Annotated in this window: 43 protein-coding genes and 1 pseudogene (2 of these 44 only partly in view); 26 read left to right on the top strand and 18 right to left on the bottom strand. The window is 72.7% G+C overall.

Going from position 1 to position 57671, the window contains the following annotated elements; all coding sequences use genetic code 11:
- Positions 1-1802: the start of a S8 family peptidase gene (locus tag ACIQFX_RS27855; protein WP_402468730.1), read on the bottom strand. It extends 1972 nt beyond the left edge of the window; 1802 of the gene's 3774 nt are visible here — the first part of the coding sequence; it begins with the start codon at positions 1800-1802; its stop codon lies beyond the left edge, outside the window.
- A 232-nt stretch (positions 1803-2034) separates the two neighbouring features.
- Here ACIQFX_RS27855 and ACIQFX_RS27850 point away from each other — a divergent pair, with 232 nt between their 5' ends.
- Both ACIQFX_RS27850 and ACIQFX_RS27845 read left to right on the top strand, forming a co-directional pair.
- Complete coding sequence (locus tag ACIQFX_RS27850) at positions 2035-3018, top strand: helix-turn-helix domain-containing protein (protein ID WP_402468727.1); 984 nt, start codon at positions 2035-2037, stop codon at positions 3016-3018.
- 258 nt (positions 3019-3276) lie between these two features.
- Positions 3277-3759: a DUF456 domain-containing protein gene (locus ACIQFX_RS27845; RefSeq protein ID WP_402468724.1), complete on the top strand. Its 483-nt coding sequence runs from the start codon at positions 3277-3279 to the stop codon at positions 3757-3759.
- On the opposite strand, the gene ACIQFX_RS27840 is transcribed toward ACIQFX_RS27845, so the two are convergent.
- The 6 genes from ACIQFX_RS27840 to ACIQFX_RS27815 all read right to left on the bottom strand — a co-directional run bounded on the left by ACIQFX_RS27840 (position 3746) and on the right by ACIQFX_RS27815 (position 19573).
- Complete coding sequence (locus ACIQFX_RS27840; RefSeq protein WP_402468721.1) at positions 3746-5134, bottom strand: DNA-3-methyladenine glycosylase 2 family protein; 1389 nt, start codon at positions 5132-5134, stop codon at positions 3746-3748. The two genes, ACIQFX_RS27845 and ACIQFX_RS27840, sit on opposite strands and share 14 nt — an antisense overlap.
- A 216-nt stretch (positions 5135-5350) precedes the next feature.
- Positions 5351-6472, bottom strand: a complete 1122-nt coding sequence (gene rsgA, locus ACIQFX_RS27835; RefSeq protein WP_402468718.1) for a ribosome small subunit-dependent GTPase A — start codon at positions 6470-6472, stop codon at positions 5351-5353.
- A 406-nt stretch (positions 6473-6878) separates the two neighbouring features.
- On the bottom strand, positions 6879-7736 hold the full coding sequence (locus ACIQFX_RS27830) for a hypothetical protein (protein ID WP_402468716.1): 858 nt from the start codon (positions 7734-7736) through the stop codon (positions 6879-6881).
- Positions 7737-7872: 136 nt separating this feature from the next.
- The gene (locus tag ACIQFX_RS27825) at positions 7873-14898 is read right to left on the bottom strand and encodes a ricin-type beta-trefoil lectin domain protein (RefSeq protein WP_402468714.1); all 7026 of its coding nucleotides are present in this window, start codon (positions 14896-14898) and stop codon (positions 7873-7875) included.
- Positions 14899-15246: 348 nt separating this feature from the next.
- Complete coding sequence (locus ACIQFX_RS27820; RefSeq protein WP_402468711.1) at positions 15247-18123, bottom strand: LamG-like jellyroll fold domain-containing protein; 2877 nt, start codon at positions 18121-18123, stop codon at positions 15247-15249.
- A gap of 325 nt (positions 18124-18448) precedes the next feature.
- Entirely contained in the window at positions 18449-19573 is a 1125-nt protein-coding gene (locus ACIQFX_RS27815; protein ID WP_367821097.1) for a YihY/virulence factor BrkB family protein, read from the bottom strand.
- A gap of 17 nt (positions 19574-19590) precedes the next feature.
- On the opposite strand from ACIQFX_RS27815, the gene ACIQFX_RS27810 reads away from it, so the two are divergent.
- Entirely contained in the window at positions 19591-21249 is a 1659-nt protein-coding gene (locus ACIQFX_RS27810) for an acyl-CoA dehydrogenase family protein (protein WP_402468707.1), read from the top strand.
- Positions 21250-21565: 316 nt separating this feature from the next.
- Positions 21566-22867: a GAF domain-containing protein gene (locus tag ACIQFX_RS27805; protein WP_402468704.1), complete on the top strand. Its 1302-nt coding sequence runs from the start codon at positions 21566-21568 to the stop codon at positions 22865-22867.
- Positions 22868-22893: 26 nt separating this feature from the next.
- Here ACIQFX_RS27805 and ACIQFX_RS27800 read toward each other — a convergent pair whose 3' ends face one another.
- Entirely contained in the window at positions 22894-23961 is a 1068-nt protein-coding gene (locus tag ACIQFX_RS27800; RefSeq protein ID WP_402468702.1) for a hypothetical protein, read from the bottom strand.
- A 207-nt stretch (positions 23962-24168) separates the two neighbouring features.
- Here ACIQFX_RS27800 and ACIQFX_RS27795 point away from each other — a divergent pair, with 207 nt between their 5' ends.
- The 13 genes from ACIQFX_RS27795 to ACIQFX_RS27735 all read left to right on the top strand — a co-directional run bounded on the left by ACIQFX_RS27795 (position 24169) and on the right by ACIQFX_RS27735 (position 35468).
- Complete coding sequence (locus tag ACIQFX_RS27795; RefSeq protein ID WP_402468700.1) at positions 24169-24738, top strand: GNAT family N-acetyltransferase; 570 nt, start codon at positions 24169-24171, stop codon at positions 24736-24738.
- A gap of 155 nt (positions 24739-24893) precedes the next feature.
- A complete protein-coding gene (locus tag ACIQFX_RS27790; RefSeq protein WP_310591794.1) occupies positions 24894-24977 on the top strand; it encodes a putative leader peptide in 84 nt (27 codons plus the stop codon).
- 136 nt (positions 24978-25113) lie between these two features.
- Complete coding sequence (locus tag ACIQFX_RS27785) at positions 25114-26811, top strand: nitrite/sulfite reductase (RefSeq protein WP_402468697.1); 1698 nt, start codon at positions 25114-25116, stop codon at positions 26809-26811.
- On the top strand, positions 26808-26987 hold the full coding sequence (locus ACIQFX_RS27780; RefSeq protein ID WP_376481240.1) for a hypothetical protein: 180 nt from the start codon (positions 26808-26810) through the stop codon (positions 26985-26987). The genes ACIQFX_RS27785 and ACIQFX_RS27780 overlap by 4 nt, the downstream gene beginning before the upstream one ends.
- A complete protein-coding gene (locus tag ACIQFX_RS27775) occupies positions 26984-27706 on the top strand; it encodes a phosphoadenylyl-sulfate reductase (protein ID WP_402468694.1) in 723 nt (240 codons plus the stop codon). The genes ACIQFX_RS27780 and ACIQFX_RS27775 overlap by 4 nt, the downstream gene beginning before the upstream one ends.
- Complete coding sequence (cysC, locus tag ACIQFX_RS27770; protein WP_402468691.1) at positions 27706-28284, top strand: adenylyl-sulfate kinase; 579 nt, start codon at positions 27706-27708, stop codon at positions 28282-28284. Before ACIQFX_RS27775 ends, cysC begins: the two co-directional genes overlap by 1 nt.
- Complete coding sequence (gene cysD / locus ACIQFX_RS27765) at positions 28281-29216, top strand: sulfate adenylyltransferase subunit CysD (protein ID WP_033210002.1); 936 nt, start codon at positions 28281-28283, stop codon at positions 29214-29216. The genes cysC and cysD overlap by 4 nt, the downstream gene beginning before the upstream one ends.
- Positions 29216-30556: a sulfate adenylyltransferase subunit 1 gene (locus tag ACIQFX_RS27760; protein WP_376481236.1), complete on the top strand. Its 1341-nt coding sequence runs from the start codon at positions 29216-29218 to the stop codon at positions 30554-30556. Before cysD ends, ACIQFX_RS27760 begins: the two co-directional genes overlap by 1 nt.
- Before the next feature lie 206 nt (positions 30557-30762).
- Complete coding sequence (locus tag ACIQFX_RS27755; protein ID WP_402468687.1) at positions 30763-31872, top strand: aliphatic sulfonate ABC transporter substrate-binding protein; 1110 nt, start codon at positions 30763-30765, stop codon at positions 31870-31872.
- Between the two features lie 69 nt (positions 31873-31941).
- Positions 31942-32736: an ABC transporter ATP-binding protein gene (locus ACIQFX_RS27750; protein WP_402468685.1), complete on the top strand. Its 795-nt coding sequence runs from the start codon at positions 31942-31944 to the stop codon at positions 32734-32736.
- Entirely contained in the window at positions 32723-33616 is an 894-nt protein-coding gene (locus ACIQFX_RS27745; RefSeq protein ID WP_402468683.1) for an ABC transporter permease, read from the top strand. The genes ACIQFX_RS27750 and ACIQFX_RS27745 overlap by 14 nt, the downstream gene beginning before the upstream one ends.
- A gap of 7 nt (positions 33617-33623) precedes the next feature.
- On the top strand, positions 33624-34415 hold the full coding sequence (locus ACIQFX_RS27740; protein WP_402468680.1) for a sirohydrochlorin chelatase: 792 nt from the start codon (positions 33624-33626) through the stop codon (positions 34413-34415).
- 165 nt (positions 34416-34580) lie between these two features.
- Positions 34581-35468, top strand: a complete 888-nt coding sequence (locus ACIQFX_RS27735; RefSeq protein WP_402468678.1) for a D-alanyl-D-alanine carboxypeptidase family protein — start codon at positions 34581-34583, stop codon at positions 35466-35468.
- 23 nt (positions 35469-35491) lie between these two features.
- Here ACIQFX_RS27735 and ACIQFX_RS27730 read toward each other — a convergent pair whose 3' ends face one another.
- Entirely contained in the window at positions 35492-36130 is a 639-nt protein-coding gene (locus tag ACIQFX_RS27730; protein WP_402468676.1) for a DsbA family protein, read from the bottom strand.
- A gap of 79 nt (positions 36131-36209) precedes the next feature.
- Positions 36210-36764, bottom strand: coding sequence for a DUF1697 domain-containing protein (locus ACIQFX_RS27725; protein ID WP_402468673.1), 555 nt, complete (start codon positions 36762-36764; stop codon positions 36210-36212).
- A 287-nt stretch (positions 36765-37051) separates the two neighbouring features.
- On the opposite strand from ACIQFX_RS27725, the gene ACIQFX_RS27720 reads away from it, so the two are divergent.
- From ACIQFX_RS27720 to ACIQFX_RS27705, 4 genes and pseudogenes are all read left to right on the top strand, one after another.
- Positions 37052-37909 (top strand): phosphotransferase, encoded by an 858-nt coding sequence (locus tag ACIQFX_RS27720; RefSeq protein WP_402468670.1) that lies wholly within the window; start codon positions 37052-37054, stop codon positions 37907-37909.
- Positions 37910-38172: 263 nt separating this feature from the next.
- Positions 38173-38469 (top strand): annotated as a pseudogene (locus tag ACIQFX_RS27715) (hypothetical protein); the annotation flags it as partial.
- Positions 38364-38774 carry an alpha/beta fold hydrolase gene (locus ACIQFX_RS27710; protein ID WP_402468667.1) on the top strand — a complete coding sequence of 137 codons (411 nt, stop codon included), beginning with the start codon at positions 38364-38366 and terminating at the stop codon, positions 38772-38774. The pseudogene ACIQFX_RS27715 and the gene ACIQFX_RS27710, both read left to right, overlap by 106 nt.
- A 356-nt stretch (positions 38775-39130) precedes the next feature.
- Positions 39131-40978: an alpha/beta fold hydrolase gene (locus ACIQFX_RS27705; protein WP_402468665.1), complete on the top strand. Its 1848-nt coding sequence runs from the start codon at positions 39131-39133 to the stop codon at positions 40976-40978.
- Between the two features lie 24 nt (positions 40979-41002).
- Here ACIQFX_RS27705 and ACIQFX_RS27700 read toward each other — a convergent pair whose 3' ends face one another.
- The 4 genes from ACIQFX_RS27700 to ACIQFX_RS27685 all read right to left on the bottom strand — a co-directional run bounded on the left by ACIQFX_RS27700 (position 41003) and on the right by ACIQFX_RS27685 (position 45439).
- Positions 41003-41728, bottom strand: a complete 726-nt coding sequence (locus ACIQFX_RS27700; RefSeq protein ID WP_402468663.1) for a 3'-5' exonuclease — start codon at positions 41726-41728, stop codon at positions 41003-41005.
- 87 nt (positions 41729-41815) lie between these two features.
- Positions 41816-43084 (bottom strand): SAV2148 family HEPN domain-containing protein, encoded by a 1269-nt coding sequence (locus ACIQFX_RS27695; protein ID WP_402468660.1) that lies wholly within the window; start codon positions 43082-43084, stop codon positions 41816-41818.
- 110 nt (positions 43085-43194) lie between these two features.
- Positions 43195-44535, bottom strand: coding sequence for a copper amine oxidase (locus ACIQFX_RS27690; protein ID WP_402468657.1), 1341 nt, complete (start codon positions 44533-44535; stop codon positions 43195-43197).
- Between the two features lie 55 nt (positions 44536-44590).
- Positions 44591-45439, bottom strand: a complete 849-nt coding sequence (locus ACIQFX_RS27685) for a Tat pathway signal sequence domain protein (RefSeq protein WP_402468654.1) — start codon at positions 45437-45439, stop codon at positions 44591-44593.
- Positions 45440-45579: 140 nt separating this feature from the next.
- Between ACIQFX_RS27685 and glgX the strand changes: the two genes are divergently transcribed.
- A complete protein-coding gene (gene glgX, locus ACIQFX_RS27680) occupies positions 45580-47700 on the top strand; it encodes a glycogen debranching protein GlgX (protein WP_402468652.1) in 2121 nt (706 codons plus the stop codon).
- Here glgX and ACIQFX_RS27675 read toward each other — a convergent pair.
- On the bottom strand, positions 47669-48904 hold the full coding sequence (locus tag ACIQFX_RS27675; protein WP_402468812.1) for an MFS transporter: 1236 nt from the start codon (positions 48902-48904) through the stop codon (positions 47669-47671). The genes glgX and ACIQFX_RS27675 overlap by 32 nt on opposite strands.
- A 90-nt stretch (positions 48905-48994) precedes the next feature.
- Between ACIQFX_RS27675 and treY the strand changes: the two genes are divergently transcribed.
- Entirely contained in the window at positions 48995-51361 is a 2367-nt protein-coding gene (gene treY, locus ACIQFX_RS27670) for a malto-oligosyltrehalose synthase (protein ID WP_402468649.1), read from the top strand.
- 34 nt (positions 51362-51395) lie between these two features.
- Here treY and ACIQFX_RS27665 read toward each other — a convergent pair whose 3' ends face one another.
- The 3 genes from ACIQFX_RS27665 to ACIQFX_RS27655 all read right to left on the bottom strand — a co-directional run bounded on the left by ACIQFX_RS27665 (position 51396) and on the right by ACIQFX_RS27655 (position 53838).
- On the bottom strand, positions 51396-51872 hold the full coding sequence (locus tag ACIQFX_RS27665; protein ID WP_402468647.1) for a hypothetical protein: 477 nt from the start codon (positions 51870-51872) through the stop codon (positions 51396-51398).
- A gap of 106 nt (positions 51873-51978) precedes the next feature.
- The gene (locus ACIQFX_RS27660) at positions 51979-53145 is read right to left on the bottom strand and encodes a cytochrome P450 (RefSeq protein WP_402468644.1); all 1167 of its coding nucleotides are present in this window, start codon (positions 53143-53145) and stop codon (positions 51979-51981) included.
- A gap of 144 nt (positions 53146-53289) precedes the next feature.
- Positions 53290-53838, bottom strand: coding sequence for an FHA domain-containing protein (locus ACIQFX_RS27655; protein WP_402468641.1), 549 nt, complete (start codon positions 53836-53838; stop codon positions 53290-53292).
- Positions 53839-54132: 294 nt separating this feature from the next.
- On the opposite strand from ACIQFX_RS27655, the gene ACIQFX_RS27650 reads away from it, so the two are divergent.
- The 3 genes from ACIQFX_RS27650 to ACIQFX_RS27640 all read left to right on the top strand — a co-directional run.
- Positions 54133-55050, top strand: a complete 918-nt coding sequence (locus ACIQFX_RS27650) for a GNAT family N-acetyltransferase (protein WP_402468809.1) — start codon at positions 54133-54135, stop codon at positions 55048-55050.
- A 61-nt stretch (positions 55051-55111) separates the two neighbouring features.
- The gene (treZ, locus tag ACIQFX_RS27645; protein ID WP_402468806.1) at positions 55112-56863 is read left to right on the top strand and encodes a malto-oligosyltrehalose trehalohydrolase; all 1752 of its coding nucleotides are present in this window, start codon (positions 55112-55114) and stop codon (positions 56861-56863) included.
- A gap of 32 nt (positions 56864-56895) precedes the next feature.
- Positions 56896-57671 carry the 5' portion of an alpha/beta fold hydrolase gene (locus tag ACIQFX_RS27640; RefSeq protein WP_402468639.1) on the top strand. The gene runs 97 nt beyond the window's last position, so only the first 776 of its 873 coding nucleotides appear in the window; it begins with the start codon at positions 56896-56898; its stop codon lies off the right edge, out of view.

Genomic DNA, 57671 nt, shown 5'->3' with positions numbered 1-57671 from the left:
ACGCGGCCGGTGACGTCGCCGTACTGGGCGTGCTCCAGGCTGGCGGCGGGGTCGAGCGCGAGGGGGACCTGGACGGTGGTGCCGGCCGGGACGGTGACGGTGCCCGCGCCGAGCCGGGCGACGGCCGATCGGACGGCGGAGCCGTCGTTGCCGGTGACCTTCTCGACGGCCAGCCGCAGGGTGACGGGGGCGTCGGAGGTGTTGGTGTACGGCACGGAGACCGTGGTGCGGTCGCTCTTGTCCTGCGGCCAGCCGAAGGTGCCGCCCTGGACGGCGGGGGCGCCGAGGACCGTCTGGTCGATGGCGGCCTTGACGTCGAGGCGCCCGCCGCCGACCTCGCGGACGTCGCCGGGGAGGTCGCTGTCGGCGGAGGAGACGAGGGCCGCCTTGACCTGCTGGGCGGTCCAGTCGGGGTGGCGCTGCTTGACGACGGCGGCGGCGCCCGCGACGTGCGGGGTCGCCATCGACGTACCGGACATGGACTGGTAGGCGGACACGCCCCGGCCGCCGGCCGCGGCGGCGGAGATGCCGACGCCGGGCGCCGCGATCTCGGGCTTGAGGGTGTGGTTGACGATCGTCGGGCCGCGGCTGGAGAACCAGGCGGTGGAGTCGTCGCGGTCGGTGGCGCCGACGGTGAGCACGCCGGGCGCGCAGCCGGGTGAGGAGACCGTGTTGAGGGTCGGGCCCGAGTTGCCGGCGGCGATGACGAACAACGTGCCCTTGTTCCGGGCGAGTTCCTCGGCGGCGACGCTCATCGGGTCGGTGCAGTCGGTGGGTACGGGGCTGCCGAGGCTCATGGAGACGACGTCGGCGCCCTGGGCGACGGCCCACTCCATGCCGGCGATGATCCAGGAGGCGGCGCCGGAACCGGAGTCGTTGAGGACCTTGCCGTTGAGGAGCGCGGCTCCGGGAGCGACGCCCTTCTTCTTCCCGCCGCTCGCGGCGCCGGAGCCGCCGACGGTGGAGATCGTGTGGGTGCCGTGACCCTGGCGGTCGTCGGTGGTCTCGGAGTCGGTGAAGTTCTCCGAGGCGACGATGCGGCCCTTGAGGTCGGGGTGCTCGGCGTCGGCGCCGGTGTCGAGGACGGCGACCTTGGTGCCCGTGCCGTCGTAGCCGTCGGCCCAGGCCTCGGGGGCGTGGACCTGCTTCGTCGACTGCTCCAGGGTGGCCTCGACCTTGCGGTCGAGCCAGAGCTTCTTCAGCCCGGCGGCGGAGCGGGCGCCCGGCGCCTTGATCTCGGCCCAGAAGGTGGCGGCCTGCTTCTTCTCGGCCGTAAGGGCGACGCCGTCGACGGCCTTGAGGACCTGGCCGCGCCGGGCGCCGCGCGGGGCGGCGGGGACGGAGCGGGCGAGGTCGGAGCCGTAGACCGCGATGAGGGGCAGCGTGGTGGTGGCCGCGTCGTCGTAACCCTGACGGACGAGGCCGGTGACGTTGAAGAGCTCTTCGTCGACGCGTCCGGCGGCGAGCGCGTCGGCGGCGTCCTCGGGGTAGACGTACAGGTCCTTGCCGGAGCGGCGGGTCTGGACGAAGGGGACGGTGCCGTCCTCGCGCGGGAGGACGGTGGCCGCCGGGTCGCCCTGGGCGTCACGGGTGACCAGGACGCGGTCTCCGGTGACGAGGGTCACCGTGGCGGCCCGGCCGCCGGTGCCCTGGCCGGCGAGGGCCGCGGCCTCGCTGCCGACCAGCGGTCGCTTGCCGGTCGTGTCGTCCTGCGGCGCGTCGGCCATGGACGGCGCGACCGCGGTGACGGCCAGGACGGCGGCGGTCGCCGCCCCCAGGGCCGTACGCGAAATCGGGCGCATCGCTCTCCCCATCTGAATTCGGAAAAAGGTTGCAAAGAGCCCTTCTCCGAAGGTGGTTGGTGCTGCGGTGGCGCCACATTGGCAGAGGTGAGGGCGGTGCAGGGATGATGGGCGAGGCGGGAATGCGCCGTGGCCGTTTCCCGCCAGGTCACCAACGGAACGAATGCCTCCGGTGAACGTCCCGGAACGATCGGGAACGCCCATCGGAGGTACGGCGAGGGGTGGGGCATCCATGCTGGGAGCGATAGGACTCGACGAGCGCCAGGAGTCCGCGTACCGGGCCCTGGTCGCGCTGGGCGCCGCCGAGGTCACCGATCTCGCGCACCGGCTCGCCCTGCCCGAACAGGACACCGAGCGGGCCCTGCGTCGGCTCGAGTCGCAGGGGCTCGCCGCCCAGTCCTCGGCCCGCACCGGACGGTGGGTCGCGGCGCCGCCCGGGGTGGCGCTCGGCGCGCTGCTCACCCAGCAGCGCCACGAGCTGGAGCAGGCCGAACTGGCGGCGGCGCTGCTCGCCGAGGAGTACCGCGCCGAGGCCGAGGCCGTCGCCGTGCACGACCTGGTGGAGGTGGTGACCGGCGCCAGCGCGGTCACCCACCGCTTCCTCCAGCTCCAGCTGGGCGCGACGGAGGAGGTCTGCGCCCTCGTCACCGGCAAGCCGATCGCGGTCACCGGCCTGGAGAACGACGCCGAGGAGCAGGCCGCGGGGCGGGGCGTCCGCTACCGGGTGGTCATCGAGCGCGAGGTCCTCACCCTCCCGACCGGCCTGCTGGAACTCTCCGCGGCGCTCGGCCGCGACGAACTGATCCGCGTCGCCGACCGCGTCCCCACCAAGCTGGTGGTCGCCGACCGGTCCCTGGCCATGGTCCCGCTGACCGGCCGGGGAGCCGAACCCGCGGCCATCGTCGTGCACGCGAGCGGGCTCCTCGAATCGCTCATGGGCCTCTTCGAGTCGGTGTGGCGGGACGCCCTGCCGCTGCGCCTCGGGGCAGGCGCGCAGATCACCGAGGACGAGGCGCCGGGTCCGGACGGCATGGACCTGGAGATCCTGTCGCTGCTGCTCGCCGGGATGACCGACGCCAGCGTGGCCAAGCAACTGGACCTGGGGCTGCGGACCGTCCAGCGCCGGGTGAAGGGGCTGATGGAGCTGAGCGGGGTGACCACCCGGCTCCAGCTGGGCTGGCACGCGTACGAGAAGGGCTGGGTGGCCCGCGGCTGACCCGGCGCGGCCCCCGCCCACCTGCGGCCGAACCGACCCGGCGCGCCCCTCGGCCGACCCGGCGCGGCTCCCGCCGGCACGCAGCCGACCAGGACCGGCACGACCTTCGGCTGCCCCGGCTGCCCGGCCCGGCCCCGTCCGCCCCGTCCGCCTCGGGCCGCCCGACCCGACCCCCGTCCGCCCGCCGGACGCCCCGTCCCGTACCCCGTCCGCCCGCCGCGACCTGCGGAGGCCGCCGATGTCCTGCACCCTGGCATCGTGGGTGTGTGGCAGCTCCTGATGATCGCGACGGTGATGCTGCTCGGTCTGTTCGGGGTCCTGACCCCCGGCGTGCCGGGGACGTGGCTGGTGTGGGCGGCGATGCTCTGGTGGTCGCTGCACGAGCGGACGGGCCTCGCCTGGATCCTGCTCGTCTCCTCGACCGGCCTGCTGCTCCTCACCCAGGTGATCGTCTGGCAACTGCCACCACGCCGTTTCCGCGGCGTCGGGATCACCCGCCGGATCGTGGCGTACGCGGGGGTGGGCGCGCTCCTGGGCTTCGTGCTGATCCCGGTGATCGGGGCGGTCCCCGGCTTCGTCGGCGGGATCTACCTGGCGGAGCGGCTCCGCCTCGGCGGCCACGGCCAGGCCAGGGCGGCGACCCGGGCGGTGATGCGCGCGGCCGGCACGAGCGTGCTGGTCGAGCTCTTCGCCTGCCTGCTGATCGTCGGCGCCTGGGCGGGCGCGGTCATCTGGGGCTGAGCCCCGGCCCGCCCGGCCCCCCGCTCCCCGCCGCCGGTACCGGGGCGAGATAGCGCGTCGCGTACGAGCGCCACGGCCGCCACTCCTCGGCGTCCGGGCCGTCCGCCGGGGGCACGTCCGGGTCGCCGAGGGCGCGCATCCGGATCAGCGCGGCGGCCCCGGCCGTGACGCCGGGGACGGCGCGCAGGGCCCGCTCGGCGTCGTCGCGGTCGGCGCCGGGGTCGAGGCGCACGGTCCCGTCGGCGAGGGCGCGGGCGAGCGGCCCCGCGACGGGGTGGCCCGTCAGGGCGGCCGGTGCGGGGAAGACGTGGGTGAGGGTGCCGCAGGCCTCGGCCAGCGGCGTGCCGTGCGGCACGACGATCCGGGCCGACTCCTCGGGCCCGAGGACCGTCCGCAGGGCGAACTCCTCGGGCTCGGCCGTCCCCGGGGAGCGCACGCCGGGCCGGGCCGCCACCTCGGCGGCGAGTCCGGGGGCGGCCCCGAGGCGTTCGGCGACCGCGTACGGGTCGGCGTCGAGGTCGAAGAGCCGGCGCAGCCGGTGCACGGCGGTGGTGAGGTCGCGCAGCTCGGTGAGGTGGATGCGGGCGTCGAGCCAGCGGCCCGCGGAGCGCTCGTCGACGGAGACGACGCCGGTGCCGTACGGGAGGCGGAGCGTGCGGCGGTACGTGCGGGCGCCCGGCGCGCCGACGACCTCCTCGACGCGGGGCACCGCCTCGGCCGCCAGCAGGTCGAAGACCTCGCCGGCCGCGTACGGCCCCCGGTGGGCGAGCCGCAGCGGCACCCCGGCGGCGAGCGCGGTGCGGGCTCCCGCGCCGGTGCCCGCCTCGGCGCGCAGCGCGGTCGGGGTGCGGGCGTAGACCGCGCGGACGGTGTCGTTGAACTGGCGGACGCTGGCGAATCCGGCGGCGAAGGCGATCTCCGTGACGGGCAGTCCCGTGGTCTGGAGCAGCAGCCGCGCGGTGTGCGCCCGCTGGGCGCGGGCGAGGGCGACGGGCCCGGCACCGAGCTCGGCGGTCAGCTGGCGCTGCACCTGGCGGGTGCTGTAGCCGAGGCGACCGGCGAGGCCGGGCACGCCCTCGCGGTCGACGACGCCGTCGCCGATCATCCGCATGGCGCGCCCGACGACGTCGGCCCGCACGTTCCACGCGGCCGAGCCGGGCACGGCGTCCGGCCGGCAGCGGCGGCAGGCCCGGAAGCCGTGCCCCTGGGCGGCGGCGGCCGTCGGGAAGAACGAGACGTTCTGCCGTTTGGGCGTGACGGCGGGGCAGCTGGGCCGGCAGTAGATCCCGGTGGTGCGGACGGCGAAGAAGAACTCTCCGTCGAACCGCGCGTCCCTGCTGCTGACCGCCTCGTAGCGGGTGTCGTCGTCCCTCACGCCTCCCAGTGTGCGGCCGCCGCCCGTCCCGGGACTCGCGGTATTCGGACACCACGCTCCCGGGACCTCGGCCGGCCGAGGTCCCGCGCGCGGGCGCCCGGGAGCAGCCGTACGACAGCGACTGCACGCACGTCGGCCGCCGGAGCCGTACGGCCACGACTCCGCGCACCTCGGCCGCCGGGGCCGTACGTACGACCGAGGTCCGGTGACCGTGGGCTACCGCAGGCGGCCGCTGCGCTTGAACTCCATGGCGGCGCGGCCGGCGTCGCCCTTGCGCTTCCAGTCCTTGCGGATCTCGTTGCGCAGGCGGGCGTCGGTCTTGGCCACGAGCCGCTGGTTCTCGCGCAGGAGCTTGCGGAAGCTCTCCAGCCGGCGCACGGGCAGGGTGCCGTCGTCGATCGCCGCGAGGACCGCGCAGCCCGGCTCCGCCTCGTGGGCGCAGTCGGGGAAGCGGCAGTTCCCGGCCAGGTCCTCGATCTCCGAGAAGACCTGGCCGACGCCGGTCTCGGCGTCCCAGAGGCCGACGCCGCGCAGGCCGGGGGTGTCGATGAGGACTCCCCCGCCCGGCAGGACGAAGAGGTTGCGGGTGGTCGTGGTGTGGCGGCCCTTGCCGTCGATGTCGCGGGCGGCCTGGACGTCCATGACGTCGTGGCCGACGAGCACGTTGGCCAGGGTCGACTTCCCGGCGCCGGAGACGCCGAGGAGCACGGTCGTGCCGCCGGCGACGGTCGCGGTCAGCGCGTCGAGGCCCTCTCCCGTCGTCGAGCTGACGGGCAGCACCTGGACGCCGGGGGCGACCGTCTCCACGTCCTCGACGAGGTAGGAGAGACCGACGGGGTCGGGCACCAGGTCCGCCTTGCTGAGGACGATCGTCGGCTGGGCGCCGGACTCCCACGCCAGGGCGAGGAAGCGCTCGATCCGGCCGAGGTCGAGTTCGACCGCGAGCGAGACGGTGATGACGGCGTGGTCGACGTTGGCCGCGAGGATCTGGCCCTCGGACCGCTTGGACGAGGTGGAGCGCACAAAAGCGGTACGCCGAGGCAGAAGCGTCCGCGCGTACCGCGGATCACCGCCCTCGGGGTCGACGGCGACCCAGTCCCCCGTGCACACGACCTTCATCGGGTCGTGGGGAACGACGAACGCGGTGTCGGCACGGACGAAACCGTCAGGGGTGGCCACATCGCACTGACCGCGATCGACCCGGACGACCCGGCCCGGGACCAGGCCCTGGGCGGCGTACGGGACGAACTCGGCCTCCCAACCCTCGTCCCAGCCGTAGACGGCGAGCGGGTGCTGGACGGCGGAAGGGGAAAACGGGTGGAGCGGGGCGTTGAACAAGGGGAAACCCTTCGAAGGGTGGCCCCGGCGGCGCGCTCCGAGCGCGCGGATCGAGTGGGTGTCAGCCGGAGACCACAGGGGTGGGAACGATGAACTCCTGAATGCGGGCAGAGCCCGTCACCGTGACAGTCATCAATGTCCTCACCTCCTGCTTCTTCTCGACGAACCGACACCGTCCCCTGTTCGGGGAGCAGATGAGCAGCACCATAACGCCACCCAGGGCACGTCACCACCGATTAAATCCGAAACCCCACCCGCCCGACATCGGCTGCGGACGCTCCGTCCTCGCACCACGAGTCGCGCGGTGTCCCGGGCCGGCACCCGGTGACTCCACCGTGACGGACAGCCCTGTCCACGTACAGGAGGAGCAGGGCCCGTCGTCGTGGCCGTGCAGGCCCTGCCGGGGTCATTCGGGGAACGCCGCGAGGTGTCCGTACTCCGTCTCCGCGAAGCGGAAGGAGTCGTCGACGAGGTGGCGGGCCCGGATGAGGTCGACGAGGGTGAAGTAGGCCGAGAGGATCGCGTCGGCGGACAGGCGCATGCCGTGGGCCGTCTCGTCCCGTGCTGCGAGGGTGGCGGGGAGGACGAGCGCCTCGGGGGCGGTATCGGCATCGGCCGGGGTTTCCCAGACCAGGGCGTCCGAGAGGGAGGCGAAGCGCTTCATCGCGGAGACGAGTCGGGCGTGGGCGTGCTCGAGGTGGGGGTCGGCGAAGTAGGTCGTGGTGGAGTCGGTCTCGCCGTTCGTGTAGGCGGTGGGGAGGCGGTATGCATGGCGTTGGAGGGATCCCCAGAGGGATGAGGCGACGTCTTCGGGTACGCGGTCGAAATTCTCCAGCCGCCGCAGGGAGGAGAACCATTCGGCGTCCCAGCGCCATTCGTGCAGGAAGGTGAGAGAGCTTCTTCTGTCGCGTTCGCCGGCGGTGCGCGGAGGGGTGCCGGATCGCGTTCTCGGGGGGACGCCGTAGCGGGATTCGACGGCGTGCCAGTAGAGCATGTACCAGGATTCGACGGAAGTCCTGACGTAACCCGGGTGGCGCGATTCCGCGGTTTTCTCCAGGTGTTCGACGAGGAGGCGGAACTGCCAGTCCTTGGGCGGGAGGGCGGTGCCGTCGAGCCAGGAGCGGAGTTCCGGCTCGGACCAGGTGTCACCGCCGACTCGCGGGCGGCGGCCGAAGGTCAGGAGGTCGTCGAGAGATTGGCCGGAGTTGATCCAGAGGTCATGGAGGCGGCGGGGGAATTCCTGCTCCTGGGTGTCGCTTTCCATCGATAATCCTCCGGGCACGTCATGGGGGACAAAAGGCAGTGAACAAAAGGCAGTGGAAATAACGCAGTGGGCAAAAGGCAGCCGTGCGGCCGTCGTTGGACGACCGCACGGCTGGGTATTCAGGCTGTTCAGCCTATCATCGGGACGCCTGCTGGACGAAGTCGGATATCTGTCCGGGTGTCATGTCGGGCAGGTCGAGCTTCAGGAATTCGTTGAGCGAGGCGTTGGTGGGTAGGTGGGTCGGGATGTCGATTCCGATTCCGCTGAGGATCTCGCGGGCTCGGGCGACGGGAATGGACATCGAGGCGGCGTTGGCCACGTCGCCTGCCAGGGCGTTGATGACCACTTCGCGGTCCTGCGGGAGGGAGAGGTAGTACCGCTCGGTGTCGATTCCGGCGCGCGAGAGGTTCGACGACGGAATCACGTGGACGACCGCGTCGGCGCCCTTGCTGGCGGAGTGCACCGCGTAGGCGGTGGCGACACCGGGGTGCCAGGTCGCGGGGGTGGAACCGCTCTGCTTGGTTCCGGCGGAGCCGCCGAAGCCCTTGGTGGTGCCTCGGAAGAGGGTTTCCCCTTCGTCTCCGCCACCGCCTCCGCCGCCACCGCCGTCGCTGTCGCCGCCGTCCTTCTTGCCGCCGGCTCCGTCGCCCTTGGTTCCCGAGCCGCTGCCGGCGTCGTCCTTGGGCTTGGCCGGCGGGTCGGGCTTGGGGGCCTCCTTGGGCTTGGGGGTGGCGGGCGGGGTGACGTTGTCGGCGGCGTTGGCCGCGCCCTTGGCGTCGGCGGCCTTGTCGGTGGCCTTGGTGACGGCCTGGACCGCTTCGACGCCTTCGTCGACGTACTTCGCGCCCTTGGCGACGCTGGCGCCGTATCCGACGATCGGGATCGCGGAGGAGAAGGACAGACCCGCGTCGACGTAGTTGCCCTCGGCGGTGTACCAGATGCCGTTGGCGACGTCGGCGACCTCGCCGACGACCGGCACCAGGCCGACGACGTCGAGGGCGGCGTGGCCCCAGTCCGACCAGCCCCACCACAGGCCCGTGGGGTCGGGGAACATGATCGGGTTGTTGCGCCCGTACGCGTACGGGTTCAGGTGCTGCGGGTCGGACAGGTCGAGGACCGGGTCGACCGAGAGGAACCGGCCGAGGGCCGGGTCGTACTGACGGGCACCCATGTGGACCAGGCCGGAGCCGGGGTCGTTGACCGCCCCGACGAAGCCCTGCTGACCCGGCCAGGCCGACGGGTTGGTGCCGCGGACCTCTCCGAAGGGGAGGGTGCGGCGCTGGGCGACGGTCTGGCCCGCGCCCACCGCGTCGATGACGAGCTCGGCGGTGCCGTTGAGGCCGCCGCCGAGCCAGTGCACCTGGGTGCTCGAGGTGCGGACGGCGACGGTCCGGGCGCCGTGGCTGTAGTAGCGGACGGCGCTGGTGGTGTCGTCCGTGGTGGCGGGGGTGTTCTTGGTGTCGACGGTGAGCTCGGTGGTGCCGAGGTACAGCGTCGCCTTGCCGTACTCCTTGCGGATGAGGCGGCTGCCGTCGGAGCCGTACACGTTGGTCGTGTGCTTGGCGAAGCTCCACCGCTGGGTCGCGGACGTGGAGCAGGTGACGGCGGTGGCGGCGGTGCCGCTGGTGGTCGCGGTCAGGGTCAGGCACAGGCCGGTGGCGGTGTGCTTGACGGTGCCGTTGTCCTGGATCTTCCACTTCTGCGCGGCGTCGGTGGAGGAGCAGGGGCGGGCGAGGACCGCAGCGCCGGTGGTGGTGCCGTTGGGGACGGCGCAGACGCCGAGGGCGGCGAGCTGTTCGTCCTTGTTGAGCTCCCATGCCTGCGCGGTGCTGCCGGAGGCGCAGGTGAGGCCCTGGATCGCGGTGCCGGAGGCGGTGGCGCCGCCCTTGAGGTCGAGGCAGAGGCCGCCGCTGCCGGTGACCGTGCCCTTCTCCCCCGCCTTGGAGGTGCCGGCGAGCCGGCCGACGGCGTCCCAGCGCAGGAGCTGGTCGACGGCGGGGCTCAGAGCGGTGGCCGCCTTGGTGCGGCGGACGGTCTTGCCGGCCGCGTCGTAGGCGTAGCTCTGGGCGGTGTCGGTCTTCGCGGTGACCGTTCCCGCGCTGTTCACCGTCTCGGTGGTGACCGTGGCGGTGGGCAGGGCGTGGGGGCGGTCGGCGCCGGCCGCGGGCATCGCGGCGGTGGTGGTGACCCGCAGGGCGGAGGCTCCGCCGGCCGCCGGGTTGACGGGGTTGCGGATCTCCTTGGTGCGGTTGCCCGCGGTGTCGTACTCGTAGGAGTGCCAGTACGGGGCCGGGCCGCCGACTGCGCTGTTCGCCGCCGGGGGCGCCGCGCAGGTGGTGGAGGTCTGGCTCCACGCCGTCCTGAGCCGGCGCAGGTAGTCGTACTGGAAGCACTGGACGTCAGCGGTCTTGCCCGCGGGCGCGTCCGCGATGGTCTTGATGTTGCCGGCCGCGTCGTAGACGTACGTGGCGTCGACGTCGGGGTTGGCGATCGACTCGCGGTCGATCCGGCTGCCGGTGAGGCGGCGGGTGCCGTCCTCGTGGAAGTTGGTCAGCCAGGTCTGCTTGGCGGCGCTGGAGACGCCGAGGGTGAGCTGTTCGGTCTCGCCGAAGTTGGAGTAGCGGGTCTCCCTGACGTAGTCGGTGCTGCCGTAGGTGAAGGCCGGCAGGCCCGTGAGGTCGTAACCGGTGGTGATCTTCTCCGACGGGAGCGGTCCCGCCGCCGGGACGGTCACGCCGGACACGGAGCCGTCGGCCTTGTAGGTCGCGGTGGTGGTGTAGGTGCCGGCGAGCTTGCCCTCCGCCGCGGGGATGACGATCGCGGTGGAGGTGGGGTGTCCGTTGACGTCGTAGCTGTTGACGGCGGACTTGTACTCGTTGCCACCGCTGAAGGTGGAGGAGGAGGTGACCCGGCCGATGCCGTTGGGGAGGGTGTCGTAGACCCAGGAGTTGAGGGTCTCGCTCCCCTTGGTGATCTTGGTGGTGCGGCCGAGGTTGTCGTAGTGGTAGGTGACGGCGGCACCGAGCGGATCCGTCACGGTGGAGAGACGGTCGAGCTCGTCGTACGCCATCGTGGTGACGCCCTTGTCGGGGTCGTCAGCGGTGCGCTGACGACCGAGGGCGTCGTAGGTCCACTTCCACTCGTTCTTGGCCGTCGGGTCCTTGACCGAGGAGAGACGGCCGGCCTTGTCGTAGGCGTAGGTGGTGGTGAGTCCGGTGCCGGAGACGGAGTCGGAGTCGTACTCGGTGAGCGAGGTCCGGCGTCCCTGGGCATCGGTGCAGACGCGGGTCGGCGTGCCGCCGGTGGGCGGGTCGCTGTCCGTGCAGTTGCCGTGGAAGACGGTGCGCGTGCGCCACTTCTCCGCGCCGCCGACCTTGAAGACCGTGGCCGTGGCGCGGCCGGCGCCGTCGTAGACGGTCTCGGTGGCCGGCGGGTTGCCGCCGACCGCGAACTGCGGCTCGACGACGGTCGTGCCGGGGTCGTCCAGGTTGTAGAACGGGCCGTGCTGGACGACCGCCAGGCCTCGCGAGTCGTACTCGACGAGGTTCAGGACCCGCCCGGTGTTGGGGGTGGGCGTCTGGTTCTGGCGGGCGCGCAGGAGCCCGTCGTACAGCTGGTGGGAGACGGCGACGTTGCCGTTGGGCTTCAGCGTCTTCGTGGTGACGACGCTGGCCGCGTCCGCGTTGATGTCGTACGCGTACTCGGTGTTGGGGATGTCGGTGGCCTTGGAGCGGCCCGGGAGCCACACCTTGAGGAGCCGGCCGAGCGCGTCGTAGGCCAGGTCGGTGCGCTGGTTGTTGGCGTCGGTCGTGGCGGTGACCAGACCCCAGGCGGGGTCGACGGACGACGAGGTGGTCTGTCCGGTGCCGCCGGGGACCGCGGGCGGGGTGGTGACCTTCATCCCCGTGACCGGGCCGCCGGTGGCGGGGGTGTACGAGGTGGTGGTCCGGTTGTTCTTGGCGTCCTGCACCGCGGTGACGCGGCCGTGGACGTCGTAGTCGCTGCTCGTGGTGGTCTGCAGGACCGGGGTCGTACCGCTGTAGCCGGTGACCCGCTGGCTGGAGCTGACGTCGCCCTTCGTCGGGACCGCTCCGTAGGTGAGGTCGTCGTAGAGGGTGCGGACGTCGGAGATCGCGTCACCGGGGTAGCTCGGGGTGGTGGCGCAGTCGACCGCGACCGTGTGGACCCGCTTGACCAGGGTGAGCAGGGTCTTGTCGGTGTTGCGGGCGTACTCGTAGCGGGTGCAGGAGTCGTCCGCGGTGTTGCCGTTCGCCTTGTCCTCGCCGACGTCTCCGAGGTCGGAGGAGGACGAGATCATGCCGTACGCGTCGTAGGTGTGGTCGATCGCGGTACGGCGGACCCCGCCCGTGACGGCGGCGCGGGTGTCGATCCGGTCGGTGCCGACGAGGTGGGCCGTGTCGCTGCCCTCGGTCGCGGTCGCCGCCGAGATCCAGGGCGTGTTGACCGAACCGTTGATCTCCTTGGCCGCGCGGTCGGCGGCCGTGGCGGCGGGGACGGAGGAGTAGGTCCGGGCTTCCAGCTGGTAGCCCTGGAGTCGGTCCTTGTCCTCGATCCGGGTGCCGTCGGAGGCGGTGACCCAGACGTCCTCGGTGCCGCCGTCGCCGTTCGTCCGGTCGCCGTCCATGCCCCGGAGGTACGTCGCCTCGGAGCTGAGCTGCGCGGTGCCGGCGTCACCGGTGACGGTGCGGACGGTCTGGAAGCCCCGGAACTGGCTCCAGGTCTTGTTCTTGCTCTTGGCCAGCTCGCTGTCGTCGTAGCGCCAGGCGGCACCGCCGTAGTACTCGTACTTCGTCGTCTTGTTCAGACCGGCGACCGTGCGGTCGTCCTCGATCACCGTGTCGATGACGTACTTGTGGAACCAGTCCTCGTCCTCGCCGATCGCGCCCTCCTTCGACCAGAAGGACGGGAAGCACCGCTTGGTGTTGGTGTGCGGCGTCGGCAGGTCGGAGACGGTGCATTCGACGGGCTTGTAGGTGACGGCGACCTCGCCGCCGCTCTCCGAACGGATGGCGCGGATGCGCCACTTGTACATCGGGTCGCGGTCCTGGGCCTCGGCGTGCACGCGGTTGGTGTTCTTGACGCCCCAGAAGACCGTCTTCAGGCTCTCGCTGGTCCCGCCGTTGGCCTTGCCGACGTGGGTGATGCTCTGCAGCCACAGGGAGCGCGGCGAGGTGTCGGCGGTCGCCGGGTAGGACTGGTCCAGGGTCCAGGTGTCGACCGGGGTGTAGCTGCCGGACTTCAGGATCTGGGTGGTGACGGAGGTCAGCCGCTTGCGGGAGAAGAAGGCCGGGGACCACTGCTCCTTGCAGGAGTCGGTGTCCGTGCAGATCTGGTCGAAGGGGACGTCGGGCCAGCGGGTGGCGGTGTCCTCCTTCAGGTCTCCGGGCTCGCAGTCGGCGGCGGCTCCGTCGCAGCGCTCGGCGACGCCGAAGACGACCCTGGCCGGGGCGTCGGTGGTGAGGTCGCTGCCCTCGCGCTCGCCGTACTCGATGCGCTTGAGGTGTCCGCCGCGGTCGTAGGCGACCGAGACGTCGTCGCGCATGGCGCCGTAGCGGTTGGTCTCCTTGTCCCAGTACAGGGTCATGGAGTTGCCGTGGACGTCGACGACGTAGTCGAGGTTCCACCGCCAGGTCTGGTTGCAGCGCGAGTCCTTGAAGGTGGACCCGTGGCACGGCTCGCCCGAGTCGTCGCCGTAGACGGGGACCTGCCAGGCCGACTCCTGCGACTCGCCGTCGGCGGCGGATCGCTTGTCGCGGCCGAAGTAGTAGCGGGTGCCGTCGGTGGTGGTGACGACCCAGAACTCCTTGCTGTCACCGGTGTTGAAGCCGCCGGACCAGCGCTCCACGCGCGTGCCGTCGTCGGTCTTCAGCCGCCAGGTGCCCTCCAGCTTCATGTCCGGGTTGCCGTCGAGCGTGCGGCTCGCGTCGGCGCCGGACTTCTTCACCAGCTCGCCGTTGCGGCCGCCGAAGGACATGGTGGCGTTGTCGGAGTGCCAGCAGAGGTCGTACTTCTCCTCGCCCTCCGTGTCGTGCCCGTCGTCCTTGCAGGAACGGTAGGAGCGCTCGATGTACCCCTGGGACAGGTCGAAGCCCTCGCCGACCCAGCTGGTCTGGGAGTTGGTGGAGGCGGTACGGCCGTCCACGCTGCCGGAGCTGTACGAGAGCGACAGCTGCGGCGACGGGCCCGCGATCGACGGCGGGACCCGCATCGGGTACTGCCAGGTGAAGGAGCCCGAGTTGCCGGCGACGGACCAGGTGCCCGACGGGGTGAGCGGGGTCGCGGCGTAGTTGCCCGAGCTGCCCGCGGCACCGGCCGAGACGGACAGCACGGAGAGGCCTGCGGCGGTGGCCGGGGCGGTGGTGGCCGCCGCGGCGGAGGAGCGTGCCGCGGTGCCGGTGGCGGCCTCGGCGCCGGCGGTGCCCTCGGGGAGGGCGACCTCGGCGGTGAGCGTGCCGTTCTTCCGGTCGTTCGAGGTCCGCAGGACCTTGCCGTCGGCGCATGCCCCGGGCGTGGCCGAGGTGACCAGGCACGGGCTGTGCTGGACGACCCGGAGGCGCGAGGCCCAGTCGCCGCCGTAGGCCGCGGCGAAGGCCTTGTAGTCGATCTCGACGGTGACGCGGCCGACGGCCGTCTCGCCGTCGGCGCGGGCGACGGTCAGCAGCAGGCCGTCGACGCCTGCCCGCTCGGTCCTGGCCCGGGACATGACCTCGACGTCGACCCGTTCCGGCACCTGGGTACCGAGGGCCTCGACGCCGGCCTCACGGGCGGCGGCGTTCCGGGACGTGAGCTTTCCGCGTACGGCTGCCGGGGTGACGATCCGGACCGGCAGGGTGCCCGCCCGGTCCTCGACCGCCGCCTCGGCGGCGGTCAGGCTGCCGGCGCGGGCCTGCGCGCGCAGGCCCGCGACCGGGAGCTCCGCCACGCCCTTGCCGGCGGCCGGCCAGACGGTCTTCGGATACGGCACGCGGGCCGCCTGGGCAGCGGCGTCCTTCTCGCCGTCCTTCTCCCAGGCGAGCGGGGTGACGTCGACCGAGTCCATGACGGCCGTCTTCGGCCGCCGCTTCTCCCGCGCCGCCTCGTCGACTCCGTCGGCGGCCCCCACGGCGGGAGCTTGCAGGAGGGTCAGGGTGACGGCTCCCACCACCCCCCATGCCGTGACTCCGCCGCTCCTTCTCAGGAACGTTCTGCGGGCCCTCAGGCCCCTTGCTCCGATGCGCATCGGCGCGACTCCTCATCGGCCACCGCGGTCCACGGGGCCGGTTCAGGGCACGGCGGCATGCCGCCGTGCCTCCCCCGACGGGCCGCCCGCGTGGGGGCGGCCCGTCCTTGTCCACCGCGCCGGGCGGCGGGCCCGGTGCGCGGTGTGGTCTGTGTGATCGGTGCGGGCGGCTCTGGGGCTGCCCGGAGGGCCGGCGGTGGGGGAGGTCCCCCACCGCCGGTCCAGATGTCGGCCGGTCCGGGTCAGGGACCGGTCCGGGTCAGGGACCGGTCAGCGCTGGGATGCCAGACGGCCGATGTCGCTGCGTTCGAGGACGGTCGGGTAGATCCGGACGTCGTCGATGTCGCCCTTGAAGGGGTCGGCGTACGCACCGGCCCACTTGCCCCGGCCGACCTGGAATCCGGCCGTGGCGTTCCAGCTCTTGGTCGGGTCCCAGGTCGTGCCTCCGTCGCTGGAGGGGATCACCTGGTCGGAGGCGACCTCGTCCCCGTTGACGTAGAGCGTGATGCTGTTCCGGGTGGGGTCGAAGACTCCGGCCAGGTGCACCCACCGCCCGACGTACGGGGTGCTCTGCGCGAGCCCGGCATAGGCGCGGGCGGAGTCGGTGCCGGAGTCGAGGCGGTGCCGGGAGAGCGTCCAGCCGTTGGTGGTGGACCAGTAGATCGCGAAGCCGTTGCCGACGGCCCCGGACTGGCTGACCACGGCCCGGTTGACCGTGACGTCGGTGACCTTGGCCCAGGCGGAGACGGTGAAGGACTTGCTGGTGTCGACGCGGCTGGGACCGGTGGCGTAGTCGGTGGCGACGCCGTCGAAGCGGACGGCCTTGTCGGTGGCGACCGCGGTGTCCGCGCCGGCGACCCAGGTGCCGCCGCTCACGGTGAGCGGGGACTTGTCCTCCGCACCCACGCCGGAGGAGTCGGCGGCGACGGTGCCCGCCGTCTCGTCGAAGCGGTAGGAACCGACGGTGCAGGACTCGGCCGAGGGGTCGGAGCAGGACCGTCCGGCCTGGAAGGTGACCTTCTCGACGGTGCTGGCGTTGCCGGCGCGGTCGACGCTCTGGAAGTAGAGCGTGTGGAGGCCGAACTTGGGGATGGCGACCGACGCGGTGCCGTCCGCGCCGAGGGTGGCCGGGTCGACCTTGGCTGACGGGGTCGAGTCGTTGAGGCCCCACAGGTAGTACTGGACGTCGTTGCCGTAGACGGAGTCGCGGTTGCCGTTCGCCTTGAGGGTGAAGGGCATCGACTGGCCGGCCTTGATGTCCGCCAGCGGCGGCAGGCCCACGGCGGGCTTGTCCGGGTCCTCGGTGTCGACGGAGAACTCGCACCAGTCCGACCAGGCTCCGGAGTCGATGCCGTCGCTCGCCTGGGCGTGCCAGTTGTACGTGTGCCCGTGCTTGAGGTGGCCGCTCGGGATCGCCTTCTCGAACGACCCGTCCGGTTCGTAGCCGGTCACCAGGTCCCCGTACACCTGTACGTCGGTCGCGTTCGGGAGCATGTCCCACGCACGGAAGAGGACCCGGATGTTGTGCGGGTCGGCGTCGCTCGCGGAGACGGTGAGCACCGGGGTGGTGTCGTTCTGGTTCAGCCAGGGTCGGCCGGAACCGGTGACGCACGCGGTGGTCGGGCTGGTCGTCTTCTCGCCGGAGGGCTTGGCGGGGAGGGTGTTGTAGTAGATCCGGAGCGTTCCGGTGTCGCCCTTGAAGCGCTTCCAGCCGCTTGCCGCGCCCTCGTCCGCCGCGCGCAGGGAGAAGGCGACCGACGTACCCGCGGCGGCCTTCGAGCGCACGGTGGAGGTGAGGTTCTCGTTCGTCTCCTCCGGGTTGTCGTTGAAGTTGACGGTGCCGTTCTCGCAGCCGAAGTCCTCGTTGCCGTAGGCGACGTGGCGGTCGCCCATGAGGTCGCCGTCGGCGGGCTTGTTGCCCCAGTTGGTGCCGGTGGAGAGGTCCGTCTCGTCGACGCGGTGCAGGTTCACCCAGCTCGGACTGCACGAGTAGGAGAAGGTCTCGTAGACGCTGAAGGTGGCGTCGTAGATCTTCCGGTTCTCCCAGCCGTCGAGGTTGAACTCGAAGTACATCCGGCCGACGTAGGCGGAGCCGCAGCCGGCGCTGGTGCAGCGGCCGATGCCCTTGTCGTCGTCGAAGTCGGCGTACTCGGTGCTCGGGGAGTCGCTGTTCGCCCAGGTGTAGAAGGAGCGCTTGCCGGGCGCTGTGGGCTTCTCCACGCTGAGCGGCGGGTCGATGTAGAGCGGGAGGCTGGACGCGTCGGCGGCGGCGAGGAGCGCCGGGTCCGGCGTGAGGGTGACCGAGTCGGTGTCGACGGTCATGCCGACCTCGGCGTGGTCGTCGCCGGGCATGGGGGCGACGGCCGGATCCTCCTGAAGGGCGTCCTTGGGGTCGCCCGGCGGCGCGGTCCGGGCGGCCGCCTCGCTTCCGGAGTCCCACATGAGCGGGGCCGCTCCGGAGAAGAGGGTCTCTCCGGTGGTGTCGTCGCTGACGAGCAGGCCGCCCTCGGCGTTCTCGGCGATCTTCAGGCCGTCGTTGCTCTGCTCCAGGCGGATGCCGGCGAGGGCCGGATCGGCCGCGGCCTCCTCGGTGCGCACGACGAGGACCTGCTGGAAGCCCTCGGCGGTGGCCTTCATGTGGAGATCGACGCCGGGGATGACCGAGCGGTACTCGGCGACGTCGCCGACGAGGACGGGTACCGGGAGGTGTTCGGGCCACTTCAGGGCGGCGCTGCGGCCGGCGTCGGCGACCTCGACCAGCGGGTCGGTGCCACCGCCGGAGAACTCGACGTCGATGAGGGCCGCCCGGGGGCCGACCGAGCCGTCCGGCTTGATCTCCAGTGTGGTGTCGAGGTCCTTCCAGCCCCCGTCCTCCTGCGGCACCCATCGGGGCGCGGCGGAGAGCTCGGCGGTGAAGCCGCCCTCGGGCTCGGCGAAGACCCGCTCGGCGATGCCTCGCTGCGACATGTCCTCGACCGGGCGGCCGGTCTCCCTGGCCTCCTCGACGGCCTCCTGGGTCACCGCGTCGAGCCCGGGGAGCGTCGGCTCCGGTTCTTCGGCGGACCCGACGGGCACCGCCATTCCCATCAGAAGCGCGGAGCCGAGCAGAACGCCCAGCCACCGTCCCCCCTTGAATTGCGCAGTCACGCGCTGTCCTTCCCCCCGGCAGCTCTTCACGAGCCACCTGTGTACGGGCTGTGAAAGCAGTTACGAGGGGGACCGTAACTAGATCAAGTTCTGGTCGAGCAAGTAAAAGGGTCATGGACCCAAAGTGATGTTCGACACTGAAACCCTCCATGATCGAGGCTCGTCTTCCCTCTACTGGCTCAACGCAAGTGGAAGACAACGGTCCAGCACGTATGCCTCCTCGGAGCCGTCCGCTTCCGTGTCGAGGAAGAGGAGGGGGCGCGGGAAAGCGGGAAAGACAGGGGGACCCTTCGAGGGGCGGCCCCGGCCTCGGGGCCGGGGAGGGTCAGTCCTTCTCCCAGCCGGAGTGCAGGCGGGACTTCACGTCGTCCGGGGGGAGGAACTTGGACCAGCGCTCGGGGAACTCGGAGGGCATGTCCGGGTCGTCCTCGTCGACGTCCTCCGCCTCGGCGCGGACGCGGGCGACGAGCTCGGCGGCCTGGAGGGCGCGGGCCCGTTCGTTGGCCTCGCGGGCGGCGGCGGTGGCGACGGAGGGCCAGACGCGGTCGATGGCGGCGTTCACGGCGGCGCCGACGAGCACGGCGAAGGCCGAGATGCCGATCCAGAGGAGGACGGCGATGGGGGCGGCGAGGGAGCCGTAGATGGTGGGGCCCTCGACCTGGCTGGTGAGGTAGATGCGCAGCAGGAAGCTGCCCAGGGTCCACATGGCGAGCGCGACGAGGGCGCCGGGGATGTCCTCGATCCACGGCGACCTGACGGGCACGGACACGTGGTAGAGCGTGGTGAGGAAGGCGACGGAGAGCAGGGTGACGGCCGGCCAGTACAGGACGGCGACGACCTCCGTGCCCCAGGGGACGAGCTCGACGACCCGGTCGGGGCCGACGACCGCGAGGGGCAGTACGACCGCGCCGATGACGAGGGCCACGATGTACAGGAGGAAGGCGAGGAGCCGGGTCTTCACGATGCCGCGGTGGCCGTCGAGGCCGTACATGACGGTGATGGTGTCGATGAAGACGTTCACCGCGCGGGAGCCCGACCAGAGGGCGATGGCGAAGCCGAGGGACACCAGCTCGGGCCGTTTGCCCTGGGTGACGTCGTCCAGGAGCGGTTTCGCGATGTCGTGGACGCCCCGGTCGGAGAGGACCGTTCCGGCGGCGCGGAGGATGTTCTCCTCGATGCTCGCGACGGTGTCGGTGTTGGTCCAGTCGTCCGCGTACCCGAGGAGGGCGATGAGGCCGAGGAGGAGCGGCGGCAGCGACAGCAGGGTGAAGAACGCGGCCTCGGCGGCCAGGCCGAGGATCCGGTACTCGATGCACGAGTTGACGGTGTCCTTGAGGAGCAGCCAGACCATCTTCCGCTTCGAGACGTTGCGGTAGAGGACGCGCGCGCGGTGGAGCCTGCTCCAGGGCCGCCGCTCGGGCCGATCGGGTGTTTCGCTTGCTGCCTGCACCTGCTTACCGTATCGGCATGTCAGGGAGCACCCACACAGTGACCAACCAGGCTCCGCCCCTGGTGGGATACGACGTCTTCACGAGCGATCGGGCGCTGGCGGAGGCGGTCGAGCGGCACCTCGCGCCGGAGCTCCTCGCGCAGGCCCGCGAGGAGCTCGTCCTGCTGGGCCGGGCGTCCGGGTCCGCGCAGGTGCGGGAGTGGGGGGAGCTGGCGAACGCCTTCCCGCCGCGGCTGCGGACCCACGACCGGTACGGCGTCCGGATCGACGAGGTCGAGTTCCATCCGGCCTGGCACCGGCTCCTCGGCCGGTCCGTGGGCGCCGGGCTCACGGACGCGTGGGGCCGTCCGGGTGGTCACGTCCGGCGGGCCGCCGGGTTCCTGGTGGCCTCGCAGCCGGAGGCGGGGCACGGCTGCCCGCTGTCGATGACGCACGCCGCGGTGCCCGCCCTGCGCGCCGAGCCGGAGCTCGCCGCGGTCTGGGGGCCGGCGGCCGCGTCGCACGTGTACGAGCGGGGGCTCGCGCCGGTCGCGGAGAAGGCCGGCGTGCTGCTCGGCATGGCGATGACGGAGAAGCAGGGCGGCAGCGACGTACGGGCGAACACGACGGAGGCGCGGCCGCTGGCGGCCGACGGGGAGTACGTCCTGACGGGCCACAAGTGGTTCTGCTCGGCCCCGATGTCGGACGCCTTCCTGGTGCTCGCGCAGGCGCCGGCGGGGCTGACCTGCTTCCTGGTGCCGCGGGTGCTCGCGGACGGCTCGCGCAACGCGTTCGCGCTCCAGCGGCTCAAGGACAAGCTCGGCAACCGGTCGAACGCCTCCGCCGAGGTGGAGTTCGACGGGACGACGTGGGCGCGCCGGGTGGGCGAGGAGGGCCGCGGGATCCACGTGATCATGGACATGGTGGCGGCGACCCGGCTCGACTGCGTCCTCGGCTCCGCGGCGCTGATGCGGCAGGCGGTGGCACAGGCCGTGCACCACTGCGCGTACCGCGAGGCGTTCGGCGGCCCGCTGATCGACAAGCCCCTGATGCGGAACGTCCTGGCCGACCTCGCCCTGGAGTCGGAGGCCGCCACGGTCCTCGGCATGCGTCTCGCCGCTGCCTACGACGCCGCCGAAACCGGCGGCGGCAGCGACGCCGAACAGGAGCGCGCCTTGCTCCGCATCACCGTGCCGGCGGCGAAGTACTGGGTGACGAAGCGCTGTACGCCGGTGGTGGCGGAGGCCCTCGAATGCCTCGGCGGCAACGGCTACGTGGAGGAGTCCGGCCTGCCCCGGCTGCTGCGGGAGTCGCCGCTCAACTCCGTCTGGGAGGGCTCGGGGAACGTCCAGGCCCTCGACGTGGTGCGGGCGCTGCGCACCGGGCCGGCCGTGCTCGACGCCTTCCTGCGGGAGGTGGGGGCGGCGCGCGGCGCGGACCACCGGCTCGACCGGGCGATCCGGGGCCTGCTCGTCGAGCTGGCGGACCTGGAGGGGATCGAGGCGCGGGCGCGCCGGCTGGTCGAGCGGATGGCGCTGGTCCTCCAGGCCTCGCTGCTCGTCCGGTGGGCGCCGCCGGAGGTCGCGGACGCGTTCTGCGCCGGGCGCCTCGGCGGGGACGGCGGCTCCGCGTTCGGGACGCTGCCGCACACCCTGGACCTGCGCGCGCTCGTGGAGCGGGCACGGGTGGCGGTCTGACGCGGCGTACACGCGAAGGCGTGGCCGCGCGTACCGGCGGCGTACGCGCGAAAGTGTGGCCGCGCGTACCAGGGGTGGACCCGGAAGGGTCGGCACGCGCGGAAAAGCGGGGGTGGTGCTGCGCCGACACGGCACCACCCGCCGCTCGCACCAGAGTCGCCCACGGCCCCGGTCGATCGCCAGAGTTGCAAAGGGTTGCAGGATTGTGCGAACCGGGCCTCGCGGGACGTCCCGGGACGGCACGATGGGCACCGACACTCCGGACATCTGCCCCGTGCAGAACCGATACAGCACCCCGGGCGGCTGGGAGAGACCGATGAAGAACACGCAGCTCGACATGAGGCGTCTCGCCGCCATGGACGCCGCCCAGGCCGCCCGACTGCTGCACCGGGTGCGCGAGGAGACCCTCGCGGGCCGTACGCCCCCGATCGCGCCCCGCGCCGTGATCGACGCGTCCTGGCAGCGGATGGCCCGACTCGGTCTCGACCCCGACCAGAGCACGAAGAGCGTGCTGCTCCGGCGGGACGAACTGGAGGAGCGGCGCAGGACCACGCTCCTCTCCGACGTCATGCACACGCTGAGCGGCGGGCTCGCCGGCATCGCCGACGCCTCCCTCCAGATCATGGTGGTCACCGACGAGCACGGCCGGGTGCTGTGGCGCCAGGGGAACACCGCCGTGCTGCGGCAGGCGAGCGGCATCTGCCTGGAGGAGGGCGCGGCCTGGTCCGAGCACGCCACCGGCACCAACGCGGTCGGCACGGCGCTCGCCATGGGCCGGGCGGTCCAGGTCCACTCCGCCGAGCACTACGTCCAGGCGCTGCACAACTGGACCTGCGCCGCCGCCCCCGTGCACGACCCGCGCGACCAGCGGCTCCTGGGCATCCTGGACGTCAGCGGTCCCGCGTCCAGCTTCCACCCGGCGATGCTGGCGCTCGTCGACTCGGTGGCGCAGCTCGCCGAGGCCGAGATGCGGGAACGGCACCGCGGGGCGATCGAGCGGCTGCGTGCGGTGGCCGCGCCGATCCTGTGCCGGGTGGGCGGCCGTGCGGTCGCCGTGGACTCCCACGGCTGGACGGCGGCCGTGACCGGGCTCGCGCCGGTGGACCGGATCGCGCTGCCCAAGTCCTTCCGGGCGGGCCGGATGTGGCTCCCCTCGCTCGGCGTGTGCGCGGTGGAGCCGCTGCCGGGCGGCTGGCTGCTGCGGGTCGAGGAGGAGGCCCGGCCAGCGGAGCCCGGCGCGGAGGCGGCGAGCCGGGTCGTCCTCGACCTCAGCCGGCCGCGCCGCTGGACGGTGGCCGTCTCGGGGGTGGCGGGCAGCTGGCAGCAGGAGCTCAGCCCCCGGCACGCCGAGCTCCTCTACGTCCTCGCGCTCCACCGCGACGGGCGGACGGCGGCGGAACTGGCGGACGACGTCTTCGGCGACCGCACCCGGACCGTCACCGTGCGCGCCGAGATGTCCCGGGTCCGCCGCAACCTGGCCGGGGTCCTCGCGCACCGCCCCTACCGCTTCCGCGAGGAGGTGGCGGTGGAGGTCCTGCGCCCCCGCCTCCCGGCGGACCTGCTCCCCCACTCGACGGCCCCGGCGGTCCGGGCGGCCCGCACGCCGACCGTCCGCTGATCCCCCGCGGACTCCGGAGAGGGGCCTCAGGACGCGAGCTGCCGGAAGAGCGCGCCGATCTCCTCCTGGTCCGCCACCAGCGGCAGGGTGTCGAAGTACAGCTCCCACTCCCCGCCCGGGCCGAAGCGCTCCACGATCCCGAACGGGATGCCGGTACGGGTCCCGGTGCCGCCGGCCACGGAGGCGGTGCCGTGCCACTCCACGTAGGTGGTGGTCTCGCCGACGGCGACCTGGCCTGCCTTGAGGCGGAGGTCGGCGGTGGCGAAGAGGCGCTCCAGGTAGGCGCGCTTGCCGGCCTCGGTGGCGAGCGGGGCGGCGAGGCCGGGGCCGGCGAGGCGCGCGCCGCGGGTGCGGGCGAGCAGCGCGTCGGTGTCCTCGGCGTTCCACGCGGCGAGCCGCTCCGGCAGCTCCCCGGCGCCGAGGCCTCCCGGGATTCCGGCCGGGGCGTGGTCGCCGCCCCCGGGGGCCGCCGCATCGGCGATGCCCGCGAAGAGCGGGACGGGTGCCGCCTCGGGCAGGGTGTCCTGGAAGAGGACGGCCCGGTCGTAGTAGCGGCGGGCCTGGAGGGTGCGGCCCTCGTCGCCGAGGACGTTCCGGGCGATCTGCGGGTAGGCGACGGTACGGCCCTTCAGGGTGACCTCGTTCCACTGCCCGAACATCACGGTGCTGCCGTCGGCGACCACGTCCGTGCCCCGGTAGCGGAGGCTGGGCACGAGGCCCAGGGAGCCGGTGATGGAGGTGCCGATGGTGAGGTGGCCGCGCTGCGCGGCGCCCCCGGCCTCCCAGAGGGTGGCCTCGGGGTCGAAGATGTCGAGGTAGGCCCGGACCCGGGGATGGGTGAGGTCGCCGAGGGCCGGCGGTGTGCCGGTCGGCAGCTCGCCGAAGGCGATCTGCCGCTCCATGAAGGCGCAGGCGTTGGGGGTGATCCGACCTTCGAGGCGCTCGGCCTTCTCCCGCGCCGCAGGGCAGTCGAACCGCGCCGCCGTCGCGGTCCCGCCCGGCAGTGCCTCCGCCGCCGTCACGGTGACGGCCGCCCCCGCGACGATCGCCGTCGCCGTCGCGATGCCCACCAGACCCCGTCGACCCGTATCCATGTCGCACCCCTCGCGTCGTTCGCCACCGGGTGCGGCCCTGTGCCGTCCCGGTGCGATCACCCTGCCGGGAGGGCGGTGCGGGGGTCGATTACCTCCGAGGTCATGTCCCTGCCCGGAGCCCCGGACAGGGTGTCCGCATGGCGGACCGCCTGTCCGCCAGGACCGAACAGGGTGGGAATCCGGCGCTCCGCATGATGCGATGGACCCATGAGCATCACTCTCACCACCTGGTCCCTCGAACAGACCTCGCCGTCCGACCTGCGCCCCGCGACCCCGCCGGCGGGCGACGACGTCACGATCCGGCGGGCCGAGGTGCCGTCGGCGGAGTTCAGCCGCTTCCTCTACACCGCGGTCGGCGGCGACATCCGCTGGTCCGACCGTCTGTCACTGACGTACAAGCAGTGGCAGGAGATCGTGGAGAAGCCCGGCGCCGAGATCTGGGTGGCGTACGACAAGGGCACGCCGGCCGGGTACGTGGAGCTGGACCCCCAGGACGACGGTGTGGTGGAGATCGTCTACTTCGGCCTGATCCCCGCCTTCCGCGGCCGCCGGATCGGCGGGCACCTCCTGTCGTACGGGGTGGAGCGGGCGTGGGACCTGGCGGCGCGCTGGCCGGGCCGCGAGGAGACGAAGCGGGTGTGGCTCCACACCTGCTCGCTCGACGGCCCGCACGCGATGGCCAACTACGAGCGGCGCGGCTTCCGGCTCTTCGACACCAAGGTCGAGGAGGCCGAGGAGGCCGAGACCCCCGGCCCGTGGCCCGGCGCCCACGCCTGAGCCGCGCCCGGAGTACCGCCGAAGCACCGCAAAGGGGCCCTGATCAGGGCCCCTTTCGCGTGACCCAGAGCACACTGTCTCGACAAGCGAGACGACTACGTCCGAATGCTGGACGATGCTGGACTGGGTCCAAAGTCCCGTGACACGCTTCCGTCATGTCTGGAACTGGAATTGCCTTGGTGAGTCGGCGGCACGTCGACCTCGGCCGCATGTCCAGCGCCATCTGTCCGGCGCGCTGAGAGAACCAGCACCGCCGCGATTTCCTTTCAGCCCGACTCTGCCCCACCCTGCTGCGCACTGACGCGCCACCCTCTGACCTGAGCGCGAGTGTGCAGGTCAGAGCCGCCCTCTCGCAGTCCCGAAGGACAAAACGCCATGGCCGCCACCCCGGAAAACCCCACTCCCGCCGCCGCCCGCCGCAAGGCCGGGCGCCACCGTGGCGAGGGGCAGTGGGCCGTGGGGCACTTCACCCCGCTGAACGGCAATGAGCAGTTCAAGAAGGACGACGACGGTCTCAATGTGCGGACACGTATTGAGACGGTCTACTCGAAGCGCGGCTTCGACTCCATCGACCCCAACGACCTGCGCGGACGCATGCGCTGGTGGGGCCTCTACACCCAGCGCAAGCAGGGTCTGGACGGCACCAAGACGGGTGTCCTGGAGCCGGAGGAGCTGGACGACGAGTACTTCATGCTCCGCGTCCGCATCGACGGCGGCCGGCTGACCACCGAGCAGCTCCGCGTCATCGGCGAGATCTCCGAGGAGTTCGCCCGCGGCACCGCCGACATCACGGACCGGCAGAACATCCAGTACCACTGGATCCGCATCGAGGACGTCCCCGAGATCTGGAACCGCCTGGAGGCGGTCGGCCTGTCGACCACGGAGGCCTGCGGCGACACCCCGCGCGTCATCCTGGGCTCGCCGGTGGCCGGCATCGCCGCCGACGAGATCATCGACGGCACGCCCGCGATCGACGAGATCCAGCGGCGGATCGTCGGCAACAAGGACTTCTCCAACCTGCCCCGCAAGTTCAAGTCCGCGGTCTCCGGCTCGCCGCTCCTCGACGTGGCGCACGAGATCAACGACATCGCGTTCGTCGGCGTGCGCCACCCCGAGCACGGCCCCGGCTTCGACGTCTGGGTCGGCGGCGGCCTCTCCACCAACCCGAAGCTCGGGGTCCGCCTCGGCACCTGGGTCTCGCTCGACGAGGTCCCGGACGTCTACGAGGGCGTCATCTCGATCTTCCGCGACTACGGCTACCGCCGGCTGCGCAACCGCGCCCGCCTGAAGTTCCTCGTCGCCGACTGGGGCCCGGAGAAGTTCCGCCAGGTCCTGGAGGACGAGTACCTGAAGCGCAAGCTGACGGACGGCCCGGCCCCCGAGCAGCCCGCCGGCCAGTGGCGCGACCACGTCGGTGTCCACCGGCAGAACGACGGCCGCTTCTACGTCGGCTTCGCGCCGCGCGTCGGACGGGTCGACGGCGCCACCCTGACGAAGATCGCCGAGATCGCCGAGACGCACGGCTCCGGCCGGGTCCGCACCACCGCCGAGCAGAAGATGCTCGTCCTCGACGTCGAGGAGGCGCAGGTCGACGGCATCGTCGCCGCCCTGGAGGCGCTGGACCTGCGGGTCACCCCCTCGCCGTTCCGGCGCGGCACGATGGCCTGCACCGGCATCGAGTTCTGCAAGCTCGCGATCGTCGAGACGAAGGGCCGCGGCTCCTCGCTCATCGACGAACTGGAGCGCCGCATCCCGGAGTTCGACGAGCCGCTGACGATCAACATCAACGGCTGCCCGAACGCCTGCGCCCGCATCCAGGTCGCCGACATCGGCCTCAAGGGCCAGCTGGTCCTGGACGACGACGGCAACCGCGTCGAGGGCTACCAGGTGCACCTGGGCGGCGCCCTCGGCCTGGAGGCCGGCTTCGGCCGCAAGGTCCGCGGCCTCAAGGTCACCGCGGCCGAGCTCCCCGACTATGTGGAGCGCGTCCTCAAGCGCTTCCAGGCGGAGCGCGAGACCGGCGAGCGCTTCGCGACCTGGACGGCCCGCGCCTCGGAGGAGTCCCTCTCATGAGCGAGCGTGCGGCCCCGTTCTTCTGCCCCTACTGCGGCGACGAGGACCTGCGTCCGAACGAGCAGGGTCACGGCGCCTGGGAATGCGCAGCGTGCAGCCGAGCCTTCCAGTTGAAGTTCCTGGGGCTGCTCGCCCCGGCGACTTCGAGCAACACCCCTGGAAGGGACGAGATATGACGATCACTCAGCACGAAGAAGGCCAGGAAGCCACCGCAGCCGACCTCAAGGCACTCGCCGAGCAGGCCGGCCGCGATCTGGAGGACGCCCCCGCCCTCGAGATCCTCCGGTGGGCCGTGGACACCTTCGGCGAGCGGTTCTGCGTCACCTCCTCCATGGAGGACGCGGTCGTCGCCCACCTCGCCTCCCGGGTCCGCCCCGGCGTGGACGTCGTCTTCCTCGACACGGGCTACCACTTCGAGGAGACCATCGGCACCCGCGACGCCGTGGACGCCGTCATGGACGTCAACGTCATCACGCTGACCCCGCGGCAGACCGTGGCCGAGCAGGACGCCGAGCACGGCCCCCGGCTGCACGACCGCAACCCCGACCTGTGCTGCGCGCTGCGCAAGGTCAAGCCGCTGGAGGAGGGCCTGACCGCGTACCGCGCGTGGGCCACCGGCCTGCGCCGCGACGAGTCCCCGACCCGGGCGAACACCCCGGTCGTCGGCTGGGACGAGAAGCGGCAGAAGGTCAAGGTCTCCCCCATCGCCCGCTGGACCCAGGACGACGTCGACGCGTACGTCATGGAGCACGGCGTCCTCACCAACCCGCTCCTGATGGACGGTTACGCCTCCGTCGGCTGCGCGCCCTGCACCCGCCGCGTCGTGGAGGGCGAGGACGCCCGCGCCGGACGCTGGGCGGGCCGCGCCAAGACCGAGTGCGGGATCCACGGCTGATGACCACGACCCCTCAGACCTCCCAGACCTCCCAGGAGAACCACGTGACCGGTGCCACCATCTGGCTCACCGGCCTGCCGAGCGCCGGTAAGACGACCATCGCGTACGAGCTGGCCGGCCGGCTCCGCGGCGAGGGCCACCGCGTCGAGATCCTCGACGGCGACGAGATCCGCGAGTTCCTCTCGGCGGGCCTCGGCTTCACCCGCGAGGACCGGCACACCAACGTGCAGCGCATCGGCTTCGTCGCCGAGCTGCTCGCCTCGCACGGCGTGAAGGTCCTGGTCCCGGTCATCGCCCCGTACGCCGACAGCCGCGAGGCGGTCCGCAAGCGCCACCAGGCCGAGGGCACCGCCTTCGTCGAGGTGCACGTGGCCACTCCGGTGGACGTCTGCTCGGTCCGCGACGTGAAGGGCCTCTACGCCAAGCAGGCCGCGGGCGAGATCTCCGGCCTCACCGGCGTCGACGACCCGTACGAGGCGCCCGAGAACCCCGATCTGCGGATCGAGTCCCAGAACCAGACCGTGCAGGAGTCCGCGGCGCAGCTCCACGCGCTGCTCACCGAGAGGGGTCTGCTGTGACCACCGTCGCCCATGCCCACGACACCACGGACAGCCCGTTCGCGCTGTCGCACCTCGACTCCCTGGAGTCCGAGGCCGTCCACATCTTCCGTGAGGTGGCGGGCGAGTTCGAGCGGCCGGTGATCCTCTTCTCCGGCGGCAAGGACTCCATCGTCATGCTGCACCTGGCGCTGAAGGCCTTCGCCCCGGCGCCGGTCCCCTTCACGCTGCTGCACGTCGACACGGGCCACAACTTCCCCGAGGTCCTCGCCTACCGCGACCGCGTGGTGGCCGAGCACGGGCTGCGCCTGCACGTCGCCTCCGTCCAGGAGTACATCGACGCCGGCAAGCTGCGCGAGCGCCCCGACGGCACCCGCAACCCGCTGCAGACCGTCCCGCTGACCGAGGCGATCCAGCAGCACCGCTTCGACGCGGTGTTCGGCGGCGGCCGCCGCGACGAGGAGAAGGCCCGCGCCAAGGAGCGGGTGTTCTCGCTGCGCGACGAGTTCTCGCAGTGGGACCCGCGCCGCCAGCGCCCCGAGCTGTGGCAGCTCTACAACGGCCGCCACGCGCCCGGCGAGCACGTCCGCGTCTTCCCGCTGTCCAACTGGACCGAGCTGGACGTCTGGCAGTACATCGCCCGCGAGGGCATCGAACTGCCGGAGATCTACTTCGCGCACGAGCGCGAGGTCTTCGCCCGCAACGGCATGTGGCTGACGGCCGGCGAGTGGGGCGGCCCCAAGGACACCGAGACGGTCGAGAAGCGGCTCATCCGCTACCGCACCGTCGGCGACATGTCCTGCACCGGCGCCGTCGACTCCGACGCCACCACGCTCGACGCCGTCATCGCCGAGATCGCCGCCTCCCGCCTCACCGAGCGGGGCGCGACCCGCGCCGACGACAAGATGTCCGAGGCCGCGATGGAAGACCGCAAGCGCGAAGGGTACTTCTAATGAGCACGTCCACCGAGCAGTTCGCCGACGTCTCGGCCACCACCCTGCTGCGCTTCGCCACCGCCGGGTCCGTCGACGACGGCAAGTCCACCCTGGTGGGCCGCCTCCTGCACGACTCCAAGTCGGTCCTCACCGACCAGCTGGAGGCAGTCGAGGCCGCGTCCATCAAGCGCGGCCAGGAGGCGCCCGACCTGGCGCTGCTCACCGACGGCCTGCGGGCCGAGCGCGAGCAGGGCATCACCATCGACGTGGCCTACCGCTACTTCGCGACCGCCCGCCGCCGGTTCATCCTCGCCGACACCCCCGGGCACGTGCAGTACACCCGCAACATGGTCACCGGCGCCTCCACCGCCGAGCTCGCCGTCGTCCTCGTCGACGCCCGCAACGGCGTCGTCGAGCAGACCCGCCGCCACGCCGCCGTCGCCGCCCTGCTGCGCGTCCCGCACGTCGTCCTCGCCGTCAACAAGATGGACCTCGTCGACTACGCCGAGCCCGTCTTCGCCGCCATCGCCGAGGAGTTCACGACCTACGCGTCCGAGCTCGGCGTCCCGGAGATCACCGCGATCCCGATCTCGGCGCTCGCCGGCGACAACGTCGTGGAGCCGTCCGCGCACATGGACTGGTACGGCGGCCCGACGGTTCTGGAGCACCTGGAGACCGTGCCGGTCAGCCACGACCTGACGGCCTGTCACGCGCGCTTCCCGGTCCAGTACGTGATCCGCCCGCAGACCGCCGAGCACCCCGACTACCGGGGCTACGCCGGCCAGATCGCGGCCGGTGCCTTCCGGGTCGGCGAGGAGATCACCGTCCTGCCGTCGGGGAAGACCTCCACGATCACCGGGATCGACGCGCTCGGCGAGTCCGTGGACATCGCCTGGGCCCCGCAGTCGGTCACGATCCGGCTCGCCGACGACATCGACATCTCGCGCGGCGACCTGCTCGCCCCGGTCGGCGACGCCCCGGCGACCAGCCAGGACGTCGAGGCGACGGTCTGCCACGTGGCCGACCAGCCGCTCTCGGTGGGCCAGCGGGTCCTGCTCAAGCACACCACGCGCACGGTCAAGGCGATCGTCAAGGAGATCCCCTCGCGGCTGACCCTGGACGACCTGTCCCAGCACCCGAACCCCGGGCAGCTGGTCGCCAACGACATCGGCCGGGTGGTCGTGCGCACGGCCGAGCCGCTCGCGCTCGACTCGTACGCGGACTCCCGGCGCACCGGTTCGTTCCTGCTGATCGACCCGGCGGACGGCACCACGCTCGCGGCGGGCATGGCGGGCGAGTCCTTCGCCACGACCAAGGCCGTCGCCGCGGTGGACGAGGAAGAAGGGTGGGACTTCTGACATGAACCAGGACGTCTACGCCACCTTCGCGAAGGAGGGCGGCCGGGTGGGCTCCGGCGCCCTCGGCGCGGGCCGGGGAGGTGTCGCGCGATGTGCGTGCTGACCTCGATGCGCCGCATGAGCGGTGCGACACGGCTCCACCCGCTCCACCCCGAACGACATAAACGCAGACTTCGCTGAGAAGTTGACTCGAGGGGACACCACCCGTGCCTGCCACCACCCGTACCACCCTGCGCCGCGGCTTGGCCGCCGCCGCCGTCCTGCCGCTGCTGATCGGCGCACTCGCCTCCTGCGGCTACGGCTCCGAGGCCAAGAACGACGAGAAGAAGGTGGCCGCCGAGGGCGAGAAGCTCTCCGCCGACACCGTACGGCTCGGGTACTTCCCCAATCTCACGCACGCCACCGCGCTCGTCGGTGACCAGGAGGGCATCCTCCAGAAGGAGCTGGGCGGCACGCAGCTGGTGTCCACCACCTTCAACGCGGGCCCGTCCGAGATCGAGGCGCTGAACGCCGGCTCGATCGACATCGGCTTCATCGGCCCCTCGCCGTCCATCAACGGCTACGTCAAGACCAAGGGCACCAACCTCCGCATCATCGGCGGCTCCGCCTCCGGTGGCGTGAAGCTCGTGGTGAACCCGGCGAAGATCAAGACCCTGGACGACCTCAAGGGCAAGAGGATCGCCACCCCGCAGCTCGGCAACACCCAGGACGTGGCCTTCCTCAACTGGATCTCCGAGAAGGGCTGGAAGGTCGACGCCCAGAGCGGCAAGGGCGACGTCTCCGTGGTCCGCACGGACAACAAGGTCACCCCGAACGCCTACGGCTCCGGCGCCATCGACGGTGCCTGGGTGCCCGAGCCGACCGCGTCGAAGCTGGTCAGCGACGGCGCGAAGGTCCTGCTCGACGAGTCCGACCTGTGGCCGGACAAGAAGTTCGTGATCACGAACATCATCGTGTCGCAGAAGTTCCTGAGCGCGCACCCGGACGTCGTCGAGGCGTTCCTGCGCGGCGCGGTGAAGACCAACGAGTGGATCAACGCCAACCAGGACAAGGCGAAGGCCTCGGCCAACGCCAAGCTGAAGGACCTCTCCGGCAAGGCGCTGGGGGCCAAGGTGATCGACGCCGCGTGGCCGTCCATCCAGTTCACCGACGACCCGCTGGCGGCCACCCTCCAGGCCCAGGCCGACCACGCGGTGAAGGCCGGTCTCCTGAAGCAGCCCGAGCTGTCCGGCATCTACGACCTGAAGCCGCTCAACAAGGTCCTGAAGGCCGCGGGTCGGCCCGAGGTCTCCGACGCCGGTCTCGGCGCGAAGTAGTACCCCGAGCAGCCGGCTCCGGACCCCCGTGCAGCAGCCCGAGTTCAGCATTACCAGGAGGTGACGACCATGGCCACGACCGCGACGCTCGCCAAGGCCGAGGACAGTGCGGCGGTGACCCGTGCCGCCCGCATCGAGCATGTCTCCAAGTCCTTCGGCGGACCCGCCGGCGGGCAGCTCGTCCTCGACGACATCTCGCTCGATGTCGCCCCGGGCGAGTTCGTCACCCTTCTGGGCGCCTCGGGCTGCGGCAAGTCCACGCTGCTCAACCTGGTCGCCGGGCTCGACCGGCCGTCCGCGGGGTCCATCGAGACCCCCGGCGGCCGGCCGGCCCTGATGTTCCAGGAGCACGCCCTCTTCCCGTGGCTCACCGCGGGCAAGAACATCGAACTGGCCCTGCGGCTGCGCGGGGTGCCCAAGGCCGACCGCCGCACCGAGGCCGAGCGGCTGCTCGACCTGGTGCGGCTGGGCGGCTCGTACGACAAGCGGGTGCACGAGCTGTCCGGCGGCATGCGGCAGCGGGTCGCGCTGGCCCGCGCGCTGGCCCAGGCCAGCGACCTGCTCCTGATGGACGAGCCGTTCGCCGCGCTCGACGCCATCACCCGGGACGTGCTGCACGACGAGCTCACCCGGATCTGGCGGGAGACGAAGCTGTCGGTGCTCTTCGTCACCCACAACGTGCGCGAGGCCGTGCGGCTGGCCGAGCGTGTCGTCCTCCTCTCCTCGCGGCCCGGCCGGATCGCGCACGAGTGGACCATCGACATTCCTCAGCCGCGTCGCATCGAGGACGCCGACGTCGCGGAACTGTCCCTCGAGATCACCGATCACCTGCGTGGGGAGATCCGCCGCCATGGCCAGCACTGAAACCGCCCCGAAGACGGAGAAGGCCGACGACCTCGCCGGCCTCGAAGCCGGTCTGGACGCCCTCGACAGCGTGCAGGTCCGGCGGACCCCGGTCCGCGAGGTGCTGCTCAAGAAGGTGCTCCCGCCGGTCGTCGCCGTCGTGCTCGTCCTGGTCGTGTGGCAGCTGCTCGTCACGCTGAAGGTGACGGACGAGTACAAGCTGCCCGCCCCGTCCGCGGTGTGGGACAGCCTGACCGTGATGTGGAGGGAGGGGACGCTCCTCAGCGTCCTGTGGACCAGCGTGTCCCGGGCGCTCTACGGCTTCGTCCTCGCGCTGGCCATCGGCACCCCGCTGGGCCTGCTCGTCTCGCGCGTGAAGTTCGTGCGGGCGGCGATCGGCCCGATCCTGGCGGGTCTCCAGTCGCTTCCCTCGGTCGCCTGGGTGGCGCCGGCCGTCCTGTGGCTCGGCCTGAACGACAGCATGATGTACGCGGTGATCCTCCTCGGCGCCGTCCCGTCGATCGCCAACGGCCTCGTCGCCGGCGTCGACCAGGTGCCGCCGCTCTTCCTGCGGGCGGGCCAGACGCTCGGCGCGACGGGGCTCAAGGGCGCCTGGTACATCGTGATGCCGGCCGCGCTCCCGGGCTACCTGGCCGGTCTCAAGCAGGGCTGGGCGTTCTCGTGGCGTTCGCTGATGGCCGCCGAGATCATCGCATCCTCCCCCGACCTGGGCCTCGGCCTCGGCCAGCTCCTGGAGAACGGCCGCAACAACATCGACATGGCCGGGATCTTCCTGGCGATCATCCTCATCCTGATCGTCGGCATCGCCATCGACCTGCTGATCTTCAGCCCGCTGGAGCGCACGGTGCTCCGCCGCCGCGGCCTGCTGACGAAGAGCTGAGCACACCGTGAACCCTCCCGCCGTCCCGTCGCCCACCACCGCCCTCGCGGGGCGGCACTCCGCGCCCGTCCTCCTGGTCATCGCCCACGGCAGCCGCGACCCGCGGCACGCGGCGACCGTGCAGGCGCTGGTGGGCCGGGCCGGTGCGCTGCGGCCGGGGCTGCGCGTGGAGACGGCGTTCCTGGAGTTCAACCTGCCGTCGGTGGCGGGGGTCCTCGACCGGCTCGCCGCCGAAGGGGTGCGGGACGTGGTGGCGCTGCCGCTGCTGCTGACCCGCGCCTTCCACGCGAAGGCCGACATACCCGCCGTGCTGCGCCAGGCACCCCCGTCCCTGAGCATCCGCCAGGCGGAGGTGCTCGGCCCCTCGCCGCTGCTGATCGCGGCGGTGGAGCGGCGGTTGTACGAGGCCGGGCTCACACCCGGCGACAAGAGCGCGACCGGGGTCGTCCTGGCCTCGGCGGGCTCCACAGACCCGGAGGCGATCGCGGTGATCGCAGAAACGGCGCGGGAGCTGCGGCGCACCGGTTGGTGCTCCGTGCGGCCCGCCTTCGCCTCCGCATCCCTTCCCCGTACGGACGAGGCCGTCCGCGCCCTGCGCGCGGAGCCGGGCGTCCGGCGGGTGGCCGTCGCGCCGTACGTCATCGCCCCCGGCCGCCTCCCCGACCGCATCGCGGCCGGCGCGGCGGAGGCGGACGTCCTCGCGGACGTCCTCGGTCCCTCGCCCGAGCTGGCGCGGCTCCTCCTCGACCGGTACGACGGCGCGCGGGCGGCGCGGCACGCGGTGGCGCGCACCGCCTGAGCGGTGGGGGGGGCGCGCATGCCGGCGCGTGCGCCGGTTGCGTGCGCCGACGCGTCGGAAATCACCGCTCCAACCGTGCATCCTTTCGGCCCTCTTGAACGTCTTGTGTGCGCCGGGTCCGTTTCGGACCGGGCGCACACCGACTCCTACCAAGGGCAGAACACTTTGCTGACCTCGACACTCGGCGTACGCCGTGCCGTCACCGTCTCGCTCACGGCGTCGGCCGTACTGGCGGGGGGCCTGTTCGCGGGCCAGGCGCACGCTGCGACGCCCGCCCCGTCGATCACCGCCCCGGGCGGTTTCGTCATGAACAACGGGACGGGCGCCACGCTGTACGGGAAGGCCGCGGACACCCGCCGGTCGACCGGTTCCACCACGAAGATCATGACCGCGAAGGTGGTGCTGGCCCAGCGCGGCCTGAACCTCGACGCCAAGGTCACGGTCCAGAAGGCCTACAGCGACTACATCGTCGCCAAGAACGCCTCCTCGGCCCGGCTCATCGTCGGCGACAAGGTGACGGTCCGCCAGCTCCTCTACGGCCTGATGCTGCCGTCGGGCTGCGACGCGGCCTACGCGCTGGCCGACAAGTTCGGCACCGGCACCACCCGGGACGCCCGGATCAAGTCGTTCATCGGCAAGATGAACGACGAGGCCCGCAAGCTCGGCATGCGCAACACCCACTTCGACTCGTTCGACGGAATAAGCAATGGCAGCAACTACTCGACTCCGCGCGATCTGACGAAGCTCGCGAGCAGCGCGATGAAGGACGCCACCTTCCGCACCGTGGTGAAGACGAAGTCCACCAGCCAGAAGGTGACCACGAAGACCGGTGGCTACCGGTACATGTCGTGGACCAACACGAACAAGCTCCTGAGCACCTACAGCGGCGCGATCGGCGTGAAGACCGGTTCGGGCCCGCAGGCCAAGTACTGCCTGGTCTTCGCGGCCACCCGCAACGGCAGGACGGTCATCGGGGCGGTCCTCGGCGCGCCTTCCGAGACGAACCGGGCGGCCGACGTCAAGAAGCTGCTGGACTACGGCTTCAGCAGGTAGGAAGCACCGCCCGGCGGCCGCGGCTAGCTGAAGTCGAGGCCGCCGGTGCGGGTCCGCTTGAGTTCGAACAGGTCCGGGTGGTTCGCGAGGACCCGGAAGCTGTCGAAGAGTTCGGCCGCGCGCTCGCCGCGCGGGATGGCCCGCAGGACGGGCCCGAACCAGACGGTGCCGTCGACGTGGATCGTCGGGGTGCCGACGTACCCGTCCGCCCCGGGCTCCTTGCCGGCGTCGTGGCTGCGGCGGACGGCCTCGTCGTAGGACGGGTCGTGGGCGGCGGCGGCGAGCTCGGGCGGCAGGCCCAGTTCGTTGAGCGACTCCGCGACGACGGCGTCGAAGTCCTTCTGCTTCTTCTCGTGGATGCGGGTGCCGTACGCGGTGTAGAGCGGGCGCAGGACCTCCTCGCCGTGCCGCTCGGCGGCGGCGACCGCCACCCGGACCGGGCCGATGGAGGCGTCGACCAGCTCGCGGTACCAGTCGGGCAGCGTGTTGCCCTCGTTGTGGACGTACAGGCTCATGACCTTGAAGCGGAGGTCGATGTCCCGGTGCTCCTCGACCTCCAGGATCCAGCGCGAGGTGATCCAGGCGAAGGGGCAGGCGGGGTCGAAGTAGAAGTCGACGGTGGGGCGGGACGGGGTCCCCGGCCGGGTCTCGGTGGTCGTCATGCCGTCGAATCTAGCCAGCGGGTGGCCTGTCGTCCTGGTCCAATCGCGGGCCTTCGCAGTGGGCCACTTCACCGGTCGGTCAGTCCTCGCGGGTCATCTCGACGAGCTTGGCGACGGTGTTCCAGTTCCTGGCGGTGGCGACGAGCCCCTTCACGACGGACGGCCGGGACACCGCCTCGCCCAGCTTCGACGTCCCGAGGCCGCCCGGGGTGTGGAGGTACAGCACCCGGTCGCCGAGGGCGAAGTCCTCCGGTGCGTAGGCCTCGCGGTCGATCGCGGCGAACCGCTCGGGGTCGGCGGGCCCGGAGTAGTAGACGGCGTGCAGCTGTTTTCCTTCGAGCTCCGCGGCGGGGAACGGGCAGGCCGCGGCGACGGCGGCGAGGTAGTCGCCGTCCCGGACGAGGCAGTCGACCCGGAATCCGAAGCGGTTCTCGATCGCGTCCTCCAGCTCCGCGGCGAGCGCGTCCTCGGAGGCCCCGGAGTCGGTCGTGAAGACCGCGTTCCCGCTCTGGAGGTACGTACGGACGCCGCCGTGCCCGAGGCCTTCGAGGAGCTCCCGGAGCTCCGCCATGGGGACCTTCCGGCGCCCGCTCACGTTGATGCCGCGGAGCAGGGCCGCGTACGTCTTCGTCATGGGGCCCAATGTAGGTGGCCACCGCGCCGCGTGGGGGGCGGCACGGTGGCCGGTTCGAACACTGTCCGATGAAGGGGATCCCGGAGAAGACCCTTCACTCATCTGTGACTTATTCAACAAGGTTTCGTAATCGCGAATCCATCGATTGCGGCGATAGCGGGCGGGAACGACGCCGCCGTCCGCGACCGGTCGCCTGTGCGGCCCGCCCCGCCGGCGACGAGGCGCCCGGCCCGGCGAGCCGCGCGGGTGCGAGACTTCGGCACGACGCACGCGTGAGGGAGAGGTCGATGGACGAGGCGAGGGCACGAGAGGTCCTGGGGGCGGCGGGGCTGCCCGCCGCGGAGGCGCGGCTGCTCGCCCTGGGGGAGAACGCGGTCTTCGCCGTGGACGCCCTGGTGGTGAAGGTGGGCCGGGACGCCGAGTTGTTCGAGCGGGCGGAGCGGGAGCTCGCGCTGGCCTCCTGGCTGGCGGCGGCGGGCGTTCCGGCGGTCCGGGCCGCCGAGGAGAAGCCGCGCCTGGTCGAGGGGCACCCGGTGACCGTGTGGCACCGGCTGCCCGACGCGGTCCGGCCGACCGAGCCCCGCGACCTGGCCCCACTGCTCCGCGCGGTGCACGCGCTGCCGGAGCCCGCCGGTCTCGCCCTCCCCCGCCGTGACCTGCTCGGCGGGGTCGAGCGGTGGCTGCGCCTCGCGGGCGACGCGATCGACCCGGCGGACGCGGCGTTCCTGCGGGAGCGCCGCGACTCCTTCGCGCCGGCGGCGGCCGCGCTGGTCCCGCACCTGACGCCGGGTCCGATCCACGGCGACGCCCTCCCCCGGAACGTCCACGTCGGCCCGGACGGTCCGGTCCTGGTGGACCTGGAGACCTTCTCGTCCGACCTGCGCGAGCACGACCTCGTGGTGCTCGCGCTCTCCCGGGACCGGTACGGCCTCGACCCGGCCGCCTACGACGCCTTCACGGAGGCGTACGGCTGGGACGTCCGGGAGTGGGAGGGGTGTGCGGTGCTGCGGGGGGCGCGGGAGACCGCGAGCTGTGCGTGGGTGGCGCAGCACGCCCCGGCCAACCCGAAGGCCCTGGCCGAGTTCGAGCGGCGGGTGGCCTCGCTGCGGGAGGGCGACGCCCAGGTCCGCTGGTACCCGTTCTGACATCATGGCCGGTGCCCGAACCGGCCATGACGAACGGGGTGTCGAGATGCGTGTCGAACTGTCCGAGGTGTCCCTCGACGTCGAGGCGAGCGGCGAGGGACCGGCGGTCCTCCTCGTGCACGGCTTCCCCGACAGCCACCATCTGTGACGCCACCGGGTCGAGGCCCTGACGGCCGCCGGCTTCCGGTGCGTCACGCCCACCCTGCGGGGCTTCGGCGTCTCCGGACCGCCCGGAGGCGTACCACCCGGCGAAGCACGTCGGCGACCTGCTCCGACTCCTCGCCCGGCTGGACCTGGACCGGGTCCACCTGATCGGCCACGACCGGGGTTCCGGCATCTTCCAGGGCCTCGCCGGTGTGGTGCCGGACCGGGTGCGCAGCCTGGGCCTGCTGTCGTTGGGGCACCTGGGCGCCGTCGGGCCGCGGGCTGGGAGCAGAAGCAGCGGTCCTGGTACATGCTGCTGTTCCAGCTGGCCGGGCTGGCCGAGGACTGGCTCTCGCGGGACGACTTCGCCAACCTCCGCGAGATACTGGCCGAGCACCCGGACGCGGACGCGGTGATCGAGCCGCTGCACGCCCCCGGCACCCTCACGGCCGCGCTGGACATCTACCGCGCCGGCCTCCCGCCGGAGGTCCAGTTCGGCGCCGACCTGCCGCTGGTCCCGCTGCCGATGGCGCTGCCGGTCATGGGCCTGTGGTCGACCGGCGACCGCTTCCTGACCGAGCGGTCGATGTCCGGCTCGGGCGAGTTCGTGAACGGCTCCTGGCGCTACGAGCGCGTCGAGGAGGCCGGTCACTGGCTTCAGCTCGACCAGTCGGAGCGGGTGAACGACCTGCTGCTCTCCTTCCTCAAGGAGAACTCCTGACGGGCGTCGAGGAGAACTCCTGACGGATCGTCCGCGAGGTCGCCGACGGGGTCATCGGCGGGCCGTCGGCGGGTTCATCGGCGGGCCGTCGGCGAGGTCGTCGGCGGGTTCAGGTCGATCACCTTTGATCCCGTCCGACCGCTTCCGTGGAGCCCGTGACGGATCGCGATCGTTCCCGTGGGAAGCGGTCGGCGGCGGTCTCTCCCAAACCCTCCTGGAGAGTGAGTCCGCCACGCTCGCAACGAAGTCGGGCCATGTCCGATTTCAGCAGTTCCACGGCTTCTGGGCTGCGACGATGCGCCCGTCTGAGCCGACCGGCCCCTCTGGCCGACCGGCCATCATGAGAGGACGGCTCCGTGAGCAACCCGCAGGACGACAACGAGATCAGCGCGGTCACCGCGGCCCAGGTGGCGCGCATCGCCGACCAGGGCCTCTATGCCTCCGCCACCGAGCTCACCCCGGAGGCCGTCCACCTGGCCGAGGCGCTGGTCGCCACGCTGGACGGCTCGGCGGAGGGGCCCCTGCTGCCGCCCGAGCTCCAGCAGCTGGTGGACCAGGTGCGGGCCAGGGCGACCATCGACTTCCCGTGGATCACCGCGCACGACGGTGTGCGCCTGTCGGCGTTCACCATCAAGCTCAACACCGACGAGCCCCGCCCGGTGGTGATCGTGCCCGCGGGCTGGACGCCGCTCGGCTGGACCATCTTCGCGTACACGTACCTCCAGCTGGCGCTGCGCGGCTACCACGTCCTCGCGTACACCCCGCGCGGCATCGGCCTGACGTTCCCGCTGCCCAGCGGTGGTTACCTCGACGCGCGGTTCACCTCCGGCGGCACGATCGACGTCGCCGGACCGAACGACTGGGCCGACGGCTCCACCGCCATCGACTACGCGCAGGAGCGCTTCGAGCCGAGCAAGATCGCCTTCCTCGGCGAGTCGTACGGCTCCGGCATCAGCCAGCTCGTCGCGGCGCAGGACCCGGCCGGCCGGGTCGACGCGGTCGTCGCCCTGAGCACCTGGGGCAACCTCGCCACCAGCCTCTACGACAACGGCACCCGGCACCTGGCCGCCGTGAAGGCCCTGGTGGGCTTCACCGGCGGTCCCAAGGAGCGGAAGTTCGACCCCGCCACCCTGCAGCTGCTGGCGGACTTCGAGGCCGGCAGGAACCTCGAGAACGTGGAGGCCTGGCTCTCGGAGCGGGCGCCCTCCACGTACGCCGACGAGACGAACGCCCGGAACGTGCCCACGTTCTTCTCCAACACCTGGCACGAGACGCTGTTCCCGGTCAACCAGGTCGTCGAGCACTTCGAGCGGCTGACCGTGCCCAAGCGGCTGAACCTGTGGATCGGCGACCACGCCGCTCCCGAGGGCGCCGGTCTCGCCATCCCGTCCAGCACGCCGAACATCCCCGTCCAGGAGGCGCTCGCCTGGCTCGACCACCACGTGCTGGGCGTCGCCAACGAGGTGCCCTCGTGGACGCCGGTCTCCCACCAGGTCATGTTCACCTACCGGACCGAGGTCGATCCGGCCACCGGCGACAACGTGATCACGGAACCCGCCGTCCGCGAGCCCAAGTCCTCCTGGTCGGAGGTCACCACCTCCACCGAGCGCTGGTACCTGACCTCCGTCGGCCCCGACAGCCGTGACGGCGGCCTCGCCAAGGAGACGGAGACCGGCTGGAAGCAGGAGTTCACCGCGGGTCGGGTCACGGAGGCCACCGCGGTCGGCAAGCTCATCGCCACCGGCCAGGCCGAGTGGAAGGGCAACCCGAAGACCTACCCCACGGACAAGTTCGAACGGCAGCACCTCGCCGTGTGGACCACCGGCCCCCTCGACGCCGTCGCGAACGGTCCCGCCCGCCGCGTCCGGGGCGTCCCCGAGCTCACGCTCACCGTCCGCAGCACCGCGGACTCGGCGACGCTCGTGGCCTACCTCTTCGACGTCGCCCCCGACGACACGGCCCGCATCATCACCCACGAGCCGCTCACCCTGACCGAGCTGACCCCCGGAGCGGACCGCACCGCCACGTGGAAGCTCCAGGCCGCGGGCTACGACGTGGCCGCGGGCCACCGCCTCGCGCTCGTCGTCAACAGCAAGGACGCGCTCTACTCCGACGCCCTCACGGACGCCGGCGTCGACAGCGCCACGACGACGATCACCTCGGTCGACGGCGAGGCCGCCCACCTGACGCTGCCGCTGGGCTGACACACGGCCGGTCGCGGCGGCGGGTCAGACCGCCGCCGCGACCGCCTCGCGCAGGGGCCACGTCGGGTCGACGACCGCCTCGGCGTCACCCTTGCCGCGCAGGAAGGCCTGGAAGTTCTCGGCCCAGGCGCGGTACCAGCCGATCTGGCGGTCGTGGAGCTCGGCCGGGTCCAGGCCGGCCACCTGGGGGTGGCGCTCGGCTATCGCGACGGCGACCCGGACGGCGGCGAGCGCGTCGGCGGCGGCCTGGTGGGCGGCTTCGAGCACGACGCCGTACTCCGCGCAGACCGCTTCCAGGTTGCGCTTGCCACGCCGGTAGCGGTCGACGGCGCGGTCGATGGTGTAGGGGTCGACGACCGGTCCGATGGCCGTGCCGCCGAGCCGCTCCTCCAGGGAGGGGAGCCCGTGGCGGCGCAGTTCGGCGGCGAGGAGCGTGAGGTCGAAGGAGGCGTTGTACGCCACGACCGGGACGCCGTCCTCCCAGTACGCCGCGAGGGCCGCGGCGATCTCGTCGGCGACCTCGCGCACCGGCCGGCCCTCGGCCGCGGCGCGCTCGGTGCTGATGCCGTGGATCGCGGAGGCCTGCTCCGGGATGCGGATGCCCGGGTCGGCGAGCCAGTCCCGCCGGCGTGTGACCCGCCCCCCGCCGTCGACCTCGACGATCGAGGCCGTGACGATGCGGGCCTCCAGCGGTTCGGTGCCGGTCGTCTCCAGGTCGAAGCCGACCAGCGTGTCGCCGTGCCAAGCCATCGGGTCCTCCTTACGTGATCTCCCCCGTGGTGTTGACCACCCTTGCACGCACCACTGACAACACCGTCGGCTGCCCCCGGCGAGGGGTCAGGAGACGGGCCGGGAATCGAGCCAGACCGACTCGAATTCCTCGCGATATGTCTCGAAAAGTCCGTGATCTCCCTCACGGGAGGGCTGCCCGTGCCGGACCACGTTCCGGCCGCCGCCGCGCAGGACGAGGACCGGGGCCTCCATGCCGCGGGCCCGGCGCAGGTAGGACTGGACGACGCCGACGCCGTCCGGGCCGTCGCCGTCCACCAGGTAGGCGGTGAAGCGGGGGGTCTCGTCGAAGACGTGGATCTGGAAGGCGCCCGGGTCGCGCAGCTTCGAGCGGACCCGGCGCATGTGCAGGATGTTCATCTCGACGGAGCGGCTCAGCTCGCCCTTCTTGAGGCCGAGCTCGCGCTCGCGCCGCTTGACGGCGCTGCTCGCGGGGTTGAGGAAGAGGAGCCGGGTGCGGCAGCCGGACTCGGCGAGCCGGACCATGCGGCGGCCGGAGAAGTTCTGCACGAGCAGATTGAGGCCTATGCCGGTGGCATCGAGGCGGCGGGCGCCGCCGAAGAGGTCCTCGGCGGGCAGCTGGCGCTGGAGCCTGACCCGGTCGGGGTGGACGGAGACGACGTCCGCGTACCGGTCGCCGACGAGGTCCTCGACGGCGTCGACGGGCAGGCGGTCGGCGGAGGGCACTCCGGCCCCGCTGCCGAGGATCTCCAGGATGCGGGCGGAGGCCCGCTCGGACTGGGCGAGGACGGTGAGCGAGAGGGCCCGGTTGCGGGAGACCACGTTCCGCGTGACCTCCAGCTCGTCGAGGGCGAGCTCGACCTCGCGCCGGTCGTCGAAGTAGGGCTCGAAGCAGGGCCAGTGCTGCACCATCAGCTCGCGGAGCTGGGGCAGCGTCAGGAAGCTGAGCACGTTGTCGTCGGCCGGGTCGAGGAGGTAGCCCTTGCGCCGGGAGACCTCGCGGACGGCGACCGCCCGCTGCACCCACTCCTGGCCGGCCGGTCCCGCCGCGGCCACCACCCACTCCTCGCCGTGCACGGGTTCGTACACGGGCCGCAGGACGGCGGCGACCACGGCGCGCAGCCGCTGTTCGACGAGGTTCAGCCAGATGTACGCGCGCCCGGCCCGCTGGGCGCGGGTGCGGACCTCGCTCCAGGCCTCGGCGCCCCAGTCGAGTTCCGCCCCGATCTCCACCGGCCGGGCGACGGTGACCGCGCCGGGCGGGACGACCGCGCCGGGCGGCACCTCGGCGGGGTCGGCCGGACCCCCCTCGTGACCCGCGTCACCTGGGGGCAGCTCCAGACCTCCCGAGCTCACCCGCGCACCGCCTTCTGCTCCTGGAAGCCCGTTTCGACCACTACGACAACGATCAAGGAAGGGTACTCCGGGAGCGGGAGGCGGTGCAGCAGGATCGTCAGGCTGCTTCCTCAACTCCCCAGATCGGGCTGCCCGTTCTGAGAGGCGAGATCGGACGGAGTGAGCGGATTCATAGCGGTTACGTCCCTGGGGGCGAGCTGGAAGCCCTGCCAGTGGACCGGCATGGGCTGCTGGTCCTCGTCCCGGGCGATGTGGTGGAACCCGATGTTGACCCACACGGACGGCTTGGTCAGGGTCTCGCCGTTGACCCATTTGTCCACGCTGTTACCGGCGTCGGGCGCGCAGTTGCCGATGTTGTCGCTCGCGAACTGCTCGCAGGCGCGCGACTGGGTGAAGTACACGTCGTGCTTGGTGAAGCCGCGCCCGGCGTGGGTGTCGGTGTGGCCGGGCACGATCTCGTACGAGCGGGCGTGGCCGTCGGTGTTCTTGCCGGTGTCGCTGACCACGCGCCACCAGCGCATGTTCTTGGCGTCGCCGGCGAGTTCCTTGGTGACGAGGGTGCGCTTGGTCGTCACGGTGGGGCCTCCGCCGCCCGCGGGCGGCGGGGTGACGGTGGAGTCGTACTGCTCGATCCGGTCCTTGGTGGAGCCGTCCAGGCCGAAGTCGAGCTTCCAGAAGACGTTGTGGGCGTGGCTGGTGGCGTAGGAGCGGGCGCCCTTGCCGATGGGCCAGCCGCGGCCGTCGGTGGCGTTGTAGTCGACCGGAGAAAGGCTTCCGGTGGCGCCGACGTTGGCCCCGATGGTGCCGTCGGCGGCGAACCGCCACTCGGTGATGTACTCGTACCAGCCGACCTTGTTCACCGTGTAGACGAGCAGGTCCTTGGCCTGGGCCTGCCAGACCTTGGCGCCGTTGTCGCTGGCCATGCGGTAGGCGTGGCCGCGGGCCCGGGTCGTGGTGCACAGGCCCTTGACGTCGCCGATCTCGGGCACCTTGATCGTGGTGAGGGTGCCGCCGGGGCATTCGGCGGGCTTGAGGGCCTGCAGGCCCCAGCCGAAGCCGGCGCCGGTGAGGTCGTCGTACTCGGCGCCGCCGTCGTCGTACGGCACGTGGATCTGGGCGAGCCGGGCGCTGGTGAGGACCTTGACGGGGGCGGCGGTGCCGGGCGGCTGGTAGGTGATCTTGTCGAGGACGAGGCCGGCGTCGGTGCTGTACCGCCAGCACATGCGCCAGCTCGCGCCGCCGTCGAGCTTCTGCATGATGCGGTAGGCGGAGGAGCAGTCGGGGCCGGCCGCGTAGGCGGTGCGCGGGGGCGGCGGGGTGGGTGCGGCGGTGGCGCCGGTCGCGGGGCCGGCGGCCGCGGTGGCGGTGCCGAGCAGGGCGGCCGCGGTCAGGGCGGCGCCGCGCCCGCGGGCTCGCCGCTGCCGGGTGGGCAGGGTGCGCTGGGTGGGCATGGGAACGTACTCCCTCGTACGGAGAGGCGACAGGAGAGGACCGGGGCGGCGGTGGTCAGCCGACGCGGGTGACGGTCCTCGCGGAGAGGTCGACGATCAGGTTCCGGGTGTCGATCCAGGCCCCGTTGAGGACCTTGGTGACGAGCCGGACGCAGCGGTGCTCGCCGCACCGGGCGAGCTGCGCGGGCACGGAGGCCTCGCGGTAGGGGCGGTAGGCGTCGCCGTTGAACCACAGCTGGGTGGTGGAGGTGAGCTCCTTGCCGGTGGCGTCCGCGTAGTCCTCCTTGACGCCCTTGCCGAGCGGGCTCGCGAGGATCAGCTCCAGGGCCTCGCGCAGCTCCTCCGGGTGGGCGGAGGGCTGGACGCCCTTCTGCGTGCCGGACTTCTCGACCTTGCCCGTGTCGAGGTTGACGGTCCGGGTGACGAGTTCGTCCCGCGCGTAGTCGTAGAAGCGCACGTCGGCGCGGCGCGCGGGGTCGCCCGGCCGGGGTTCGGCGAGTTCGGTGGCGAGGTGCTGCGGGCCCCGGCCGCCCTCGACGTCCTGCTGGGCGGAGGCGCCGGGCGGGGTCAGCGCCAGTGCCTCGGCCCGGGCGAGCTCGGCGTCGGTGAGCGGGTCGCTGCCGACGCCCTTCGCGCCTTCCGCCGGCGCGGGCGCCACGGTCGCGGGCGGGGGCGCGGAGCCGGCGGCCTGCGCTCCGGTCCCGTCCTGTCCGGCGCCGGCGGACTCCCCCGCGGCCGCGTTCGCCCCGTCGGCCCCCACCGACACGGTGCCGCGGCCGCCCGGCGTGTCGTCGGCCCCCGCCGTTCCCGGCAGGGTGATCGCGACCGCGGCGGCGGTTCCCGTCACCGCCATGGCCGCTCCGGCCACCACCTTCCCCAGGTGGCGGCGCGCTATTTCGTACACACTTCCCCCTCTGTCCCCCGCTTGGTCCTGCGGTCACCCGGTAGGACGGGGCGAAGTCCTAGGAGGTTGCGCCTCTTTCGGGCAGGATTCTGGCCAAAGAACACCACCTGAACCCGGACAGAAGAGGAAGATTCGTATCCATGCAGGTCTGGCCGGGACAGGCGTACCCCCTGGGCGCCACCTATGACGGAGCGGGAACCAACTTCGCGGTCTTCTCGGAGGCCGCCCACAGGATCGAGCTGTGTCTGCTCCACGACGACGGCTCGGAGACGGCGGTGGAACTGCGCGAGACGGACGCGTTCGTCCGGCACGCGTACCTGCCGGGCGTGATGCCCGGCCAGCGGTACGGGTTCCGGGTGCACGGCCCGTACGCCCCGGAGCGGGGGCTGCGCTGCAACGCGGCGAAGCTGCTGCTCGACCCGTACGCGCGCGCGGTGTCGGGGCAGGTGAAGTGGGGCGAGGCGGTGTACGGGTACCCGTTCGGGCGGCCGGACGCCCGCAACGACCTGGACTCGGGCCCGCACACCATGACCTCGGTGGTGGTCAACCCGTACTTCGACTGGGGCGACGACCGGCGCCCGCGCACCGAGTACCACCACACGGTGATCTACGAGGCCCATGTGAAGGGCCTGACGATGCTCCACCCGGACCTCCCCGAGGAGCTGCGCGGCACGTACGCGGGGCTCGCTCACCCCTCGGTGATCGGACACCTGAAGGAACTGGGCGTGACGGCGCTGGAGCTGATGCCGGTTCACCAGTTCGTGAACGACCACCGGCTGGTGGACGCGGGGCTCTCCAACTACTGGGGCTACAACACGATCGGCTTCTTCGCCCCGCACAACGCGTACGCGTCCTGGGGCGACCGGGGGCAGCAGGTCCTGGAGTTCAAGTCGGCGGTGCGGGCGCTGCACCAGGCGGGCATCGAGGTCATCCTCGACGTGGTCTACAACCACACCGCCGAGGGCAACCACCTGGGCCCGACGCTCTCCTTCCGGGGGCTGGACAACCCTTCGTACTACCGGCTCGCGGACGATCCCCGCTACTACACGGACACCACCGGCACGGGGAACTCGCTGCTCATGCGCTCCCCCCACGTGCTCCAGATGATCATGGACAGCCTGCGGTACTGGGTGACCGAGATGCACGTGGACGGCTTCCGCTTCGACCTGGCGGCCACCCTGGCCCGGCAGTTCCACGAGGTGGACCGGCTGTCGTCGTTCTTCGACCTGGTGCAGCAGGACCCGGTGGTGAGCCAGGTGAAGCTGATCGCCGAGCCGTGGGACGTCGGCGAGGGCGGCTACCAGGTGGGCAACTTCCCGCCGCTGTGGACCGAGTGGAACGGCAAGTACCGCGACTGCGTGCGCGACCTGTGGCGGGGCGAGCCGCGCACGCTCGCCGAGTTCGCCTCCCGGCTCACCGGCTCCTCGGACCTCTACCAGGACGACGGGCGGCGCCCGCTCGCCTCGGTCAACTTCGTGACCTGCCACGACGGTTTCACGCTGCGCGACCTCGTCTCGTACAACGACAAGCACAACGAGGCGAACGGCGAGGGCAACCGGGACGGCGAGAGCCACAACCGCTCCTGGAACTGCGGCACGGAGGGCGAGACCGAGGAGGTGGGGATCGCCGAGCTGCGCGCCCGCCAGACGCGCAACTTCCTCGCCACCCTGATGCTGTCGCAGGGCGTGCCGATGCTCAGCCACGGCGACGAGTTCGGGCGGACCCAGGGCGGCAACAACAACGCGTACTGCCAGGACAACGAGGTGTCCTGGGTGCGGTGGCCGAAGGAGAACAGCGAGACGGAGGGGACGCTGCTCCGCTTCACGCGCGCGATGGTCCGGCTGCGCCGCGACCATCCGGTCTTCCGGCGCCGCCGCTTCTTCCACGGGCGCCCGGTGGAGGGCACCCACGACGAGCTCACCGACATCGCCTGGTTCACGCCCGAGGGCGAGGAGATGACGGCCCGCGACTGGCAGGCGGCGCACGCCCAGGCGCTGACCGTCTTCCTCAACGGCAACGCCATCTCGGAGCCGGGCCCCCAGGGCGAGCGGATCGCCGACGACTCCTTCCTGCTCATGTTCAACGCCTCGTCGAAGGAGCTGGAGTTCGCGGTCCCGGACAGCCACGGGCGCTGCTGGCGGATGGTCGTGGACACCTCCGACCCGGAGGGCATGCCGCCGCAGGAGGGTCCGGAGCTCGCGGCCGGCGAGCGGGTGTCGCTGGCGCCGCTCAGCCTGACCGTCCTGCGCCGGCCGGCCTGACCTCCCGTACGGCGGCGGCGGGGGCCGTCACCCGCACCGACCAGGACAGCACCGCGCAGGCCGCGGCCGCCCCCACCGCCACCGCGAAGGCGGCGGGGGCGCCGCAGCCCTCGGCGAGCCGGCCGGAGAGCGCCAGGGCGAGGGCCTGACCGCCGACGATCCCGCTGGTGAGGAAGGCCATGGACTCGGCGAGCCGGTCGGCCGGCACGGTCCGCTCGGTGAGTCCGAAGACGGTGATCAGGTGCGGGGCGTAGGCGGCGCCGAGGACCACCACCACCGCGTACAGCGCGCCGAGGGAGCCGACGAACAGCAGGGGCACCGAGAGCACGACGAGCCCGGCGGTGGCCGCGCGCCAGCGGGTCGCCAGCCCCACGCGGGCGGGCACGGCGGCCATCGAGAGCCCGACGGCGGCGCTCATCACCCCCATGGCCGCGTAGACGAGACCGGCCTGGGCGGGTGCGCCGAGCTCCTCGGTGAGCGCGGTGATCCCCGCCTGGGAGGCGCCGAACATGGCGCCCTGGAGCACCATCGTGCCCCTCAGGGCGTACGCCGATCCCGGCAGCCGCGTCCGTTCGGCGGCACTCTTCCGGGTGGAAGCGGACGGCCCGGGGGCGGTGGCGCGGGCGGTGGGGTGCAGGGCGAAGGCGGAGCCGCAGACGACGAGCAGGAGCGCGGCCGCGAGCAGGGCGGTGGCCGGGTGGGCGAGGGCCGCGGCGAGGCCGACGAAGGCCGGGCCGAGGACGAAGGACACCTCGTCGAGGGTGCCCTCGAAGGAGAGCACCGCGCCGACGAGCCGGTCGTCCGCCCCGGACCGGCGGGCGAGGGCCACCGACCGGGTCCGGGCGAGCGGGCCGACCTGGGGGACGGTGGCCCCGGCGAGCACGCCGAGCGCCATCAGCCCGCCGGTGGGCGCCTGGGCCCGCGCGGCCAGGACGAGGGCGGTGACGGCGACCGCGTTGGCGAGGGAGGCGGCGAGGACGACCCCGCGCTGCCCGTGCCGGTCGGCGAGGCGGCCGACGAGGGGCCCGGCCACGGTCTGACCGGCCGCGAGCGCGCCGCCCGTGAGGCCCGCCGTGGCGAGGGAGCCGCTCGTCTCGGCGACCAGGAGCAGACTGCCGAGCTGGCACATGGCGGTGGGCAGCCGGCCGAGGAAGGACACCACCGGGAGGGCCGGGCCGAGCAGCGACAGCGTGTCGCGATACATCCGGAGCATCACGCGAACGTAACGCGATGCACACGAACGGGTGCATGGGGCGATGACACAGAAGCCCTCCGACGGGGTACGTACGTTCGCATGACCTCTCTCCCGGTCCCGCCCGAACCGTCCGCGCCGCCCACCCCCGCCGTCCCCACCGCGACCTACCGGCTCCAGCTCCAGCCGGAGTTCCCCTTCGCGGCCGCCGAGCGGGCCGTGCCGCACCTCGCCGGGCTCGGGGTCTCGCACCTCCACCTGTCGCCGGTCCTGGAGGCGGTGCCCGGCTCGACCCACGGCTACGACGTGACCGACCACCGGTCCGTACGGGCCGAGCTGGGCGGCGAGGAGGGGCTGCGGGCGCTGGCCGCGACCGCCCGGGCGCACGGGCTCGGCCTCGTCGTGGACCTGGTGCCCAACCACATGGCGGCCTCCCCGCGGCACAACCACGCCCTGCGCGCCGTGCTCCGCGACGGCCCCGACTCGCCGTACGCCCGCTGGTTCGACATCGACTGGCGGGCCGGCGACGGCCGGCTGCTGCTCCCGGTCCTGCCCGCGCGGCTCCCGGAGGTACGGGACCGGCTGCGGGTCTCCGGCGGGTCCCTGCACCTGGACGGGCAGGAGTTCCCGCTCCGCCCGGGCACGGAGGGGCTGCCGCTCGACGAGCTCCTGGACGCGCAGTGGTACCGGCTCGGCTGGTGGCGGCTGGCCCGCACCGAGCTCGACTACCGGCGCTTCTTCACCGTCTCGGAGCTCATCGGGGTGCGGGTCGAGGACCCCGGGGTGTTCGCGGCGACCCACGCGAAGATCGTGGAGCTGGTCGCGGACGGGGTGGTCGAGGGGCTGCGCATCGACCACCCGGACGGACTCGCCGACCCGCAGGGCTACCTGGAGGACCTGGCGGCGGCGACCGGCGGGCGCTGCTGGACCGTGGTGGAGAAGATCCTCACCGGCCCCGAGACGCTGCCCTCGGCCTGGCCGGTCGCCGGCACCACCGGGTACGACGCCCTCCGGCAGCTCGACGGCGTGTTCACCGACCCGGACGGCGCCGACGAACTCGCCGACTTGTACCGGGAGTTCGTGGGCAAGGCCGCCGACCGCGGCGGCCGGTGGGAGGCGACCGCGCGACGCGCCGCGTACGAGGTGGTGACCCACGACCTGGCCTCCGAGACGGCCGCCCTGACCCGGATCGCGAGCCGGATCTGCGCCGCCGATCCCGCGCTCCGGGACCACGCCCCCTGGGCGCTCGCCACCGCCGTCCGCGAACTCCTCGTCCGCGTACCGGTCTACCGCCCCTACCGGACCGGCGGCGAGGAGGTGCTGACCCCGGAGGCGGCGCGCGGCGCCAAGGCCGCTTTCGCGGTGCCGGAGGAGGCCGCGGCGGTCGACGTCGTACGGGACCTGGCGCTCGGGGCGCGGGGCGACGGTCCCGAACACCGGGCGTTCCGGGCCCGGTTCGCGCAGACGTCGTCGGCGCTGCGGGCCAAGTCCGTGGAGGACACCGCCTTCTACCGGTACACGCCGCTGCTCTCGGCGAACGAGGTGGGCGGCGACGCGGGGCGCCCGGCGGTGCCGCCGGCGGAGTTCCACGCCTACTGCGGGCGGATCGCCCGGGACTGGCCGGCCGCCGGCACCGTGCTGTCCACGCACGACACGAAGCGCAGCGCCGACGTGCGGGCCGCCATCGCGGTGCTCGCCCAGTGCCCGCGGGTGTGGGCGGGCCTCCTCGCGGAGGTCGCGGAGGTGCCCGCGCCGGATCCGCACGTGGCGTGGACGGCCTGGCAGACGGCCTTCGGCTTCGGCATCCCGGACCCGGACCGGCTCGTGCCCGCGGTCCTCAAGTCCGTACGGGAGGCGGGGCTCCGGACCAGCTGGACCGAGCCCGACGCCGGGTACGAGCGCGCGGTCGCCGACTTCGCCGCGGCCGGTCCCGGCCGGATCCCGCTGCGGGCCGCCTCGGAGGCCGCCTTCGCCCTGGAGCCCCACATCCGGGCGCACGCGCTCGGCGCGGCCCTCGCCCAGCTGACGATGCCGGGGGTGCCGGAGCTCTACCAGAACACGGAGCGGGAGTACCGCGCCCTCGTCGACCCGGACAACCGGGCCCCGTTCGCGATCGGCCCGGACGACGACCGGACGGCGCTGGTCCGGGCCGCGCTCCGGCTGCGCCGGGACCGCCCGGAGGTGTTCGGCCCCGGCGGCACCTACACCCCGTTGGCGGCCGAGGGCCCGGCGGCGGCCCACTGCCTGGCCTTCGCCCGCTCGGGGGCGGTGGTGACGGCCGTCACCCGGCTGTCCCTCCGCCTCGCCGAGGCGGGCGGCTGGCAGGACACCGAGCTGGTCCTCCCGGAGGGTCGCTGGGCCGATCTCCTGGACGGCGTAAGGGAGTTCACCGGCGGCCCGGCGACCGAGCTCAAACTCGCCGAGCTCTTCGCGGACCGCCCGGTGGCACTCCTCGTACGGACGGGGTGAGGCGCCGCCGGCGGCTCCGGGCCCCTGCGGAGGGTCAGGAGCGGGAGGCTCGCGAGACCTCGCACTTGGTGTACTCGGAGCCGTCGCCGGTGCCCGTGTACGGGGTGGTGAGCTCGGCCTTCTCGGTGGCGCCGGCGGCGACCGCGATGGCGGTCTTCGTGGCGGAGGCCGGGGTCGCGGTGCCGCCCGTGAACTTCATGGTGACGCTGTAGTCGTAGTCGAGCACGCCGTCGTTGTTCACGGTGATCCGGGCGACGAGGTTCTTGGACGCGGCGTCGTACGTGCACTCGTTGATGGTGATGTCGCGCTCGGCCTTGCTGGCGCTGCTGGAGCCGCCGGACGCCGAGCCGCCGGTGGTGCCGGAGGTGCCGTCGTTGTCGTTGCTGCCGCTGTGCGAGCCGCTGCCGGAGCTGCTGCCGCCGCAGCTGCCCCCGTGCGAACCGCGGGCACCGGTCAGGGCGACGACCGCGATGCCGAAGACGGCGATGGCTCGGACATGACGAATCTTCATGTGTGGATCCCCCGTTGGAAGTGGTGGCGCGAAAGCGCTTCTTGACGAGCGCACGTCACCCTAACAGCGCTCGCGGGGGGCCTCCCGCCCCCGCCCGGGACCCGCCTCAGCCTCGCGGGCGGACGATCAGGCTGCGCGGGGCACGGGTGATGAGGCCGGTGGACACCGGCCGGAAACCGTCGGCGAGGCGCAGCCCGGGCATCGCCTCGAAGAGGGCCCGCAGGGCGAACTCGGCTTCGAGACCGGCGAGGAGGACGGCCGGGCAGCGGCCACTGCCGTAGGTGAGCTGGTCGAGGTCGTCGCGGAACGGGTCGAAGCGGTCGGGCTCGCGGAAGCGCTCCGGGTCCCGGCCCGCCGAGCCGATGAGCAGGGCGACGGACGCGCCCGCCGGGACGGTGCCGCCGCTCACCACGACCTCGCCGCGGGTCCGGCGCATGGCGATCTGCACCGGCGGGTCGCGGCGCAGCGACTCGGTCCAGGCGCGGGCCACGAGCCCGGCGGGGGCGTCGCGGAGCGCGGCGACCAGGTCGGGGTCGGTGAGGACGTTGGCGAGGAAGGACGCGAGCGCCTTCTCCCGTACGGCGATCTGCCCGCCGCACTCCCCCGCGAGCGCCCCGGCCGCCCGGCCGCGCACCAGCCGCATCATGTCCCGGTACGGCACGCCGACGGCGGCGGCGACGGTGCCGGCGGGCAGCCAGTGGCAGAAGTCGGCCACCAGGTCCGCCTGTCGGCGTGCGGCGATCCGGCGGGCGAGGACGTACGCGGTGCGTTCCGCGACGGCGGCCAGCGCGTTCACCCCGATGTCGACGTGGGCGTCGTCGCAGGGCGGGTCCCCGGGGCGGTGCCCGTGCGTGAAGCGGCTGTCGGTGAGGGCCGCGGCGACGTCCGCGTACCGGCTCAGGACCCAGGCCCGCAGCAGCGGGTCGTACGTGAGCGGGAACTCCTCGCGCAGCGCGCGGTGGATCCCGTGCGGGTCGAGCGAGGCGCCCGGGTCGAGGGGGCTCGGCGCGACGGTCCGCCCGGACGGCCCCACGGGCCCGGCCGCCGCGGGGTCGGCCACGGTCCGCACCCGGCCCGGCGCGGAGCCGCGGACGGGGGTACGGGGCGGCGCACCGGTCCGGGTCGCGGCGGGTCCGGCGGTCGACGGTGCCGCCGGCGCCATCGACGGAAGCCGGGTCCACGGGTCGCCCGCCTCTTCGGTCCGGGGCGTCCACGGGTCGCCCGCCGGTTCCGGCAGCTCGTTCCCTATGCCCCGGTTCGGCTCGTCGCTCATCGCGCCCCCTGTCGATCGGCGGTGGGTGCCGCGGCCGGAGAAGGTGGCGCGCGTCCCCCCAGACCATCACCGGACGGACCCGACCGCCCGCCACGTACGGCCGAACGGGTGAATGAAGCCGGGGAGGGGGGAATCGGGCTCGGCTCAGTCGTGCGACAGCCGGAACGACATCTGGCCGAATCCGACCACGTCGCCCGGCCGGACGACCACGGCGCCGGTGACCCGGCGGCCGTTGACGGTGGTGCCGTTCGTCGAACCGAGGTCGCGCAGCACCCACATCCCGCCCTGGAGGGAGAGTTCGGCGTGCAGCCGGGAGGCGGTCTCGTGGCTGAGCCGCAGCCCGTTCACCGGGTCGCGCCCGATCCGCAGCGGGTGCGGACCGGGACGGGGCATCAGGAGCTTCGGCAGCCGCTCCGCGTGCCAGGCGCGCCCGAGGCGGGCCGTGAAGGCGGACATCCGCCCGACCGCGCCCACCACCCGTTTGGTCCAGGTCCCCTCGGTCCGCAGGTCGGCGGTGAGCACCAGGAGTTCGTCGGACCTGCGGGCCTGGAGTGCGCGCTCCATCCGGAAGACGAAGGTGTCGTGCGAGATGCGGCCCTGCGCGGCGCCCTCCCTGAGCAGCACCAGCGCACGGTCCCGCTCGGCGTCGGTCAGCCGAGGGGAGTTCGCCGGGAGCTCGAAAGGGGTCGTCACGAAACGATTGTCCGTCCGCCGGGCCCGCAGTGTCCAGAAGCGGCCCTGACCGGCGAACATCCGTACCGGTCGCCACGGAATCGCTGCTACGGTCCGCTGTCTCCGCACCACGGATCCCCAGGGGGAGAACCCGACGTGACCACGTCTTCTTCGTCCACTCCTTCGTCCGCCGCTTCGTCCACTCCTTCGTCCGCCGCCGCTCCTTCGTCCACCTCGGCGCCGGATTCCGCGTCCGCTTCCCCGGCCGCGCACGACCTCGTCGTCCGTCCGCTCGCCGGACCGGAGGAACTCGACCTGTTCCTCCGCCTGTCCTACTCGCTCGACCACGAACTCGCCGACGACCTCGCGGCCGGGCGCCGGCTGCCGGAGTGGATGTGGGTCGCGCTCGACGGCGACCGGCTGCTCGGCCGGCTCTCCTGGTGGGCGAAGGCGGCAGGTTCCGCACCGCAGGCGCTCGACTTCCTCGACCTCGACCCGGGGCTTTCGCCGGAGGAGCGCGTCGATGTCGGCCTGCGGCTCCTGGAGACGGCCACGGCCGCCGTCGTCCCGGCCGGGACGCCGCGGCCGGAGTTCGCGCGGTACATGCCGGCGGACTGGCGTGACGTGCCGGAGACCCGCTCCCTCCTGGAATCCGTGTTCGGTGTGCTGGAGCGGGCGGGGGCCCGCCCGCTGGTCGAGCGGCTCCGCCTGGAGTGGCTGCCCGGCACGCCCGTGCCGGAGCCGACGGGCCGTCTGGAGTTCCGTCCGGTGCGGGACCGCGAGGACCTGGTGGCCCTGATGACGCCGGTGATGGAGGGCACCCTCGACGCGCACGGGCAGGCCGATCTGGCGTCGGGCCTGTCGGCGCGGAAGGCGGCGGAGCTGCACTACGACGAGGAGCTCGCGCAGTACGCCTCGCCCCGCGCGTGGTGGCGGGTGGCCCTGGCCCCGGAGAGCGGCGAGCCCGTCGGCTTCGTCGTCCCGGCGCGCAACAACTACCACCACACGATCGCGTACATCGGCGTGCTGCCCGCGCACCGCGGCCGGGGTCACATCGACGACATCCTGGCGGAGGGGACCCGCGTCCTGGCCGCCGTCGGCGTGCCCCGCATCCGGGCGGCGACGGATCTGGGCAACGTGCCGATGGCGGCGGCGTTCGCCCGGTCGGGCTATGCCGCGTTCGAGCGCGCGATCAACTACGTGTGGGATGCGCCGGGCGCGTCGGGGTCCTGACTGCCAGGATGGACGCGGTGGTCACGCGGTGGGTGGCTGGTCCGTCGACGAGGGGATTCCCGTGCTCTTCGAGGTGTGGGCGCCGAGCGCCCGTGACCGGGTGGTGCTGGCGCTGAACGGCACCGACCATCTCCTGGAGCGGGACCCCCGACGGGACGGCTGGTGGTCCGGCGTGGTGCCCGCCGAGGACGGCGACCGCTACGGCTTCGCCCTCGACCACCGGCCCGTCCTGCCGGACCCGCGCTCACGGCGGCTCCCCGACGGGCCCGACGGCCTGAGCGCGGTCGTCGACCACTCCGCGTACGCCTGGCGCCACGAGTCGCCGCGTCTGCGGCTGCGCAGCGCCGTCCTGTACGAACTGCACGTCGGCACGTTCACCCCCGAGGGGACCCTGGACGCGGCGGCGGCGCGGCTCGGGGAGCTGGCGGGCCTCGGCATCACCCATGTGGAGCTGATGCCGCTGTGCCCGTTCCCCGGGGTGCGGGGCTGGGGGTACGACGGGGTGGCGCCGTGGGCGGTGCACGAGCCGTACGGCGGTCCCGAGGCGCTGAAGCGGTTCGTGGACGCGGCGCACGGGCTCGGCATGGGCGTGGTGCTCGACGTGGTGCACAACCACCTGGGCCCGTCCGGCAACCATCTCCCTTCCTTCGGGCCGTACTTCACGGAGACCCACCACACGCCGTGGGGCGCGGCGGTGAACCTGGACGCGCCGGGCTCGGACGAGGTGCGGGCGTACTTCCTGGGCAGTGCGCTCGCCTGGCTGCGGGACTACCGGATCGACGGGCTGCGGCTGGACGCGGTGCACGCGCTCGCGGACACCCGCGCGCTCACCTTCCTGGAGGAACTGTCGTCCGCCGTAGACGAGTTGGCGAAGGAGCAGGGCCGCCAGCACTTCCTGGTCGCCGAGTCCGACCTGGCCGACCCGCGCACGACGACTCCGCGCACGCTCGGCGGCCTCGGCGTCCACGCGCAGTGGAACGACGACTTCCACCACGCGCTGCACGCCGCCCTCACCGGCGAGTCCCAGGGCTACTACGGCGACTTCGCCCGCGCCCCGATGGCGGCGCTCGCGAAGACGCTCACCCACGTGTTCTTCCACGACGGCACGTACTCCACGTTCCGGGGCCGCCACCACGGCCGGGAGGTGGACCGCGAGCGCACCCCCGCCCACCGGTTCCTCGGCTACGCCCAGACCCACGACCAGATCGGCAACCGGGCGCTCGGCGACCGCCTTTCGGCGTCCCTCTCCCCCGGTCTGCTCGCCTGCGCGGCGACCCTCGTGCTCACCGGCCCGTCGGTGCCGATGCTGTTCATGGGCGAGGAGTGGGGCGCGTCGACGCCCTGGCAGTACTTCACCGACCACACCGACCCGGAGCTCGCGGAGGCCGTACGGCAGGGCAGGCGGCGGGAGTTCGCGGCGCACGGCTGGGCGGAGGCCGACGTCCCCGACCCGCAGTCGCCGACGACCCGTGACCGCTCGGTCCTCGACCGCGCCGAGCGCGAGCGCGACCCCCACAACCGGCTCCTCGCCTGGCACCGCCAGCTGATCGCGCTCCGCCGCACCCTTCCCGACCTGACCGATCCCGATCTGTCGGGCATCAGGGTCGCCTTCGACGAGCTGGCCCGCTGGCTCGTCTTCCGCCGCGGCGACCTGCGCGTGGCCGTCAACCTCGGCGGCGAGCCCGCCGTCATCCCCCTCGGCACCAACGGCCGCGACCGCGTCCTCGCCTCCTGGGACCCGGTCGACGGCCCGGACCCGGACGGGGTCCTCCGCCTCCCCGGCGAGTCCGCGATCGTCCTGACGGACGGCTGACCGCCCGGTCCCGCCCCGTGGATACTCGCCGGATGACTTCGATCTACCGCAGCGAGGCGGGCAGGGACCGGATAGGGGACTGGTGCTTCGGCCGGCTCGACGCCTGGCGGGTGCCGCACGAGCGGGACGTCCTCGTCGCGGGAGGCGCGGCGACGCACGTGGTGACGGCCGGCTCCCCCGGACCGGCGGGAACGACGGTCGTCCTCGTTCCCGGAACCGACTTCAACGCCGCCGCCTCCCTCCCGCTCGCCGACGCCCTGCTCGCCGCCGGTCACCGGGTCGCGCTGCTCGACGTTCCCGGCCAGCCGGGCCTGAGCTCCGACGAACGCAGCCTCGCGAAAGGCGGGTTGAGCTGGTACGGAAGCTGGCTCGACGACGTGGTGGCGGAGGTCGGCGGCGGCCGGCCCGTCACGGTCCTCGGCCACTCCTTCGGCGCCGCCGTGGCCCTGTCCGCCTCCTCGGCGCTCATCGAGCGGCTGGTCCTCGTCTCCCCCGGCGGCCTGTCCTCGCTGCGCCTGCCGCCCGCGCTGCTCGCCGCCTCCGCCGCCTGGTACCTGCGCCCCACGCCCGCGCGCAGCGCCCGGCTGCTGCGCGCGCTGCACGCGCCCGGCCGCGAACCCCGGGCGGAGCTGGTGGAGTGGATGACGCTCGTCGCCCGGCACGCCCGCTCCAGCGGGGCTCCCGGGCTCGCGGAGCGGCGTACCCGGAAGCTGCCGGTGACGGTGGTGACCGGGGAGCACGACGTGTTCCTGCCGCCGGAGCGGCTGCGGCCGGCCGTCCGCCGCCGGCTGGCCGGCATCGAGCTCGG

The sequence above is a fragment of the Streptomyces sp. NPDC093089 genome (assembly GCF_044754405.1).
Lineage (GTDB): Bacteria > Actinomycetota > Actinomycetes > Streptomycetales > Streptomycetaceae > Streptomyces.
Note: the sequence above shows the minus strand (reverse complement) of the source record. Positions and strands in the feature narration are given on the sequence as shown.

What these genes read in the sequence shown, in the direction of transcription:
- ACIQFX_RS27850 (WP_402468727.1), top strand. Translation starts at nt 2,035, where the DNA reads ATGCTGGGAGCGATAGGACTCGACGAGCGCCAGGAGTCCGCGTACCGG.
- ACIQFX_RS27830 (WP_402468716.1), bottom strand. Translation starts at nt 7,736, where the DNA reads ATGGAAAGCGACACCCAGGAGCAGGAATTCCCCCGCCGCCTCCATGAC.
- ACIQFX_RS27810 (WP_402468707.1), top strand. Translation starts at nt 19,591, where the DNA reads ATGTCAGGGAGCACCCACACAGTGACCAACCAGGCTCCGCCCCTGGTG.
- ACIQFX_RS27805 (WP_402468704.1), top strand. Translation starts at nt 21,566, where the DNA reads ATGAAGAACACGCAGCTCGACATGAGGCGTCTCGCCGCCATGGACGCC.
- ACIQFX_RS27800 (WP_402468702.1), bottom strand. Translation starts at nt 23,961, where the DNA reads ATGGATACGGGTCGACGGGGTCTGGTGGGCATCGCGACGGCGACGGCG.
- ACIQFX_RS27795 (WP_402468700.1), top strand. Translation starts at nt 24,169, where the DNA reads ATGAGCATCACTCTCACCACCTGGTCCCTCGAACAGACCTCGCCGTCC.
- ACIQFX_RS27790 (WP_310591794.1), top strand. Translation starts at nt 24,894, where the DNA reads ATGTCTGGAACTGGAATTGCCTTGGTGAGTCGGCGGCACGTCGACCTC.
- ACIQFX_RS27785 (WP_402468697.1), top strand. Translation starts at nt 25,114, where the DNA reads ATGGCCGCCACCCCGGAAAACCCCACTCCCGCCGCCGCCCGCCGCAAG.
- ACIQFX_RS27780 (WP_376481240.1), top strand. Translation starts at nt 26,808, where the DNA reads ATGAGCGAGCGTGCGGCCCCGTTCTTCTGCCCCTACTGCGGCGACGAG.
- ACIQFX_RS27775 (WP_402468694.1), top strand. Translation starts at nt 26,984, where the DNA reads ATGACGATCACTCAGCACGAAGAAGGCCAGGAAGCCACCGCAGCCGAC.
- cysC (WP_402468691.1), top strand. Translation starts at nt 27,706, where the DNA reads ATGACCACGACCCCTCAGACCTCCCAGACCTCCCAGGAGAACCACGTG.
- ACIQFX_RS27760 (WP_376481236.1), top strand. Translation starts at nt 29,216, where the DNA reads ATGAGCACGTCCACCGAGCAGTTCGCCGACGTCTCGGCCACCACCCTG.
- ACIQFX_RS27750 (WP_402468685.1), top strand. Translation starts at nt 31,942, where the DNA reads ATGGCCACGACCGCGACGCTCGCCAAGGCCGAGGACAGTGCGGCGGTG.
- ACIQFX_RS27745 (WP_402468683.1), top strand. Translation starts at nt 32,723, where the DNA reads ATGGCCAGCACTGAAACCGCCCCGAAGACGGAGAAGGCCGACGACCTC.
- ACIQFX_RS27730 (WP_402468676.1), bottom strand. Translation starts at nt 36,130, where the DNA reads ATGACGACCACCGAGACCCGGCCGGGGACCCCGTCCCGCCCCACCGTC.
- ACIQFX_RS27725 (WP_402468673.1), bottom strand. Translation starts at nt 36,764, where the DNA reads ATGACGAAGACGTACGCGGCCCTGCTCCGCGGCATCAACGTGAGCGGG.
- ACIQFX_RS27720 (WP_402468670.1), top strand. Translation starts at nt 37,052, where the DNA reads ATGGACGAGGCGAGGGCACGAGAGGTCCTGGGGGCGGCGGGGCTGCCC.
- ACIQFX_RS27710 (WP_402468667.1), top strand. Translation starts at nt 38,364, where the DNA reads ATGCTGCTGTTCCAGCTGGCCGGGCTGGCCGAGGACTGGCTCTCGCGG.
- ACIQFX_RS27700 (WP_402468663.1), bottom strand. Translation starts at nt 41,728, where the DNA reads ATGGCTTGGCACGGCGACACGCTGGTCGGCTTCGACCTGGAGACGACC.
- ACIQFX_RS27690 (WP_402468657.1), bottom strand. Translation starts at nt 44,535, where the DNA reads ATGCCCACCCAGCGCACCCTGCCCACCCGGCAGCGGCGAGCCCGCGGG.
- glgX (WP_402468652.1), top strand. Translation starts at nt 45,580, where the DNA reads ATGCAGGTCTGGCCGGGACAGGCGTACCCCCTGGGCGCCACCTATGAC.
- ACIQFX_RS27675 (WP_402468812.1), bottom strand. Translation starts at nt 48,904, where the DNA reads ATGTATCGCGACACGCTGTCGCTGCTCGGCCCGGCCCTCCCGGTGGTG.
- treY (WP_402468649.1), top strand. Translation starts at nt 48,995, where the DNA reads ATGACCTCTCTCCCGGTCCCGCCCGAACCGTCCGCGCCGCCCACCCCC.
- ACIQFX_RS27665 (WP_402468647.1), bottom strand. Translation starts at nt 51,872, where the DNA reads ATGAAGATTCGTCATGTCCGAGCCATCGCCGTCTTCGGCATCGCGGTC.
- ACIQFX_RS27660 (WP_402468644.1), bottom strand. Translation starts at nt 53,145, where the DNA reads ATGAGCGACGAGCCGAACCGGGGCATAGGGAACGAGCTGCCGGAACCG.